Raw genomic sequence first — 54,570 nt, forward strand, 5'->3', positions numbered from 1 at the left:
GCGAAGTACCCCGGCATCCCGCATACCTCGCGAAGTACCCCGGCATCCCGCATACCTCGCGAAGTACCCCGGCATCCCGCATACCTCGCGAGGTAGGCGGGATGCCGGGGTACTTCGGTGAGCGTCAGTCGGGGTCGCTCGGGTCGAGCGGCTCGTGGTGGTCGCGGTTGGTGACGCCGCGCTTCCAGTACCCGTCGACCTTCACCTGGTCGGGGCTCAGGCCGAGCTCGTGGCGGAGGTACCGGCGCACGGGGATCAGGGTCCCGGCCTCGCCGGCCGCCCACACGTAGGTGGTCGCGGGGTCGTCGAGGTCGAGCGACCGCACGGCCTCCTCGACCTGGCCCGGACCGTCGGAGCGGTAGAGCCGCTCGACGGACGTCCGCGCGAACGGGCTCGACCTCCCGTCGGGCGCCGGAGCGTCGACGTAGGCGTCGGCGTCGTCGTCCGCGAGGTCGAGGATCACGGTCACCTCGACCCCCGCGGGTGCGTGCTCGATCCACCGCGCCGCGGCCGGCATGGCTGTCTCATCGGCGACGAGCACGAGCCGCTCGATCCCGGCGGGCACGCCGCGCGAGCCGCGCGGCCCCGCGACGACGAGCTCGTCGCCCTCGGCGGCCGACGCTGCCCACGACGACGCAGGTCCGGAGGGCCCGCCGTCGTCGACGCCGTGGAGGACGAGCTCGAGGTCGAGCTCGGTTCCGTCGTCCGTCTGCCGCACGGCGCGCGGCGTGTAGTCACGCGAGACGCTCACCCCCGACGTCGGGCGCTGGAGGGCGCCGTCGACCATGCGGGGCGCGTGGAGCTCGCCCGTCGCGGGGTCGGGAAAGAACACCTTGACGTGGTCCTCGGGGCCGTCGGCGGCCAGACCCGCGAGCTCGTCGCCCGCGAAGGTCACGCGGACGACGGTCGGGGCGAGCCGGAGGGTACGGGCCACGCGTGCGCGGCGGGCGGCCATGTCATGGCGGAAACCGGTGCGTTCGAAGGTCACCGGACGAGTGTGCCACCGGTCGCTGTGGCGACGACCTGGGTGCTCGCGGTCTCAGCCGTGGCCTCGACAACAGCGGCGTGCGCCGCACGCCGCGCCCACACGGCCGTCACGACGCGGTCGATCCCCAGCCCGAGGAGCAACCCGACCACGACGCCCACGCCCATCGCGAGCAGCGGCTGCTCACCGAGCCAGGCCGCGGACGCCAGCCCGACCAGCACCGAGCAGATCCCCCAGAACACGGCGGCCAGCCCGGAGACCGCCATGAAGCGGCGGCGCGGGTACCGCAGCGCCCCGGCGCTCATGTTCACGGCCACGCGCCCGACGGGCACGTACCGGGCCGCGAGGATGAAGGTCGCTCCGCGCCGCTCGAGGGCGTAGCGGGCCCAGGCGACCGCGCGTCGTCCCCGGGGACCACGCAGCAGCCGGATCCGGTCGGTCCCGACCCACCGCCCGAGCTGGTAGGCGACCTGGTCGCCGCTCCACGCCCCGACGACGGCCGCCCCGAGCAGCAGCCAGAGGTTGGGGTCGTCCCCGGTCGACGCGGCGACCGCGAGCGCGATCACGACGGACTCGGACGGGACGGGCGGGAAGAAGCCGTCGACGAGGCAGAACAGCACCACGGCGGGGTAGATCCACCAGGCGCCCGACGCCGCCAGGACGACGTCCTGCAGATGCTGGACCAGCTCGCCCATCGGGTCCCCCTCGGTCTCGGGCGACGAGGCCACGTGCGCGGCCCGTCCACTCCAGCGTAGGGAGGCGGAGGGTGCCTCGGCATGGGGAAAGCCCCCGAATCACCCCGGGGGTCGACCCTGATCCGACCAGGGTCGCAGGCGGGGACCCGCGCAGGTCGGCCCCCGGACCTACTCGACGTGGAAACCGAGCAGCTCGCCGGCCTGCGCGGTGGGCACGCCACCCCACAGCCGGGCGGCGTTCTCGTTCGTCATGAGCGAGCGCGTCTCGACCCGGTCGACGTACACGACGCCGTCGAGGTGGTCGGTCTCGTGCTGGACGATCCGCGCGGGCCAGCCCGTGAGGACCTCGTCGACGTCCGCCGCGTGCTCGTCCTGGGCGAGGAGCCGGACCGAGCGGAAGCGCGCGACCACACCCTGGTAGCCCCCGAACGACAGGCAGCCCTCCGCGAACGACCGCCGCTCGACGCCGACCCGGGTGCCGTCGTCACGCGCGGCGCCGGGGGTGGGCACGCCCTCGTAGCGCGGGTTCACGATCGTGCGGTGCGGCAGCGGGGAGCGCTCGCGCTCGGCCGCCGCGGCCTCGTAGCCCTCGGGGAACCCGGGGTCGTGCAGCACAGCGATCCGCAGCGGGAGGCCGATCTGCGGCGCGGCGAGACCTACCCCGGGGGCTGCGACCATCGTCGCGCGCATCACCTCGAGCAGCAGGGGCAGCGCGTCGCCGAGCTGGCCGGTGTACGGGACGGCGGGACGCCGCAGCACCGGGTGGCCGAGCTGGACGATGGGGAGCACCCCCTCCTGCGCGGTGTCGAGGAGCTGCAGGACGTCCTCGCGCAGCCGGTGGTCGACACCTCCCGCCCACGGTCCGGCGTGCGCCTCGGTGCGGTCAGCGGTGCGGGGGTCGGGAGAGCTCACCCGGCCAGCGTAGCCACGCCGGCACGGGGCGGCACCGGACGCTCAGAGGGCGAGGCGCTCCCGCACGGTCCCGGCCAGCAGCGCGGCGACGTCGTCGGCCTCGGTCTGCGTGGCCGCCTCGACCATGACCCGGACGAGCGGCTCCGTTCCCGACGGACGGAGGACGACCCGGCCCGTCACTCCCAGAGCGGCTTCGGCGCGCGCGATCTCGGCGAGGAGCTCCTCGTCACGGCTGGCGCGGGCCTTGTCGACGCCCGAGACGTTCACGAGGGCCTGCGGGAGCTTCTCGATCTCGCCGGCGAGGTCGGCGAGCCGCCGCCCGCTCTGCTTGACGTGCGCCGCGAGCTGGAACGCGGTGAGGATCCCGTCGCCCGTGGTCGCGAACTCCGAGACGATGATGTGCCCGGACTGCTCGCCGCCGAGCGAGAAGCCGCCCTCACGCATCGCCTCGAGGACGTAGCGGTCCCCCACGCCCGTCTGCACGGTCTTGATCCCGGCGCGCTCCATCGCGAGCAGCAGGCCGAGGTTGCTCATCACCGTCACGACGAGCGTGTCCCCGGCGAGGCGTCCCTCCCCGGCGAGCGCGAGCGCGAGGATGCCCATGATCTTGTCGCCGTCGACGAGCGCCCCGGTGTGGTCGACGGCGAGGCACCGGTCGGCGTCGCCGTCGAACGCGACCCCGAAGTCCGCCTCCGACGCGACCGTGACGGCCTGGAGCTGCTCGGGGTGCGTGGACCCGCACTTCTCGTTGATGTTGCGCCCGTCGGGGCTCGCGTTGATCACGACGACGTCCGCGCCGGCCGCGCGCAGCGCTTCCGGGCCGAGCTCGCTCGCCGCGCCGTTCGCGCAGTCGACGGCGATGCGGAGACCGTCGAGCGGGCCGGCGATCGACTTGGTGAGGTGCTCGACGTAGAGGCTCCCGGCCTGGCCGGTGTCGCGGTGGATCCGCCCTACGTCCGCACCCGTCGGCCGCTCCCAGGGTTCCTCGAGGCGCTGCTCGATCGCGTCCTCGACGCTGTCGTCGAGCTTGAGCCCGCCGCGCGTGAAGAACTTGATGCCGTTGTCGGGCATGGGGTTGTGCGACGCGGAGAGCATGCAGCCGAGGTCGGCGCCCAGGGCGTCGGTGAGGAACGCCAGGGCGGGGGTGGGCAGGACGCCGACGTCGAGGACGTCGACCCCGGCGCTCGCCAGGCCCGCCGAGACGGCGGCGGACAGGAACTCTCCCGACGCACGGGGGTCCCGTCCGACGACGGCGCGCGGCCGGTGCCCCGCGAACTCCCCGGCGGTGCCGAGCACGTGCGCCGCTGCGACCCCGAGGTCGAGCGCGAGCTCCGCCGTGACGTCCTTGTTGGCGAGGCCTCGCACCCCGTCCGTGCCGAACAACCGACCCATGTGGTAGATCCTGCTCCCTCGTGCTGCTGGCGCTCACGCGCAGCGGTCCTGACAAACCCCTGTAAACACCGACGGCCCCGACGGAACGAGTCCGTCGGGGCCGTCGGCCGGCGCTGGGATCAGCGCTTGGAGTACTGCGGGGCCTTGCGGGCCTTCTTGAGACCGGCCTTCTTGCGCTCCACGACGCGGGCGTCGCGGGTCAGGAAGCCCGCCTTCTTGAGGGTGGCGCGGTTGCTGTCCTCGTCGATCGCGTTCAGAGCGCGCGCGATGCCGAGGCGCAGGGCGCCGGCCTGGCCGGAGGTGCCGCCGCCGCTGATGCGGGCGACGACGTCGAAACGGCCCTCGATGTCGAGGATCGTGAACGGCGAGCTCACGAGCTGCTGGTGCACCTTGTTCGGGAAGTAGTCCTCGAGGGTGCGGCCGTTGATCTTCCACTGGCCGGAGCCGGGGACGAGGCGAACGCGGGCGATCGCCTCCTTGCGACGACCCAGGGCCTGCCCGGGTGCCGTGAGGGACTGGCCGCGGCCGGTGGAGGCGGCAGCAGTCTCGGTGGTGTAGGTGCTGGGGGCGTTCTCGTCCAGCGTGTCGGTGTCGACGGTGGTCTCGGCCACTGTGGGTGTCCTCGCGTCCTTGTGCGTGTCTGTCAGCGAGCCGAGCTCACTGGGCGACCTGAGTGATCTCGAACGGCTTCGGCTGCTGCGCGGCGTGCGGGTGCTCAGAACCCGCGTAGACCTTGAGCTTGCCGAACTGCGCGCTGCCGAGGCTGGTCTTCGGGAGCATGCCCTTGACTGCCTTCTCGACGGCCCGCTCGGGGTGCTTCTCGAGCAGGTCCGCGTAACGGGTGGCGCGCAGGCCGCCCGGGTAGCCGGAGTGGCGGTACGCCAGCTTCTGCTCGCGCTTGTTGCCGGTCAGGGCGACCTTCTCGGCGTTGATGACGATGACGAAGTCACCGCCGTCGACGTGAGGCGCGAAGGTGGCCTTGTGCTTGCCTCGCAGGAGGGTCGCCACGTGGCTGGCCAGACGGCCCAGGACGACGTCGGTCGCGTCGATGACGTACCAGTCGCGCTGGACGTCGCCGGGCTTCGGGGTGTACGTACGCACGGTCGTAGCCTTCGTTTCGGTTCGGTCTTCTTCGGCGCAGCGAACTGCGACCGACGAGTGTTCGTCTGAGCGCTCCAGAAGCCTGCCTCCGACCATGAGCCGGACGTGACGGGCCAGCGAGTGGGCGCACGGTTTCCGTCAGGGGTCCGAACAGGGGGTCGGGCAAGGAAGCACAACGACTGTCAAGAGTACCGTGAGGGCCACGGCCCGGTCAAAGCGGCCGGTCGGGATCACAGCACCCGCTGCGGGCGCGCTACTTCCCGCCGAACAGCCCTCCGAGGATACCGCCGAGCCCGCCGCCACCCGACCCGCCGCCGAGCAGGCCGCCCAGCAGGCCGCCCAGCCCGCCGGACGCGCCTTCCCGGGAGTCCGTCGTCGAGCCCTGCGCGGCGGCGCCGCCCGAGAGCACCTTCTTGGCGAGGAAGGCCATGACGATCGGCGCGAGGTACGGCAGCACCTTCGAGACGAGGTCCCCGCCGCTCCCGCCCGCGAGCTGCGCCGCCGCTGCGTCCGGCCTGCCGTCGAACGCGCGGCCGACGATCTTCTCGCCGTCCGCCACGTCCACGTCGTCGACGTTCACGCCGCCGTCGAGCAGGCCGGTGCCCGCGTGGCCCTCGAGCGCCGACAGCAGTCCGCCCTCGCCGCCCTGCGCGCCCGTGTCGACGTTGTGCTGCAGGCCCGCGAGCAGGCCGGGCAGCGCCCGCTGGACGGCGCCGTCCGCGGTGTCGCGGTCCACGCCCAGACGGCCCGCGATCTGGTCCACCGGGATCTGCCCCAGCAGCTCGTCGAGGTCTGCCATGGTCGTCCTCCCCCGTCCGGCCGCAGCCTGCGCGCACACGGCTCCTCGTCGAGCGTAGGACGGCGCCCCCCGCCCGGCACTGCGGAGCCGCGCGGTGCTGCGGGGACTGCGCCGCGGTGACAGGCTGGGACCCATGAGCGAGAACTACCCCGACGGCCTGCCCGAGGGCATGGACGACCGCGACGACTGGTCCGAGAGCGAGACGGAGCAGCTCGACCCCGAGGACACGCTGATCGACCGGGGGCTCGAGGACCCCCTCGACGAGGGCTACGACCCGCTCGACCGCCCGCGGACCAACCACTTCGGCGAGACCGAGGAGGAGGAGCGGGAGGGCGAGAGCCTCGACCAGCGGCTCTCCGAGGAGGAGCCCGAGGAGTGGGACGAGGAGCGCGTCCTCGACGAGGACCGCGCCGGCCGGCTCGCGGAGGACGACGACGCCGCGGGTGGCCGCGACAACGACGTGTACGGCATCGACGAGGGCATCTCCGGCGCGGGCGCGAGCGCCGAGGAGGCGGCGGTGCACTTCGTCGCCGACGACGAGACCTGACGGTCCCCGCGATTCAGGGCGCCGCGGGCGCGTCCCAGACGTCCTCGTCCATGCGCCTCGCCCGGATCCGCTCGGCGCGCGTCGCGAGCTCGGCGTCGGGCGGGTAGGCCACGGCCTCGAGCACCAGGCCGTGCGCGGGCACGACGCCACCCGCGGCGTCCCGACGACGCGCGGCCAGCACGTCCGCGAGCCAGGTGACGGGCCGGCGCCCCTCCCCTACCGCGAGGCTCGCGCCGACGAGCGCGCGGACCATGTTGTGGCAGAACGCGTCGGCCCGGACGTGCGCGACGACGAGGCCGGCGTCGGGGCCGTCGTCCGGCCGCTCCCAGCGCAGCTCCTGCAGCTCGCGGATCGTCGTCGCGCCCGGGCGCGGCTTGCAGAACGCGGCGAAGTCCCGCACCCCGAGCAGCGGGCGAGCGGCGGCGTCCATCGCGGCGACGTCGAGCGGCCGCCGGGTCCACAGGACCCAGCCGCGCCGCAGCGGGTCGCGCAGGTCGGGCCGGTCCGCGACGCGGTAGGTGTAGCTGCGGTGCAGCGCCGAGAACCGCGCGTCGAAGCCCTCCGGTGCGGGCGCGGCGGCACGGACCACGAGGTCGTGCGGCAGGACGCCGCCCAGCCGGGTCACGAGCGCGTCACCGGGCTCACGGTCGGAGCGTCCTGGGAGGGCGGCCCACTGGCGCTCGGTGAGGTCGACGTGCGCGACCTGGCCCCGCGCGTGCACACCCGCGTCGGTCCGCCCCGCGACCTGGACCCGCGGGAGCGCCTCGCCGTTGGCCTCCGCACGCAGCACGGTCGCCAGCCCGTCCTCGAGCAGCCCCTGGACGGTGCGCAGGCCCGGCTGGCGCGCCCACCCGGCGAACCCGGCGCCGTCGTACGCGAGGTCGAGCCGGACCCGGGTCGTGGGGTGCTCGGCGGCGGTCGGGGCAGGCTCGTCGGTCACCTCCCCATTGTCGGTGAGACCCGGCCGCTGTCAGAACCTGGTGACGCTCGAGGCGCACCAGGTTCTGACAACTCGCCCGATCGGGCCTACCGTGCTCGCATGTCCGAGCCCCGCACGCCCGAGCAGGGCTCCGCCATCCGCCGCACGCCCACGTCCGACGACACCGCGACGATCACGCTGTCCGTCGACTGCGGCGGAAGCGGGATCAAGGCCGCGGTGCTGGACGCCGCCGGCACGGCCCACGCGGAGCCCGTCCGCGTCCCGACGCCGTACCCGCTCCCGCCCGAGCGCCTCGTCGACACCATCGCGGAGATCGCCGCGTCCCTGCCGCCCGCCCAGCGCGTCACCGTCGGGCTGCCCGGGATGATCCGGCGCGGCGTCGTCGTGCACACGCCCCACTACATCCGGCCCCGCGGACCGCGCACGCCCGTCTCCCCCGAGCTGGCCGACGCCTGGCGCAGCATGGACGTCCGGGCCGCGGTGGGCGAGCGCCTCGGGCTGCCGGCGCTCGTCCTCAACGACGCCGAGGTGCACGGAGCCGGTGTGATCGCCGCGTCCGGGCTCGAGCTCGTCCTGACGCTGGGCACGGGGCTGGGCTCGGCCCTGTTCCTGGGCGGCGCGCTGTCGCCGCACCTCGAGTGGTCGCACGCTCCCGTCCGCCCCCGCACCACCTACGACGAGTACGTCGGCGAGCCGGAGCGCCGCCGCCTCGGCAACGCCCTGTGGTCACGTCGTGTGCTGCGGGTCGTCGAGGGCCTGCGCCCGGTGTTCTGGTGGGACCGGCTCTACCTCGGCGGCGGGAACGCCCGGCAGATCACCCGTGGGGTGCTGGACCGGCTCGGCGACGACGTCGTGGTCGTGCCCAACTCGGCGGCGCTCGTCGGCGGCGCGCGGGCCTGGTCGCTGCCGCACTGACCCGCCGACCGGCGAGGGTCAGCCCACGGCCGCCTCGTACGTCGCGGTCACCTTCGACGCCTCGCCCTCCTCGTCGAGCAGGCGGTCGCCGGTGATCGGGAGGAGCTGATGCTTCGCACCGCGGCTCGCGAAGAAGTAGGTCTTCCCGACTTCCAAGAGTCTGTCGCCTTCGAACGTGTAGACGGCGTTCTCGCTCTCGTCGAAGCCGCCCTCCTGCACGACGTCGATCGTCCCCTTCTCATCCCCCTTGATCGAACTCGCAACCTCGACAGTGAAGGTCGCCTTCGGCATCGGGTCGTCGGACTCTACGTCGCCCGCCGACACAACCTTGCCGATGAAGATGTCGTCCATCCGGCCCGCGACGACTTCTGGGTCTCTGATGTCGAAGGCCCAGCTCGCGTGGACGACCTCCGTTCGGGGCTCGCCGCGGTCCCCGGGCGCGCAGCCACTCAGAGCGGCGACGCCCGCAATCACCCCCACCGCGGGGAGCCCGAGTCGAAAAGGCGTTCGTGATGGCATCGTCATCCCCAAAGGCTCGCGTAGTCGGACTTGTCGTGCGCCTGCGGCGTGGTGTAGCCCGTCGCGGTCGCGTGGTCGTACATGATCGCGTGCCAGCTCGTCGACGTGTGGTCCGCGAGACCCAGCGCATGGCCGAGCTCGTGCGTCGCCACAGCCTTGCGCTGGTCGTACGTGTAGCCATCGAAGTAGGCGCTGTTGAAGTAGATCTCGTCAGCGCCGGCGTCATTCTTGTAGAGCCCGTCCCAGTCCGCCCCGTCCTCGTAGCGGTCTTGGACCTGGAGGTCGGCGTTAGTCAGCGCTCCGTCGGGCTTGAAGTCCACCGATCCGACAGCGTTCCAGGCGTCGAGTGCCCACCGCAGGGTGCCGTCGTAGACCGTCTCGTTCTCGTATCGCACCTCGCCGCCGTCCACAGAGTCGTAGCCGTTGACGTGCGCGGCATATGACGGTGCAGCGGTCGCCGCGACAACGCCGCAGGTCACCACGGCAAGGAGGGCGCTTCGTCGCGCTCTTCGAGCGTTCATCGGGGGTGATAACAGACCTCGGCCACCCGCATCGCCCCGTTCGGCCGACCCCACGGATCAGGCGGCGACGAGCTGCGCCCGGTGCTGCACGACGAGGCCCTGGATGCCCAGGACGACGCCCAGGTACAGCACGAGCGACACCGACCCGAGACCGGCCAGCGGGTGCGACACGTGGTCGATCGCGACGTCGATCCCCAGGTGCGCGGCGATCGCGACGAGCCACAGCAGCACCGTCAGCGCGGTCCCCTGCCGGACGACGGTGCCGTCCGTGTCGCGCCACACGCGCATCTGGTAGCCGCGCACGGCGGCCAGCGCTCCCCCGACGACGACGCCGAGCACGAGCAGCGCGACCACGCCCACCGGCACGCCCGACGACGGCGCGGCGTCCCGGACGAACGACGCCGTCTCGTACGGGCCGACCGCGGCGAGGATCACGGGAACCCGGAAGGACGACGGGGTGACGGGCCGCTTCTGCACCTGCCGCGACAGGACCCACGCGAGGACGAGAAGGCCCAGGACGACGTTGACGGCGACGCTCGCGTCGGAGGTGTTGATCATGGCTCCAGCCTCGTCCGCGGCCGGGCGACGCGGCAGGGCCGCGCGTCACAGGAGGCGCATGACATCCGTCATCGCCGCGGACGACGGTTCCCCGCACGGCTTGAGCCGTGCGCCGACGACCGCGATGCTGGGGCGATGACCAGCAGCATCGCCGTCGTCGGCGGCGGGATCGTGGGTGTCGCGCTCGCCCGTGCGCTCGCCCTCCGGGGCGTCGACGTGACGGTGGTCGAGAAGGAGGCCCGGCTCGCGCTCCACCAGACGGGTCACAACTCCGGCGTCGTCCACGCGGGGCTCTACTACGCACCCGGCTCGCTCAAGGCGACGCTGTGCACCGCGGGGCGCACGGCGCTCCGCGACTACTGCCGCGAGAAGGACCTGCCCTACCGCGAGCTCGGCAAGCTCGTCGTCGCCGTCGACGAGGGCGAGCTCGGTGCCCTCGCGGAGATCGAGCGCCGGGCGCGCGCGAACGGCGTCCCCGAGCTGCGCCGGCTCGACGAGCCCGCCGCGCTCCGGGACCTCGAGCCGCACGTCGCCGGGGTCGCCGCGGTCCACTCGCCGCGGACGGCCGTCGTCGACTACGCGGCCGTGACCGAGGCGATGGCCCAGGACCTCCGTGCTGCAGGCGGGCGGGTGGTCCTCGGGCACGAGGTCACGGGGCTCGGCGTGACCGACGGTGGCCGGGCCCGGCTCGTCGCAGGCGGGCTCGAGGAGACCTTCGACCGCGTCGTCGTCTGCGCGGGCCTGCAGTCCGACGTCGTCGCGCGCCTCGTGGGCGCCGACCCCTCGCCACGGATCCTGCCCTTCCGGGGCGAGTACTGGACCCTCGCGCCCGAACGCGCGTCCCTGGTGCGCGGGATGGTCTACCCCGTCCCCGACCCGCGGTTCCCGTTTCTCGGCGTGCACTTCACGCGCGGCGTGTACGACGCCGTCCACGTCGGCCCCAACGCGGTGCCCGCGCTGCGCCGCGAGGGCTACGGGTGGTCGCAGGTCTCGGTGCGCGACACGTGGGGCTCGCTGACCTGGCCCGGTGCATGGCCGCTCGCCCGCCGCCACTGGCGCATGGGCGTCGACGAGGTGGGCGGCTCCCTGCTCAAACCGCTCTACTACCGTCGGGCCCGCCGGTTCGTGCCGGAGCTGCGTCCGTCGGACCTGGCGGAGCGCGCCGCGCCCGGTGTCCGCGCGCAGGCGTGGGCGCGCGACGGTTCGCTCGTCGACGACTTCGCCGTCGACCAGGTCGGACCGGTCACGCTGCTGCGGAACGCACCGTCGCCCGCCGCGACGTCGTCGCTGGCGATCGCCGAGCACCTGATCGCCCAGCATCTCGCCTGACCCGTCGACCGGCCGCTCACCCCGGAGGGCGCCGTCGTCACGCCTGTTGCGACCCTCCACTCGCCCTGAGTGCGTCATCCTTGCGCGAGACGCGCGGCGTCTCGCGCAACAGTGACGCACTCACGCGTGGCGCGGCTGTCGGGACGACGAAGGGGCCCGTTCCGCCGCAGCGGAACAGGCCCCTTCGTGACGCGGTACGAGGCTCAGGCCTCGGACTTCTCCTCGGTCGCCTCGGCGGCCGGGGTCTCCTCGGTCGCCTCGGCGGCCGGGGTCTCCTCGGCTGCCGGCTTCTCGTCGGCGGCCTTGGTGGCCTTCTTCGCGGCGGGCTTCTTGGCAGCCTTCGTGGTGGCCTTCTCGGCCTCCTTGACGACGGCCTGCTTGGGGCTCACGGGCTCGAGGACGAGCTCGATGACCGCCATGGGGGCGTTGTCGCCCTTGCGGTTGCCGACCTTCGTGATGCGCGTGTAGCCGCCCTGGCGCTCCGCCATCGTGGGCGCGATCTCCGTGAAGAGCGTGTGGACGACGCTCTTGTCACGGACGACGGTCAGGACGCGACGACGCGCGGCGAGGTCGCCACGCTTCGCGAACGTGATGAGGCGCTCGGCGAGGGGGCGCAGGCGCTTGGCCTTCGTCTCCGTCGTGGTGATGCGGCCGTGCTCGAAGAGGCTCGTCGCGAGGTTCGCGAGGATGAGGCGCTCGTGAGCCGGGCCACCGCCGAGCCGCGGGCCCTTGGTGGGGGTAGGCATGGGTTGTGCTCCTTCGTGGGCTGAGGCCTGGCGGGCCAGTCCTCAGTGCGGGATGGTGACCCGCGGCGCCGGAGCGCCGCAGGCCAGACTCATCGACTGCTCGGTGGACGTGTCAGAAGGTCTGCTCGTCGTCCGTGTACTCGTCGTCGCCGTAGTACTGCGCGGCGGTCGGGTCGAAGTCCAGCGGCGAGTCCTTGAGCGACAGGCCGAGCTTCCCGAGCTTCTCGGTGACCTCGGTGATCGACTTGGCGCCGAAGTTCCGGATGTCGAGAAGGTCGGCCTCGCTGCGCGCCACGAGCTCACCCACGGTGTGGATGCCCTCGCGCTTGAGGCAGTTGTACGAGCGGATCGAGAGGTTGAGCTCCTCGATCGGCAGCGCCAGGTCCGCGGCCAGGGCCGCGTCCGTCGGCGACGGGCCGATCTCGATGCCCTCGGCCTCGACGTTCAGCTCGCGGGCGAGGCCGAAGAGCTCGGTGAGCGTCCGGCCGGCCGAGGCGAGCGCGTCGCGCGGCGAGATCGCCGGCTTCGTCTCGACGTCGACGACGAGCTTGTCGAAGTCCGTGCGCTGCTCGACACGGGTCGCCTCGACCTTGTACGTGACCTTGAGCACCGGCGAGTAGATCGAGTCGACCGGGATGCGGCCGATCTCCGAGTCGTACGCCTTGTTCTGCGCGGCGGAGACGTAGCCACGGCCACGCTCGACCGTGAGCTCGATCTCGAGCTTCGCGGAGTCGTTCAGCGTCGCGATGTGGAGCTCGGGGTTGTGCACCTCGATGCCCGCCGGCGGGACGATGTCGGCCGCCGTGACCTGGCCGCCGCCCTGCTTGCGCAGGTACATGACGACCGGCTCGTCGTTGTCCGAGGACACGACCAGGCCCTTGATGTTGAGGATGATCTCGGTGACGTCCTCCTTGACCCCGGGGATCGTCGAGAACTCGTGCAGCACGCCCTCGATACGGATCGAGGTGACGGCCGCGCCGGGGATCGAGGAGAGCAGCGTGCGACGCAGCGAGTTGCCGAGCGTGTAGCCGAAGCCGGGCTCGAGCGGCTCGATCGAGAAGCGGGAACGGTGCTCCGAGATGACCTCTTCGGTCAGGGTGGGGCGCTGTGCGATGAGCACTGGTGGGTTCCTTTCGGTGTGCGTCCGCCATATGACGCATCACGGTGAGGGTGCAGGTGCGCGCCCGGCGCGGGGAGCCGGAGCCCGAGGGCTCCGGCTCGACCGCGTCCGGACGCACGGTGCCGCGGGGCGCGTGAGCGCCCCGCGGCGACGAGCGAGGTCAGACGCGGCGGCGCTTCGGCGGGCGGCACCCGTTGTGCGCCTGCGGGGTCACGTCCTGGATCGAGCCGACCTCGAGGCCGGCCGACTGCAGCGAGCGGATCGCCGTCTCGCGACCCGAGCCCGGGCCCTTGACGAAGACGTCGACCTTCTTGACGCCGTGCTCGGCCGCCTTGCGGGCCGCGGCCTCGGCGGCCATGCCGGCCGCGTAGGGGGTCGACTTGCGCGAGCCCTTGAAGCCGACGTCGCCGCCGGAGGCCCACGAGATCACGGCGCCCGACGGGTCCGTGATCGAGACGATCGTGTTGTTGAAGGTGCTCTTGATGTGCGCCTGGCCGAGCGGGACGTTCTTCTTGTCCTTGCGGCGCGGCTTGCGGCCGGCGGCGGCGCGAGTCTTGGGAGGCATGTCCTGGGATTCTCCTGGGGTGAGGTGTTCGGACCGGCGGACCGTCGACGTGCGCCGGCCGACAGGGTCGGCGCGACGGACGGGTCCGGCACGGACTGCTGGTTAGCGGGCCTTCTTCTTACCGGCCACGGTGCGCTTGGGACCCTTGCGGGTACGCGCGTTGGTCTTGGTGCGCTGACCGCGGACGGGAAGGCCACGACGGTGGCGCAGCCCCTGGTAGGTGCCGATCTCCACCTTGCGGCGGATGTCGGCCGCCACCTCACGGCGGAGGTCACCCTCGAGCTTGTAGTTGCCCTCGAGGTAGTCACGGAGCGCGACGAGCTCGGCGTCGCCGAGGTCCTTCACGCGAAGATCCGGGTTGATCCCGGTCGCGGCCAGCGTCTGCTGGGCGCGGGTACGGCCGACGCCGTAGATGTAGGTGAGCGCAACCTCGAGGCGCTTGTCGCGCGGGAGGTCGACGCCGACGAGACGTGCCATGTGCCTGACGGCTCCTTGTACTTCTTCGGAGGTCTTCCGCACCGCCCTCCCGCTGCCGTCACTGCTGCGGGCCCCGGCCTCCGACCGGGGGTTCCCCTGTCCGGCTCACCGGACGGGTTCGTGGTGGTACGTCGTGAGCGGGTCGCTCACCGGTGGGTCGAGCGCGCCTCGTCACCGAGGCGCGGCGCTCAGCCCTGGCGCTGCTTGTGACGCGGGTTCTCGCAGATGACCATGACGTTTCCGTGCCGGCGGATCACCTTGCACTTGTCGCAGATCTTCTTGACGCTCGGGTTGACCTTCATCGTGTTCCTCCGCCGCCGTACGCATCGCGGCCTGGGCGCGCCCAGGCCTGCCACGACGGCGTCTCGATCGGACGGGTTACTTGTAGCGGTAGACGATGCGACCGCGGGACAGGTCGTACGGGCTCAGCTCGACCACGACCCGGTCCTCGGGGAGGATCCGGATGTAGTGCTGTCGCATCTTGCCCGAGATGTGTGCGAGGACCTTGTGCCCGTTGGCCAGCTCCACGCGGAACATCGCGTTCGGCAGGGCTTCGACCACGCTGCCCTCAATCTCGATGACGCCGTCCTTCTTCGCCATGTCCTCCGCTAACTCTCGTGTGACTCTTGACCCACGCGGATCGTGGCACGGCACGCGCGCCGGACGTCGACCCAGTGGACTGCGCGTGGAGCATCCCGCCGGACCACGGACGGCGGCACCAGCCGGACGTCCGAGGTCGTGGCACGACGCTTCCCGACCTCGCGGTCGACCGGACGCGCCGTCTCCACACCCAGCCGTCTATCTTACGGCATCGGGCTGCACGAGGGAAACGCGGGGCAGGTGCGCCACGTCACGCCGGGCGCGCTCGTCAGTCGAGCGGAGCGACCGTCACGCCGAACGGTGCGAGCCCCGCGGCTCCGCCGTCGGGCGCCGTCAGCACCCACAGCCCGCCCTCCAGGACGGCCACGGTGTGCTCCCAGTGCGCCGCCCGGGATCCGTCGTCGGTCACGACGGTCCACTCGTCCTCGCACAGCTCGGTGGATCCGTCGCCGCGCGTGAGCATGGGCTCGATCGCGACGCACAGTCCCGGACGCACCCGCGGGCCCCGTCCCCGCGTGCGGTAGTTCGGGACGTCGGGGTCCTGGTGCATCTGGGTGCCGATGCCGTGCCCGACGTACTCCTCGACGATGCCGTACGGGCCGCCCTCGGCGACGTCCTCGACGGCCGCCCCGACGGCGTCCAGCCGGTCGGCGGTGGCGAGGGCGGCGATGCCGGCCCAGGTCGCGCGCTCCGTCGTCTCGACGAGCGCCACGTCGGCCGGGTCGGGTTCCTCGCCGTCGGGCCCGGGGACCACCATGCTGAACGCGGCGTCGCCGTGCCAGCCCTCGACGACCGCCCCCGCGTCCACGGACACCAGGTCCCCCGGACGGAGCACACGGTCGCCGGGGATCCCGTGGATCACCTCGTCGTTCACGGAGACGCAGATCGTCGCCGGGTAGCCCTCGTAGCCGAGGAACGACGACATCGCCCCTGCCGACCGGAGCACCTCAGCCGCGACGGCGTCCAGCTCGGCCGTCGTCACGCCCACCGTGACCGCCGCGCGCACGGCGGCATGGACGTCGGCCACCACCAGGCCGGCGCGGCGCATGAGCCGCACCTGGTCGGCGGACTTGTACTCGATGTGGTCGCGTCCGAACACGCTCGCTCCCCCGTCCCGTCTCCCCCGCGCCGGCGGTGACCGGCGCGGGCGCGGAGATCAGGAGACCCGGCCGTCCAGGGCCGCGACGAGACGCTGGGTGACCTCGTCGATGTCGCCGATGCCGTCGACCTGCACGAGCAGGCCCCGCTGCGCGTACGCGTCGGTGAGAGGCGCCGTCTGCTCCGCGTAGATGTCGAGACGACGCGCGATCGCGTCCTCGGTGTCGTCCTCGCGACCCTCGATCTCCGCGCGCTTGCGCAGACGCTCGAGCAGCTCGTCGCGGTCCGCCGTCAGCTCGATCACGCCGTCGAGCGCGATCCCGGAGTCGGCGAGGATCGTGTCGAGCTCCGCCACCTGGGCCGCGTTGCGCGGGTAGCCGTCGAGGATGAAGCCGCCGGCGGCGTCGTCCTGGGCCAGCCGGTCCCGCACCATGTCGTTCGTCACCGAGTCCGGGACGAGCTCGCCCTTCGCGGTGTACGACTGGGCGAGCACACCGAGCTCGGTGCCGCCCTTGATGTTCGCGCGGAAGATGTCGCCCGTCGAGATGGCCGGGACGCCGAGGCGCTCGGCCAGGCGTGCCGCCTGCGTGCCCTTGCCGGCGCCCTGCGGCCCCATGATCACGAGACGTGTGCTCAACGGAGGAACCCTTCGTAGTGCCGCTGCTGCAGCTGGCTGTCGATCTGCTTGACCGTCTCGAGCCCCACGCCGACGATGATGATGATCGAGCTGCCGCCGAACGGGACGTTCGTCGAGACGCCCAGCAGGATGAACGCGATCGTCGGGATCAGCGCCACGATCGCCAGGTAGAGCGAGCCGGCCGACGTGATGCGCGTGATGACGTAGTCGAGGTACTCGGCGGTCGGCCGCCCCGCGCGGATGCCCGGGATGAAGCCGCCGTACGTCTTCATGTTGTCCGCGACCTCGTCCGGGTTGAACGTGATCGCCGTGTAGAAGAAGCAGAAGAAGATGATCAGGACCGTGTAGAGGACCAGGTGCAGCGGCGCGTCCTGCTGTGCGAGGTTCTGCGTCACCCACTGGACCCAGCCGGCCGACTGGTCGGCGAACTGGGCGATGAGGCCCGGGATCGCGAGCAGCGACGACGCGAAGATGATCGGGATCACGTTCGCCATGTTGATCTTGATCGGGATGTAGGTGGACGAGCCCCCGTACATCCGCCGACCGACCATGCGCTTCGCGTACTGGACCGGGATCCGCCGCTGAGACTGCTCGACGAACACCACGAGCCCGACGACCACCACGCAGAGGATGAGCACCAGCGTGAACTTGCCCGCGCCGCCGTTGCCGCCCGCGATCGACCACAGCGCGCTCGGGAAGCTCGCGGCGATCGAGGTGAAGATCAGGAGGGACATGCCGTTGCCGACACCCCGCTCGGTGATGAGCTCGCCGAGCCACATGATCAGGCCGGTACCGGCGGTCATCGTGATGACCATGATCGCCAGGTTGACCACCGAGTCGTCGGGGATGACGGACTGCGAGCAACCCTGGAACAGGACACCGGTGCGCGCGGTCGTGATGATCGTCGTCGACTGCAGGATCGCGAGCGCGATGGTGAGGTACCGGGTGTACTGCGTGAGCTTCGCGGTGCCGGACTGGCCCTCCTTGTGCAGGGCCTCGAAGCGTGGGATCACGACCCGCAGGAGCTGGACGATGATGCTCGCCGTGATGTACGGCATGATCCCGAGCGCGAACACCGACAGCTTGAGCAGGGCGCCGCCGCTGAACAGGTTGACGAGCCCGAGCAGGTCGTTGTTGCTCGCCGTCTCGTCGATGCACTGCTGGACGTTCGGGTAGCTCACCCCCGGGGTCGGGATGAACGAGCCCAGCCGGAAGATCGCCATGATCGCGATCGTGAACAGCAGCTTGCGCCGCAGATCGGGCGTCCGGAAAGCCCGGCCGAATGCGCTGAGCACCTATCCTCCTGGTCCGCCGTGGGCGGGTTCATCAGCGACCGACGAGGTCGTCGGCCGTCACGCGGCACGCATGTGGCGTGCGTCGCACCGTCGGCACCTTAGCCGCTCTGCCCCAGGATCCCGCAATCCGTCTCGGAAGCCCAGGGGCCGGTGCGCCCGACCTGCACCGATCGTGCCGGTCGGAGAGACGCCAGGGCCGACGGCGCATGCGCACCGCCGGCCCTGGCCGTCACTTCTCAGTCCTCGGAGACCGAACCGCCGGCGGCGAGGATCTTGTCCTTCGCCGAGCCCGACAGCGCGTCCACCGCGACGTCGAGCTTCACCGAGAGCTCGCCGGTGCCGAGCACCTTGACGAGCTGGCCCTTGCGGACCGCGCCCTTCGCGACGAGGTCCTCGACGGTGACGGAGCCACCCTCGGGGTACAGCGACGCGAGCTTGTCCAGGTTCACGACCTGGTACTCGACGCGGAACGGGTTCTTGAAGCCGCGCAGCTTCGGGAGGCGCATGTGGAGGGGCATCTGCCCACCCTCGAAGCGCTCCGGAACCTGGTAGCGGGCCTTCGTACCCTTGGTACCGCGACCTGCCGTCTTACCCTTCGACGCCTCACCGCGACCCACACGGGTCTTCGCGGTCTTGGCGCCGGGGGCCGGACGCAGGTGGTGGACCTTGAGCGTGCCGCCCGCGCCGACCTCGGCCTCGGGCTTCGCCGCGGCCTTGGTCGTCGCCTTGGCGGCGGGCTTCTTGGGCGCCTCCGCCTCGGCAGCCGTCTCCGCCTTCTTGGCGGCCGGCTTGCGGGCCGGCGCCTTCTTCGCGGGAGCCGCCTCGGCCGCAGCCTCGGTCGCCTTCTTCGCCGGGGCCTTGCGGGCCGGCTTCTTCGGCGCCTCGGCCGTCTCCGGCGTCACGTCGTCGTTCTTGTTCTCGGCCATGATCACTCGACCTCCTCGACGGCGACGAGGTGCGCCACCGTCTTGACCATGCCGCGGATCTCCGGGCGGTCCTCCTTCACGGCGGTGTCGCCGATCCGCTTGAGGCCCAGGGTCCGCAGCGTGTCACGCTGGTTCTGCTTGCCGCCGATGGCGGACTTGGTCTGGGTCACCTTGAGACGAGCCATCACGCACCCACCTTCGCGGCAGCGTCGGCGCGACCCGCGGCCTGCGACCGCAGGAGCGCGGCCGGGGCCACGTCCTCGAGCGGCAGACCACGGCGGGCGGCGACCGCTGCGGGCTCCTCGAGCCCACGGAGCGCCGCGACCGTCGCGTGCACGATGTTGATCGAGTTCGACGAACCGAGCGACTTGCTCAGGACGTCGTGGATGCCCGCGCACTCCAGCACGGCGCGCACCGGACCACCGGCGATGACACCGGTACCCGGAGCGGCCGGACGGAGGAACACGACGCCGGCGGCGGCCTCACCCTGGACGGGGTGCGGGATGGTGCCCTGGATGCGGGGGACGCGGAAGAAGTTCTTCTTCGCCTCCTCGACGCCCTTGGCGATCGCCGCGGGCACCTCCTTGGCCTTCCCGTAGCCGACGCCCACCGTGCCGTCGCCGTCACCCACCACGACGAGCGCGGTGAAGCTGAAGCGGCGGCCACCCTTGACGACCTTGGAGACGCGGTTGATGGTCACGACGCGCTCGAGGAAGGCGTTCTTCTCGGCGTCCTGACGACGGTTGTCCCGGCGCTCGCCGCCGCGGCGGCCACCCCGGTCGTTGGAGCGCTCGCCGGCGCCCTCGTTCGCGGCGCCCGGGGCGCCGGTGTTGCTGCGCTGCCCTGCAGCCATCAGAGAATCCTTTGCTTCCGTGCGGAGATCATCACAGCGCCAGCCCACCCTCGCGGGCACCGTCGGCGACTGCCGCGACGCGGCCGTGGTACTTGTTCCCGCCGCGGTCGAACACGACGGAGTCGACGCCGGCCGCCTTCGCGCGCTGGGCGACGAGCTCGCCGACCTTGCGCGCCTTGGCGGTCTTGTCGCCCTCGAGCGCACGCAGGTCCGCCTCGAGCGACGAGGCCGACGCGACGGTCTGCCCCACGGTGTCGTCGACGACCTGGGCCGTGATATGACGCGACGAGCGCGTCACCACGAGGCGCGGACGAACAGGCGTGCCGGAGATCTTCTTGCGCAGGCGCAGGTGACGGCGCGTGCGCGCGATCTGCTTGCCCTTGCCCTTGACAATGACAGCCATGATCACTTACCAGCCTTTCCGACCTTGCGGCGGACGACCTCGCCGGCGTAGCGCACGCCCTTGCCCTTGTACGGCTCGGGCTTGCGGATCTTGCGGATGTTCGCTGCGACCTCGCCGACCTGCTGCTTCGAGATGCCGCTCACCGAGAACTTGGTGGGGCTCTCGACCGCGAACGAGATGCCGGCCGGGGCCTTGACGACCACGGGGTGCGAGAAGCCGAGCGCGAACTCGAGGTCCGAGCCCTTCGCCGTCACGCGGTAACCGGTACCGACGATCTCGAGCTTCTTCTCGTAGCCCTCGGTGACACCGGTGACGAGGTTCGCGAGCAGGGTGCGGGTCAGGCCGTGCAGAGCGCGCGAGTTGCGCTCGTCGTCCGGGCGGCTGACCACGAGGGTGCCGTCCGACTGCTCGACCGAGATGGGGGCGGGGATCGTGTGCTCGAGAGAACCCTTGGGGCCCTTCACGGTCACGAGCGCGCCGCTGATGGTGACGTCCACGCCGGCCGGGACCGGAACGGGGATCTTGCCGATACGAGACATTGGCGTATCTCCTTTCCGTTACCAGACGAAGGCGAGGACTTCTCCGCCCACGCCCTTCGACTGAGCCTGACGGTCCGTCAGGAGGCCGGACGACGTGGACAGGATCGCCACGCCGAGGCCGCCGAGGACCTTGGGCAGGTTGGTGGACTTGGCGTACACGCGCAGGCCGGGCTTCGAGACGCGGCGGACGCCCGACAGGGCGCGCTCGCGGTTCGGGCTGTACTTGAGCGTGATGGTCAGGTTCTTGCCCACGGGAGCGTCCTCGACGCTCCAGCCGGTGATGTAGCCCTCGGCCTGAAGGATCTCAGCGATGTGAGACTTCAGCTTCGAGAACGGCATGGTCACCGTGTCGTGGTGTGCCGAGTTCGCGTTCCGCAGACGCGTGAGCATGTCTGCGATCGGGTCGGTCATGGTCATTGGGCTTCAGCCCTTCCTCGTCGGGGTATCCGCCACGGTCGTGCGGGACGTGCGTCCCGCCGGTTCCGTACGGACCTACGACGTAGTCGTTACCAGCTGCTCTTGGTGACGCCGGGGAGCTCGCCACGGTGCGCCATCTCGCGAAGGCACACGCGGCAGAGCCCGAACTTGCGGTACACGGAGTGCGGACGACCGCACCGCTGGCACCGGGTGTAGGCACGGACCGCGAACTTGGGCTTCGCGGCGGCCTTGTTGATCAGGGCCTTCTTCGCCATGTCAGTTCTCCTTGAACGGGAAGCCGAGACGGCGCAGCAGGGACCGACCCTCGGCATCCGTCGTCGCGGTCGTCACGATCGTGATGTCCATGCCACGGACGCGGTCGATCTTGTCCTGGTCGATCTCGTGGAACATGGACTGCTCCGTGAGGCCGAACGTGTAGTTCCCGTGGCCGTCGAACTGCTTGTCCGACAGGCCGCGGAAGTCGCGGATGCGCGGCAGCGCGAGCGACAGCAGGCGGTCGAGGAACTCCCACATCCGGTCGCCGCGCAGCGTGGTGTGCGCGCCGATCGGCATGCCCTCGCGCAGCTTGAACTGCGCGATGGACTTGCGAGCGCGCGTGACCTGCGGCTTCTGGCCCGTGATCAGGGCCAGGTCGCGGATCGCGCCCTCGATGAGCTTGGAGTCCTTCGCGGCGTCGCCCACGCCCATGTTCACGACGACCTTGGTCACGCGAGCGACCTGGTTGACGTTCTCGTGGTCGAACTCCTCGCGCAGGCCGGCGATGATCTCGCTGCGGTAGCGCTCCTTGAGGCGCGGGACGGTCGTCACCGGGGCCTCGGTGGTCTCAGTCGTCATCAGATGTCCTTACCGGAGCGCTTGGCGACACGCACGCGAACCGTGCGCTTGCGGCCGTCACGCTCGACCTCTTCGGTGCGGTACCCGACGCGGGTGCCCTTCTTCGTCTCCGGGTCGACGACCATCACGTTGGACACGTGGATCGGCGCCTCGACGGTCTCCAGGCCACCCGTGCGCGTACCGCGGTCGTTCTGGCCGACCTTGGTGTGCTTGGTGACACGCTGGACACCCTCGACGATGACGCGGTCGGAGTCCTTGAGGACCTCCAGGACGCGGCCCGTCTTGCCCTTGTCGCGACCGGCGATCACGAGGACCTGGTCGCCCTTCTTGAGCTTCGCCATGGTCAGAGCACCTCCGGCGCCAGCGAGATGATCTTCATGAACCGCTTGTCACGGAGCTCACGGCCCACAGGGCCGAAGATGCGCGTGCCACGGGGCTCGCCGTCGTTCTTGAGGATCACGGCGGCGTTCTCGTCGAACTTGATGTAGGACCCGTCGGGACGACGGCGCTCCTTGACGGTGCGGACGACGACGGCCTTGACCACGTCGCCCTTCTTGACGTTGCCGCCCGGGATCGCGTCCTTGACGGTGGCGACGATGACGTCGCCGATTCCGGCGTAGCGACGGCCGGAACCGCCGAGAACACGGATGCAGAGGATCTCCTTGGCACCCGTGTTGTCGGCGACCCGAAGTCGCGACTCCTGCTGGATCATGTCAGTGAACTCCTGTTGTCGAGCCGGTTCTCGCCTCGCGGCGAGCCTTGCCGAACGGATAGTTGTCTGTGGTGCCGGCGGGCCGGCCGTGCTCGCGCACGGCCGGCCTGCGCCGGCGGCGTCCCGCCTGCGAGAGGCGGGTCAGCGACTACTTGGCCTTCTCGAGGATCTCGACCACGCGCCACCGCTTGGTGGCGGACAGCGGCCGGGTCTCCATGATCAGGACGAGGTCACCGACGCCGGCAGAGTTCTGCTCGTCGTGGGCCTTGACCTTGCTCGTGCGGCGCATGACCTTGCCGTAGAGGGGGTGCTTGACCCGGTCCTCGACGGCGATCACGACGGTCTTGTCCATCTTGTCGCTGACGACGTAGCCGCGGCGCGTCTTGCGGTGAGCGCGGTGCTCCTCGCTCACGGTCTCGTCGGTCTTGGTGTTCTCGCTCATCTCAGCCTCACTCACTCGCTCGCGCTCGGGGCCGTGCGGATGCCGAGCTCGCGCTCACGCAGGATCGTGTAGATCCGCGCGATGTCGCGGCGGACCGCCTTGAGCCGACCCGTCGAGTCGAGCTGCCCGGTCGCCGACTGGAAGCGAAGGTTGAACAGCTCTTCCTTGGCCTTCTTCAGCTCGGCGACGAGCTTCTCGTCGTCGAACGTGTCGAGCTCGCTCGTCGCGAGCTCCTTGGTACCGATAGCCATCAGCTAGCACCACCCTCGCGCACCACGAAACGGCACTTCATCGGGAGCTTGTGGATCGCACGGCGCATGGCCTCACGAGCCAGCTCCTCGTCGACACCGGCCAGCTCGAAGACGATGCGTCCGGGCTTGACGTTGGCGACCCACCACTCGGGGGAACCCTTACCGGAACCCATGCGGGTCTCCGCCGGCTTCTTGGTCAGCGGACGGTCGGGGTAGATGTTGATCCAGACCTTGCCACCACGCTTGATGTGGCGGGTCATGGCGATACGAGCAGCCTCGATCTGACGGTTGGTGACGTAGGCGGGCTCGAGAGCCTGGATGCCGTAGTCGCCGAACGAGATCGTCGTGCCACCCTTGGCAGCGCCGGAGCGCTTCGGGTGGTGCTGCTTGCGGTGCTTGAGCCTGCGGGGGATCAGCATGACTCAGGCCTCCGTTCCGGACTCGGGGGCCGACTCCGTCGCCTCGGCGGGAGCCGAGGAGGCGGCGGGGGCCTCAGCCGCAGCCGGCGCGCCGGCGGCGGGACGGTCGTTACGACGGCCGCCGCGCGGACGGTCGCCACGCTCGCCGCGGCCACCACGGGCCGGACGGCCGGCGGAGGACGCCTGCTGCGCGGCGAACTCCTTCTCGGTCATGTCGCCCTTGTAGATCCAGACCTTCACGCCGATGCGGCCGAAGGTCGTGCGGGCCTCGAAGAAGCCGTAGTCGATGTTCGCGCGGAGCGTGTGCAGCGGCACACGACCCTCGCGGTAGAACTCCGACCGGCTCATCTCGGCGCCGCCCAGACGACCCGAGCACTGCACGCGGATGCCCTTCGCGCCGGCGCGCTGCGCGGACTGCATGCCCTTGCGCATCGCACGACGGAAGGAGACACGGCTCGCGAGCTGCTCGGCGATGCCCTGCGCGACGAGCTGGGCGTCGATCTCGGGGTTCTTCACCTCGAGGATGTTGAGCTGGACCTGCTTGCCCGTGAGCTTCTCGAGCTCGCCGCGCAGGCGGTCGGCCTCGGCGCCGCGGCGGCCGATGACGATGCCCGGACGCGCCGTGTGGATGTCCACGCGGACGCGGTCACGCGTGCGCTCGATCTCGACCTTGGCGATGCCGGCGCGCTCGAGACCCGTGCTCATGAGCTTCCGGATCTTGACGTCCTCCTGGACGTAGTCGCGGTACCGCTGGCCGGGCTTCGTGCTGTCGGCGAACCAGCGCGACCGGTGGTCGGTGGTGATGCCGAGTCGGTACCCCAGCGGGTGAACCTTCTGTCCCACTATCGGGCCCTTCCCTTCTCGTCGTCACGCGGAGCCACGACCACGGTGATGTGGCTGGTCCGCTTGAGGATCTGGCTCGCACGACCCTGCGCCCGCGGGCGGAACCGCTTGAGCGTCGGCCCCTCGTCGACGAACGCGGCGGTCACGACGAGCTGCTGCTCGTCGAACGCCTGGCTCGCGCGGTCGGCCTTCACCCGGGCGTTCGCGATCGCGGACTCCACGACCTTGCGGACCGGCTCGCTCGCGGCCTGCGGCGCGAACTTGAGCACCGCCACGGCCTCGGAGGCCTGCTTGCCACGGATGAGGTCCACGACGCGCCGGGCCTTCTGGGGCGTGACACGGACGAACCGCGCCTGCGCCTTGGCTTCCATTGCTGTCCTACCTTCTTGTCTCTCGACGACCGTCAGGTCCGTCGCTGCGCTGTCGCTGCGTCGTCGGGCTGTGCCCGGCGAGCTGCGCTCAGCGGCGACGTCCCTTCTTGTCGTCCTTCACGTGGCCGCGGAACGTGCGCGTGGGCGCGAACTCGCCGAGCTTGTGGCCGACCATCGCCTCGGTGACGAACACCGGGGTGTGCTTGCGACCGTCGTGCACGGCAAACGTGTGGCCGAGGAAGTCGGGCGTGATGACCGACCGACGGGACCACGTCTTGATGACGTTCTTGGTCCCCTTCTCGTTCTGCACGTCCACCTTCTTCTGAAGGTGGTCGTCGACGAAGGGGCCCTTCTTCAGGCTACGAGGCATCTGTCAGGCTCCTATCAGCGCTTCTTGCCGGTGCGGCGACGGCGGACGATCAGCTTGTCGCTCGGCTTGTTCGGGCGGCGGGTACGGCCTTCCGGCTGGCCCCACGGGCTCACCGGGTGACGTCCACCGGACGTCTTGCCCTCACCACCACCGTGCGGGTGGTCGACCGGGTTCATGGCGACACCACGGACGGTCGGGCGCTTGCCCTTCCACCGCATGCGGCCGGCCTTGCCCCAGTTGATGTTCGACTGCTCGGCGTTGCCGACCTCGCCGACCGTGGCGCGGCAGCGCAGGTCGACGTTGCGGATCTCGCCGGACGGCATACGCAGCTGGGCGTAGGGGCCGTCCTTCGCGACGAGCTGGACGCTGGTCCCGGCCGAGCGCGCGATCTTCGCACCGCCACCGGGCCGCAGCTCGATCGCGTGGATGACCGTACCGGTCGGGATGTTGCGCAGCGGCAGGTTGTTGCCGGGCTTGATGTCCGCGCCCGCACCGTTCTCGATGCGGTCGCCCTGACGCAGCTTGTTCGGCGCGATGATGTAGCGCTTCTCGCCGTCCGCGTAGTGCAGGAGCGCGATGCGCGCGGTGCGGTTGGGGTCGTACTCGATGTGTGCGACCGTGGCCGGCACGCCGTCCTTGTCATGGCGACGGAAGTCGATGACACGGTACTGGCGCTTGTGGCCACCGCCCTTGTGGCGCGTCGTGATGCGACCGGAGCTGTTGCGGCCGCCGCTCTTGGAGAGCGGGCGGACGAGCGACTTCTCGGGCGTCGAACGCGTGATCTCGGCGAAGTCGGCGACGCTCGAGCCACGACGGCCCGGCGTTGTCGGCTTGTACTTACGGATTCCCATCGGGGTCTGTCCTCACTTGCCTCTCGTCCGGCTCAGCCGAAGATGTCGATCGTGCCCTCGCGGAGGGTGACGATCGCGCGCTTCGTGTCCTTGCGCTTGCCGATGCCGAACCGCGTGCGACGGGTCTTGCCCTTGCGGTTGATGGTGTTGACCGACGCGACCTTGACCGAGAAGACCTTCTCGATGGCGATCTTGATCTCGGTCTTGTTGGCTCGCGGGTCCACGAGGAACGTGTACTTGCCCTCGTCCAGGAGCCCGTAGCTCTTCTCGGAGACGACCGGCGCGATCAGGATGTCGCGCGGGTCCTTCTGCACGGTGGTCACTTCTCGGTCTCCTCAGCGTTGTCCGCGGCCTCGGAGCCCGACGCGACGGCCTTCACCGAGCGACCCGTGGCCGGGCCCGCGAGGAACGCCTCGAGCGCACCCTGGGTGAACACCACGTCGTCCGAGATCAGGACGTCGTACGTGTTGAGCTGATCGGCCGGGAGCAGGTGGACCTGCTCCGCGTTCCGCAGCGACTTGACCGCGAGGTCGTCGCCGCGCTCGTGCACGACGAGGACGTGGCGGCGGGACGACACGGTCGCGAGCACCGCGACGGCGGCGCGGGTCGACGGGGCGTCCTCGATGCCGAAGCCGGTCACGACGTGGACGCGGCCCGCACGGGCGCGGTCGGACAGTGCACCGCGCAGCGCGGCGGACTTCATCTTCTTGGGCGTCCGCTGGCTGTAGTCGCGCGGGGTCGGGCCGTGAACGACGCCACCCCCGGCGAACTGCGGCGCACGGGTCGAGCCCTGACGGGCGCGGCCGGTGCCCTTCTGCTTGTACGGCTTGCGGCCACCACCCGAGACCTCGCCACGAGACTTCGTGTCGTGGGTGCCCTGGCGCGCCGCAGCGAGCTGCGCGACGACGACCTGGTGGATCAGCGGGATGTTGGTCTGGACGTCGAACACCTCGGCAGGGAGGTCGGCGGTGCCGGCCTTCTTGCCCTGCGGGTCCAGGACGTCGACGGTGAGCGTGGCCATGACGGTCAGGCCTCCTTCACGGCGCTCTTGGCCGCGGTGCGGACGAGGACGACGCCGCCCTTGGGGCCGGGCACGGCACCCTTGACGAGCAGCAGGCCCTTCTCGGCGTCGACCTTGTAGACGGTCAGGTTCTGGGTGGTCTGGCGGGCGTGGCCCATGCGACCAGCCATGCGCAGGCCCTTGAAGACGCGCGACGGGGTCGAGGCCCCACCGATCGAGCCGGGCTTGCGGTGGTTACGGTGCGAACCGTGCGAGGCGCTGACGCCCTTGAAGCCGTGACGCTTCATGACGCCGGCGGTGCCCTTGCCCTTCGTGGTGCCCACGACGTCGACCAGCTGGCCGGCGTCGAACACCTCGGCGGTGAGCTCCTGGCCGAGCTCGTACTCGGCGGCGTCCGGCGTCCGGACCTCGGCGACGTGACGGCGCGGCGTGACGCCGGCCTTCTCGAAGTGGCCCTTGAGGGGCTGCGTCACCTTGCGCGGGTCGATCTGGCCGAAGGCGAGCTGGACGGCGGAGTAGCCGTCAGCGTCCTGCGTCCGGACCTGCGTCACGACGTTCGCCCCGACCTGGACGACGGTCACGGGCACGAGGCGCCCGTTCTCGTCCCAGGTCTGGGTCATGCCGAGCTTGGTGCCGAGGACGGCCTTGACGGCGCGCTCGTTCTGCTGGGTAGTCATTGTCGTCTCCTCCCCAGCCTCAGAGCTTGATCTCGATGTTCACGTCCGCAGGCAGGTCGAGACGCATGAGCGAGTCGACGGCCTTCGGCGTGGGGTCGATGATGTCGATGAGCCGCTTGTGCGTGCGCATCTCGAAGTGCTCGCGGCTGTCCTTGTACTTGTGAGGCGACCGGATCACGACGAACACGTTCTTCTCGGTCGGCAGCGGCACCGGACCCACGACCGTCGCACCAGCGCGGGTCACCGTGTCGACGATCTTGCGCGCCGAACTGTCGATGACCTCGTGGTCGTAGGACTTGAGCCGGATGCGGATCTTCTGTCCCGCCATGGCGTCGTCTGACTCTCTCTCTCGAACCGCTATGTCTGTCCGACCCCCGCGCTCGGGCGTGTCGCTTTGTGCGACGCGCCTCGGCGCATACCACCCGGGTACCGGGGCCGTGGTTTGCGGGAGCCACGCTCCCCCGGGCTCAGGCCCAGGGCTGCGACGACGTCCCTCAACGTGCGCTCGCCTGCTCGAAACATGTGTTCCACGGGGCTCGATCTGCATCGTCCAGCAGAGTCGACGCCCGGCCGGCCCCGAAGGACCTGGCACCGCGGTTCAACACACTGTTCGATACATGAAGGAGCGCACCTGTAACAGGCAACTTGACTAGTCTGCCATACGGACCGCCGTCGACGCCAATCCGCGTCGCGAGAGTCCGTCGGCGCACGAGGGCCCCGACACCCTGACGGGTGCCGGGGCCCTCGTGGAACCACCGGGTGCGCGGGACGAGCCCGCACGGCGGGTCAGGTCAGATCACTTGATGATCTTCGTGACACGGCCCGAGCCCACGGTGCGGCCACCCTCACGGATGGCGAAGCCGAGGCCCTCCTCCATGGCGATCGGCTGGATCAGCTCGACCGTCATCTCGGTGTTGTCGCCGGGCATGACCATCTCGGTGCCCTCGGGCAGCGTGATGACGCCGGTGACGTCCGTGGTCCGGAAGTAGAACTGCGGACGGTAGTTCGAGTAGAACGGGTTGTGACGGCCGCCCTCGTCCTTGCCCAGGATGTAGACCTGAGCCTCGAAGTTCGTGTGCGGGGTGATCGAACCCGGCTTCACGACGACCTGGCCGCGCTCGACGTCCTCGCGCTTGATGCCGCGGAGCAGGAGGCCGGTGTTGTCGCCGGCCTGCGCCTCGTCCATCTGCTTGTGGAACGTCTCGATACCGGTGACCGTCGTCTTCTGCGGGGTGCGGATACCGACGATCTCGACCTCGGAGTTGATGGCGAGCGTGCCACGCTCGACCTTGCCGGTGACGACGGTGCCACGACCGGTGATCGTGAAGACGTCCTCGATCGGCATGAGGAAGGGCTTGTCGAGCTCGCGGACGGGCTCGGGGACGTTCTCGTCCACGGCCTCCATGAGCTCGAGCACCTTGGCGGTCCACTCGGGGTCGCCCTCGAGCGCCTTCAGGCCGGAGACGCGCACGACCGGCGCGTCGTCGCCGTCGAAGCCCTGCGAGGAGAGGAGCTCACGGACCTCCATCTCGACGAGCTCGAGGATCTCCTCGTCGTCGACCATGTCGGACTTGTTGAGCGCCACGAGCAGGTAGGGAACGCCGACCTGGCGGGCGAGCAGGACGTGCTCACGCGTCTGGGCCATCGGGCCGTCGGTCGCGGCGACCACCAGGATCGCGCCGTCCATCTGGGCGGCACCGGTGATCATGTTCTTGATGTAGTCGGCGTGACCCGGGGCGTCGACGTGCGCGTAGTGGCGCGCCGGCGTCTCGTACTCGATGTGCGCGATGTTGATCGTGATACCGCGCTGCTTCTCCTCGGGAGCCGCGTCGATCTCGTCGAAGTTGCGCTGCACGTTCGCCGGCAGGTCCGGGTACGTGTCCGCGAGCGTCTTCGAGATGGCCGCCGTCAGCGTGGTCTTGCCGTGGTCGACGTGACCGATCGTGCCGATGTTGACGTGCGGCTTGGTCCGCTCGAACTTGGCCTTAGCCACTGGGGTCCTCCTGGGACTCGGGGTAGGTGCGCCGGAGCGCGTCGCTACAGGTTGATGTGGTGATTCTAGGTGGTCGACCTGTGGGGACTCACTCGCCCCGGGTCTTCTTGATGATCTCGTCCGCGACGTTCCGAGGAACCTCGGCGTAGCTGTCGAACTGCATCGAGTACACCGCGCGGCCCTGCGTCTTGGAACGCAGGTCGCCGATGTAGCCGAACATCTCCGACAGCGGCACCTGGGCACGGACGACCTTGACGCCGGTGGCGTCCTCCATCGACTGGATCATGCCTCGACGGGAGTTGATGTCGCCGATGACGTCGCCCATGTACTCCTCGGGCGTGCGCACCTCGACGGCCATGATCGGCTCGAGCAGAGCCGGGTCCGCCCGCTTGACGCCCTCCTTGAGGACCATCGAGCCGGCGATCTTGAACGCCATCTCGGACGAGTCGACCTCGTGGTAGGCGCCGTCGAGCAGCGTGGCCTTGACGCCCACGAGCGGGAAGCCCGCGAGGACACCCTGCTGCAGCGCGGACTGGATGCCGGCGTCGACGGAGGGGATGTACTCGCGCGGGATGCGACCACCGGTCACGGCGTTGTTGAACTCGTAGAGCTCGCCCTCGGCCGTGTCGAGCGGCTCGAAGGTCACCTGGACCTTGGCGAACTGACCCGAACCACCGGTCTGCTTCTTGTGCGTGTAGTCGACCTTCTCCACCGTGCGGCGGATGGTCTCGCGGTACGCGACCTGCGGCTTGCCGACGTTCGCCTCGACCTTGAACTCGCGACGCATGCGGTCGACGAGGATGTCGAGGTGGAGCTCGCCCATGCCGCCGATGACGGTCTGGCCGGTCTCGTCGTCCAGGCGGACGCGGAACGTCGGGTCCTCCTCGGCGAGCTTCTGGATCGCCGTGGAGAGCTTCTCCTGGTCGGCCTTCGTCTTCGGCTCGATGGCCACGTCGATGACCGGCTCGGGGAACGTCATCGACTCGAGGATGACCTGCGCGTTCGGGTCGGACAGGGTGTCACCGGTGGTGACGTCCTTGAGACCGATGAACGCGTAGATGTGACCCGCGGTCGCCTCGTCGACAGGGTTCTCCTTGTTGGCGTGCATCTGGAAGATCTTCCCGATGCGCTCCTTCTTGCCCTTGGTCGAGTTCACGACCTGGGCGCCCTGCGACACGTGGCCCGAGTAGACCCGGATGAACGTGAGCTTGCCGAAGAACGGGTGCGCGGCGATCTTGAACGCGAGGGCCGAGAACGGCTCGGTCGCGTCCGCGTGACGCTCGACGACGACCTCGGGGTCCTTGACGTCGTGGCCCTGGATGGCCGGGACGTCGAGGGGCGACGGGAGGTAGTCGACGACGGCGTCGAGCATGGGCTGGACGCCCTTGTTCTTGAACGCCGAGCCGCACAGCACGGGGAACGCCTCGCCGGCGATGGTGAGCTTGCGGATGCCGGCCTTGATCTCGGCGACCGTGAGCTCCTCGCCACCGAGGAACTTCTCGAGCAGCTCGTCGTCGGTCTCGGCGACGGCCTCCAGGAGCTCCGAGCGGTACTGCTCGGCCTTCTCCGCGAGGTCGGCCGGGATCTCCTCGATGTCGTACTTCGCGCCCATCTGGGTCTCGCCGCGCCACACGAGCGCGCGCATCTCGACCAGGTCGACGACGCCGATGAAGTCGTTCTCCGAACCGATCGGGAGCTGGATGACCAGCGGCTTCGCCTTGAGGCGGTTGATGATCGTGTCGACGGTGAAGTAGAAGTCCGCGCCGAGCTTGTCCATCTTGTTGACGAAGCAGATGCGCGGGACCTCGTACTTGTCCGCCTGACGCCACACCGTCTCGGACTGGGGCTCCACGCCCTCCTTGCCGTCGAAGACCGCGACCGCGCCGTCGAGGACGCGCAGCGAGCGCTCGACCTCGACCGTGAAGTCCACGTGACCCGGCGTGTCGATGACGTTGATCTGCGTCTCGTTCGCCTTGCCCTTGTTCCAGAACGCGGTCACAGCAGCAGACGTGATCGTGATGCCACGCTCCTGCTCCTGCTCCATCCAGTCGGTCGTGGACGCGCCGTCGTGCGTCTCGCCGATCTTGTAGTTGACGCCCGTGTAGTACAGGATCCGCTCGGTCGTCGTCGTCTTCCCGGCATCGATGTGGGCCATGATGCCGATGTTGCGGACCTTCTTCAGGTCGGTCAGCACGTCAAGTGCCACGGTGGTGAACCCCTTGTCAGGTGGGAGGGTGGGGCGCCCGGGAAAGGGCAGGAGCGGGGAGCGGCGCCGCCGGCCCCGGGTTCTCCGGGACCGGCAGCGACCGGCTCACCAGCGGTAGTGCGCGAAGGCCTTGTTCGAGTCGGCCATCTTGTGCATGTCCTCGCGGCGCTTGACCGCGGCACCGAGGCCGTTCGAGGCGTCGAGGATCTCGTTCGTCAGACGCTCGGTCATCGTCTTCTCGCGGCGAGCGCGCGAGTAGTCGGTGAGCCAGCGCAGCGCGAGCGTGGTGGCACGCGCAGGACGGACCTCGATCGGCACCTGGTAGGTCGCACCGCCGACGCGGCGGGACTTGACCTCGAGGGCCGGGCGGACGTTGTCGAGCGCGCGCTTGAGCACGACGACGGGGTCCTGGTCGGTCTTCGCCCGGACGCCCTCGAGGGCGCCGTAGACGATGGCCTCGGCGGTCGACTTCTTGCCGTCGCGCAGGACCTTGTTGACGAGCTGGGTGACGATGGGCGACCCGTAGACGGGGTCGACGACGAGCGGCCGCTTGGGGGCCGGACCCTTACGAGGCATCAGGCCTTCTCCTTCTTCGCGCCGTAGCGGCTGCGCGCCTGCTTGCGGTTCTTCACGCCCTGCGTGTCGAGCGCACCGCGCACGATCTTGTAACGGACACCCGGGAGGTCCTTCACACGGCCGCCGCGGACGAGCACGATCGAGTGCTCCTGCAGGTTGTGGCCGACGCCGGGGATGTACGCCGTGACCTCGATGCCCGAGGACAGCTTGACGCGCGCGACCTTGCGGAGCGCGGAGTTCGGCTTCTTCGGGGTGGTGGTGTACACGCGGGTGCACACACCGCGGCGCTGGGGCGAACCCTTGAGCGCGGGCGTCTTGGACTTCGACGCCTTCGATGTCCGCCCCTTGCGGACGAGCTGCTGGATCGTAGGCACTACGTCTCCGTGTCTTCTCGAGCTGCTCGAGGCGGCTGCCTCGACAGTGGTCTGTGTCTGGGGCGCCGGCAGCAAGAGGCGCCAGCAGCACCTCAGGTGCTGCTACAGCCACTTTCCACCGGCCCGATGGTCCGTCCGCGGCGGCCCTGGAGGGCCCGCAGAGCGGTTCGCCCGCGCGCTCACATCAGGCCCAGATCCGAGTGGGCACCGGGCGCCGCCGACGAGGTCGGCGAGGGGATCCGGACGACGCGAGGTCGTCCCGGTCGTCCCGGTGCATCAGAGCAGGCCCGACGGCGCGGGCAACAGTCGTCAAGTCTACGTGGGCGCGCGAGCCCCGTCAAAGAGCGGGAGACCCTACCCGACGGGAGCCGCCGCGCGCGCCGTCGTCCAGAGCCCGGAAGGGGCGCCGGACACGCCCGAGGGGCCCACCGCACGCGGCAGGCCCCTCGGGGTGATGACAGGTCGACGTCAGCGGAAGTCGCCGAAGTCGATGTCGTCGAGCGGGATGGCCTCGCCCGTCCCCATGCCGAGCGGCGAGAAGTCGATCTCGTCGTACCCGAACGTCGGGAAGAGCTCGGCGCGCGCCTGCTCGGTCGGCTCGACGTCCACCTCGCGGTAGCGCGGGAGGCCCGTGCCGGCGGGGATGAGCTTACCGAGGATGACGTTCTCCTTGAGGCCCAGGAGCGGGTCGCGACGACCGCTCATCGACGCCTCCGTGAGGACGCGCGTCGTCTCCTGGAAGGAGGCCGCGGACAGCCACGAGTCGGTCGCGAGCGACGCCTTCGTGATGCCCATGAGCTCCGGACGACCCGAGGCCGGCTGACCGCCCTCGGCGACCGCACGACGGTTCGCGTCCTCGAACCGACCGCGCTCGGCGAGCTCGCCCGGAAGGAGCTGCGACGAACCCGAGTCGAGCACGGTCACGCGACGCAGCATCTGCCGCACGATGACCTCGATGTGCTTGTCGTGGATGTCCACGCCCTGGGAGCGGTAGACCTCCTGCACCTCGTCGACCAGGTGCTTCTGCGTGGCACGCGGGCCGAGGATGCGCAGCACCTTCTTCGGGTCGACGGCGCCCTGGACGAGCTGGGTGCCGACCTCGACGTGGTCGCCGTCGTTCACCAGCAGGCGCGAGCGCTTGCTGACGGCGTAGGCGATCTCCTCGGAGCCGTCGTCGGGCGTGAGCACGATCCGGCGGGTGCGCTCGGTGTCGTCGATCGCGACGCGACCCGAGAACTCCGCGATCGGGCTCTCGCCCTTCGGGGTCCGGGCCTCGAAGAGCTCGGTGACACGCGGCAGACCCTGAGTGATGTCCTCCGCGGAGGCGACACCACCCGTGTGGAACGTACGCATCGTCAGCTGGGTACCCGGCTCACCGATCGACTGCGCCGCGATGATGCCCACGGCCTCGCCGATGTCGACGAGCTTGCCCGTCGCGAGCGAACGGCCGTAGCACTTCGCGCACGTGCCGACGCGCGACTCGCAGGTCAGGACCGAACGGACCTTGACCTCCGTGACGCCGGCCTCGACGAGACGCTCGATGAGCACGTCGCCGACGTCCTCGCCCGCGTGGGCGACGACGTTGCCGTCGGCGTCCTCGACGTCCGAGGCGAGGCTGCGCGCGTACACGCTGGTCTCCACCTTGGGGTGGCGGACCAGGGTGTCGCCGAGCTGCTCGGCCACGGGCAGCGGCAGGCCGCGCTCGGTGCCGCAGTCCTCCTCGCGGATGATGACGTCCTGCGACACGTCGACGAGACGACGCGTGAGGTAGCCGGAGTCCGCGGTACGCAGCGCGGTGTCCGCGAGACCCTTGCGGGCACCGTGGGTCGCGATGAAGTACTCGAGGACGGACAGTCCCTCGCGGTAGTTGGACTTGATCGGGCGCGGGATGATCTCGCCCTTCGGGTTCGCCACGAGACCGCGCATACCGGCGATCTGACGGACCTGCATCCAGTTACCACGCGCGCCCGAGCCGACCATCGTGAAGACCGTGTTGCGCTCCGGGAAGGACTCCCGCATCGCCGTCGCGACCTTGTCGGTGGCCTGCGTCCAGATCTCGATGAGCTCCTGACGGCGCTCGTCGTCCGTGATCAGACCGCGGTCGTACTGCTGCTGGACCTTGAGCGCGCGCTCCTCGTGCTCGGCGAGGATCGCGGGCTTGGCCTCCGGCGTCGCGACGTCGGAGATCGCGATCGTCACGCCCGAACGGGTGGCCCAGCGGAAGCCGGCCTCCTTCAGCGCGTCGAGCGACGCGGCGACGTCCACCTTGGGGTAGCGCTCCGCGAGCTCGTTCACGATCGTCGACAGACGCTTCTTGTCCACGATCTCGTTCACGTACGGGTAGTCGACCGGCAGCGTGTCGTTGAAGATCGCGCGGCCGAGCGTCGTCGTGAACAGGAACGGCTCGCCGGGCACGTAGCCCTCGGGCGCCGTCGCCGGGTCCAGGACGAGGTCCGGGATCCGCAGCTTGACCTCGGCGTTCAGGTCCAGGGTGCCCTGGTCGAACGCCATGATCGCCTCGGCGACCGAGCTGAACGCGCGGCCCTCGCCCTCGGCACCCTGGTGCTCGTTCGTCAGGTGGAACAGACCGATGATCATGTCCTGCGAGGGCATGGTGACCGGTCGGCCGTCCGACGGCTTCAGGATGTTGTTGCTCGAGAGCATGAGGACGCGGGCCTCGGCCTGCGCCTCCGCCGACAGGGGCAGGTGGACCGCCATCTGGTCGCCGTCGAAGTCCGCGTTGAACGCGGCGCACACGAGCGGGTGCAGGTGGATGGCCTTGCCCTCGACGAGCTGCGGCTCGAACGCCTGGATGCCCAGACGGTGCAGCGTGGGAGCACGGTTCAGCAGCACCGGGTGCTCGGTGATGACCTCCTCGAGCACGTCCCACACGACCGGGCGGGCACGCTCGACCATGCGCTTCGCGGACTTGATGTTCTGCGCGTGGTTGAGGTCCACCAGACGCTTCATGACGAACGGCTTGAACAGCTCGAGCGCCATCTGCTTCGGCAGGCCGCACTGGTGCAGCTTGAGCTGCGGGCCGACGACGATGACCGAACGGCCCGAGTAGTCGACGCGCTTGCCGAGCAGGTTCTGGCGGAACCGGCCCTGCTTGCCCTTGAGCATGTCGGAGATCGACTTCAGCGGACGGTTGCCGGGGCCCGTGACCGGGCGACCACGACGGCCGTTGTCGAAGAGCGAGTCCACGGCCTCCTGGAGCATGCGCTTCTCGTTGTTCACGATGATCTCGGGCGCACCGAGGTCGAGCAGACGCTTCAGGCGGTTGTTGCGGTTGATGACGCGGCGGTACAGGTCGTTCAGGTCCGACGTCGCGAACCGGCCACCGTCGAGCTGCACCATCGGGCGCAGGTCCGGCGGGATGACCGGGACGGCGTCGAGCACCATCGCCGTGGGCGAGTTGGTGGTCGTCAGGAACGCGTTCACGACCTTGAGGCGCTTGAGCGCGCGGGTCTTGCGCTGGCCCTTGCCGGTGCGGATGATCTCGCGCAACGCCTCGGCCTCGGCGTCCAGGTCGAAGTTCTCGAGGCGCTTCTGGATCGCCGCGGCGCCCATCGAGCCCTCGAAGTAGCTCCCGTAGCGGTCCTGGAGCTGGCGGTACAGCAGCTCGTCGCCCTCGAGGTCCGCGACCTTGAGGTTCTTGAACCGGTCCCAGACCTGCTCGAGGCGGTCGAGCTCCGCGTCGGAACGCTTACGGATCTGCGCCATCTCGCGCTCGGCCGAGTCGCGGACCTTGCGGCGCGCGTCGGCCTTGGCACCCTCGGCCTCGAGCTCGGCCAGGTCGGCCTCGAGCTTCGTGGCACGCGTGTTGATGTCGTTGTCGCGCCGGTTCTCGATCTCCTTGCGCTCCAGGTCGATCTCGTTCTGGAGGTTCGGGAGGTCTTCCTGGCGACCCTCGGCGTCGACCCACGTGATCATGTAGGCCGCGAAGTAGATGACCTTCTCCAGGTCCTTCGGGGCGAGGTCGAGCAGGTAGCCGAGGCGGCTCGGCACACCCTTGAAGAACCAGATGTGCGTGACGGGCGCGGCGAGCTCGATGTGGCCCATGCGCTCACGGCGGACCTTCGAGCGCGTCACCTCGACGCCGCAGCGCTCGCAGATGATGCCCTTGAAGCGCACGCGCTTGTACTTGCCGCAGTAGCACTCCCAGTCCCGGGTGGGGCCGAAGATCTTCTCGCAGAAGAGGCCGTCCTTCTCGGGCTTGAGGGTGCGGTAGTTGATGGTCTCGGGCTTCTTGACCTCGCCGTGCGACCAGGCACGGATGTCGTCGGCCGTGGCCAGGCCGATGCGCAGCTCGTCGAAGACGTTGACGTCGAGCAAGGTTTCCTACTTCCTTCGTCTCACCGTGGGGCCGTCGCCCCGGTGGTGAACAGTGCAGGGAATGTCTGGAGTAGTGGGGGGCGGCCCGGCCGTGGTGTCCCGCGGGGGACGGCGCACGGCCGGGTCGCGTTCGTCAGATCTCTTCGACGCTGGAGGCGTTCGGGCGACGCGACAGGTCGATCCCGAGCTCCTCCGCGGCGCGGTACACCTCGTCGTCGGACTCGCGCATCTCGACCGTGGTGCCGTCCGAGGAGAGGACCTCCACGTTCAGGCACAGCGACTGCATCTCCTTGAGGAGCACCTTGAAGGACTCCGGGATGCCCGAGTCGGGGATGTTCTCGCCCTTGACGATGGCCTCGTACACCTTCACGCGACCGGGGACGTCGTCCGACTTGATGGTGAGGAGCTCCTGCAGCGTGTACGCCGCGCCGTAAGCCTCGAGCGCCCACACCTCCATCTCGCCGAAACGCTGACCGCCGAACTGCGCCTTACCACCGAGCGGCTGCTGCGTGATCATCGAGTACGGACCCGTCGACCGCGCGTGGATCTTGTCGTCCACCAGGTGGTGCAGCTTGAGGATGTACATGTAGCCGACCGAGACGGGCGCCGGGAACGGCTCGCCGGAGCGGCCGTCGAACAGCTGCGCCTTGCCGTCGCCGCCGACGGTGCGGACACCGTCGCGGTTCGGGAGCGTGGTCGAGAGCAGGCCCGTGAGCGCGTTCTCCTGGAGGCCGTCGAACACCGGGGTCGCGACGGGCGAGTTGGGCGCCGCCTTGGCCGCGACCTCGGGGACGTCGTCCTTCCAGGACAGGTCGTCGCCCTCGGCGAGCGAGATGTCCCAGCCCTGCTTGGCGACCCACCCGAGGTGGGTCTCGAGCACCTGGCCGACGTTCATACGACCGGGCACGCCGAGCGGGTTGAGGATCACGTCGACCGGGGTCCCGTCGGCGAGGAACGGCATGTCCTCGACCGGCAGGATCTTCGAGATGACGCCCTTGTTGCCGTGACGACCGGCGAGCTTGTCGCCGTCCGTGATCTTGCGGCGCTGCGCGATGTACACGCGGACCAGCTGGTTCACGCCGGCGGGCAGCTCGTCGCCGTCCTCGCGGTTGAACTCGCGGACGCCGATCACCGTTCCGGACTCGCCGTGGGGAACCTTGAGCGACGTGTCGCGGACCTCGCGGGCCTTCTCGCCGAAGATCGCGCGGAGCAGGCGCTCCTCCGGGGTGAGCTCGGTCTCGCCCTTGGGCGTGACCTTGCCGACCAGGATGTCGCCGGCCGCGACCTCGGCACCGATGCGGATGATGCCGCGCTCGTCGAGGTCCGCCAGGGCCTCCTCGGAGACGTTCGGGATGTCCCGCGTGATCTCCTCGGGGCCGAGCTTGGTGTCGCGCGCGTCGACCTCGTGCTCCTCGATGTGGATCGAGGACAGGACGTCGTCCTGGACGAGCCGCTGGCTGAGGATGATCGCGTCCTCGTAGTTGTGGCCCTCCCACGACATGAACGCGACGAGCAGGTTGCGGCCGAGCGCGAGCTCGCCCTCGTCCGTCGCCGGGCCGTCACCGAGGACGGAGCCGACCTCGACACGCTGGCCCTCGTCGACGATCACGCGCTGGTTGTAGCTCGTGCCCTGGTTGGAGCGCTGGAACTTCTGGGCGCGGTACGTCGACGTCGTGCCGTCGTCGTTGATGACGGTGACCAGGTCGGCCGACACCTCGGACACGACACCGGGCTTGGTCGCCACGATGACGTCGCCGGCGTCGACAGCCGCACGACGCTCCATGCCGGTGCCCACGAGCGGGAGCTCGGAGCGCACGAGCGGCACGGCCTGGCGCTGCATGTTGGCGCCCATGAGCGCGCGGTTCGCGTCGTCGTGCTCGAGGAACGGGATGAGCGCGGTCGCGACCGACACCATCTGGCGCGGCGAGACGTCCATGTAGTCGACGTTCGTCGCGAGGACGTCGTCCGTCTCCCCGCCCTTGATGCGCACGAGGACGCGGTCGGTGACGAAGTGGCCGTCGGCCGTCAGCGGCGTGTTGGCCTGCGCGATGACGTGGCGGTCCTCGTCGTCGGCGGTCAGGTACTCGACCTCGTCGGTCACGCGACCGTCGACGACACGGCGGTACGGCGTCTCGATGAAGCCGAACGGGTTGATCCGCCCGTACGACGCGAGCGAGCCGATCAGACCGATGTTCGGACCCTCAGGGGTCTCGATCGGGCACATGCGGCCGTAGTGCGACGGGTGGACGTCACGGACCTCCATGCCGGCGCGGTCACGAGACAGACCACCCGGGCCGAGGGCCGACAGACGCCGCTTGTGCGTGAGGCCCGCGAGCGGGTTGTTCTGGTCCATGAACTGCGACAGCTGGCTCGTCCCGAAGAACTCCTTGATGGAGGCCACGACGGGGCGGATGTTGATCAGCGTCTGCGGGGTGATCGCCTCGACGTCCTGCGTCGTCATGCGCTCGCGCACGACGCGCTCCATCCGGGACAGGCCCGTGCGGACCTGGTTCTGGATGAGCTCGCCGACGGCGCGGATACGACGGTTGCCGAAGTGGTCGATGTCGTCCGTCTCGACGCGGACCTCGACGGTCTCGCCGTTGCGGGCGCCCGGGAGGGTCGCGACGTCGGCGTGCAGCGCGGCCAGGTACTTGATGGTCGCGACGACGTCGGCCTGCGACAGCGTGGAGTCGGCCAGCGGGACGTCGACGCCGAGCTTCTTGTTCAGCTTGTAGCGGCCGACCTTGGCGAGGTCGTAGCGCTTCGGGTTGAAGTAGAAGTTCTCGAGCAGGGCGCGGCCGGCCTCGACGGTCGGCGGCTCGCCCGGGCGGATCTTCCGGTACAGGTCGAGGAGCGCCTCGTCCTGCGTGTGGACGTGGTCCTTCTCGAGCGTGTCGAGGATCGACGGGAAGTCGGCGAACTCCTCACGGATCTCCGACTCGGTCATGCCGAGCGCCTTGAGCAGGACCGTGACGGACTGCTTGCGCTTGCGGTCGACGCGCACGCCGACGGCGTCACGCTTGTCGATCTCGAACTCGAGCCACGCACCACGCGACGGGATGACCTTCGCGCTGAAGATGTCGCGGTCGCTCGTCTTGTCGGCGATCCGCTCGAAGTAGACGCCCGGGGAACGGACGAGCTGCGACACGACGACGCGCTCGGTGCCGTTGATGATGAAGGTGCCGCGCTCGCTCATGAGCGGGAAGTCACCCATGAAGACGGTCTGGCTCTTGATCTCACCGGTCGTGTAGTTGACGAACTCGGCGGTCACGAAGAGCGGCGCGGCGTAGGTGAAGTCCTTCTCCTTGCACTCGTCCGCCGTGTACTTCGGCGGCTCGAAGCGGTGGTTGGAGAAGGAGAGGGACATCGTCTGGCCGAAGTCCTCGATCGGCGAGATCTCCTCGAAGATCTCCTCGAGGCCGGAGGTGTCCGGGACGTCCTGACGCCCCGCCTCGGCGGCGGCGGCGACACGCGCCTGCCACTTCTCGTTGCCCAGGAGCCAGTCGAAGCTCTCGGTCTGCAGACCGAGAAGGTCCGGCACGCCGAGGGGCTCGAAGATCTGGGCGAAGGAGATGCGGGGGGAGGCGGTTCGGTTCGCGATGGCGTCGGCGGACGGAGCAGAAGGGGTGCGCGAGGCAGCCAAGAGGGGTCCTTCCCTGCAGATCGAAAGAACGCTGCACCGCCGGGCCGGGTTCGATCACCGCCGCCCCGACCGCAGCGCGACGCGCACGTACGTCGCCGGAAGGTCGAGGGGTATCTGAGATCGGGGGCACAGGACAGCGCAAAGCGTTAGCATACCCTGAACTTGCGCTCGGGTCCAGCCCCCGCCGTCGGGCCACCTTGCCCGACGTATCAACCACGGTGCTCGTCCACGACGACGCCCCACGCACGCACCGTGCCCACTGCCGTCGGCCCAGGTCGCACGTCGCTGTCCTGCTGGTGCGCCAGACCGTCCCGGCCCCGACATCGTGGCACACCCTCCCCCGGTTCGTGAAGTCAGCCACGCTCGTGGGTGCACCGTCGCGCGCGGACCGCACGCTTCCGGGGACACGACGAGGCCCCCACCCGGACGGGTGGGGGCCTCGTGCAGCAGTTCGCGAACCGCCGTCAGTGGAGTCCCGCGGACGGGACCCGGATCACTTGACGGTGACGGTGGCGCCGGCGCCCTCGAGGGCAGCCTTGGCCTTGTCCGCGGCCTCCTTGGTGGCGTTCTCCAGGACGGGCTTCGGGGCGCCGTCGACGAGGTCCTTGGCCTCCTTGAGACCGAGGGACGTGAGGGCGCGCACCTCCTTGATGACCTGGATCTTCTTGTCGCCGGCGGCCTCGAGGATGACGTCGAACTCCGTCTTCTCCTCCTCGGCGGCGGCGTCGCCACCACCGGCGGCGGGGGCGGCGACCGCGACAGCGGCGGGGGCGGCGGCGGTGACCTCGAAGGTCTCCTCGAAGGCCTTCACGAACTCGTTGAGCTCGATGAGGGTCAGGCCCTTGAACTGCTCGATGAGCTCGTCGGTGCTGAGCTTCGCCATGATGGCGTTCCTTTCGTTCAGTGCTCGTCAGCGGCCCGGTGGGGGCCCGCCAGAAGCAAAGGGGGTTGTACGTGCGCTGAGCTGATCCGTGCGAGCACGGGTCAGGCGGCAGCGCCCTCCGATTCCTGCTTCTGACGCAGGGCATCGATGACGCGAGCGGCCTGGGCGGTGTTCGCGGTGAAGACGTAGGCAGCCTGGAAGAGCTTGGCCTTCATCGCGCCGGCCGCCTTGGCCAGCAGGACCTCGCGGGACTCGAGGTCCGCGAGCTTGGTGACCTCGTCGCTCGTCAGGGGGCGCCCGTCGAGGACACCACCCTTGATGACCAGCGCGGGGTTCGCCTTGGCGAAGTCACGCAGACCCTTGGCCGCCTCGACCGGGTCACCGGTCACGAAGGCGATCGCCGACGGGCCGGCGAGGTCGGTGTCGGCGATGTCGACCCCGGCCTCCTTGGCCGCGATGGCGGTCAGCGTGTTCTTCACCACGGCGTAGGTTGCGTTGCCGCTGAGCGACCGACGCAGCGTCTTGAGCTGCGCGACGGTGAGCCCGCGGTACTCGGTCAGCACGGCAGCGTTCGACTCGCGGAACGCGTCCGTGAGCTCTGCAACTGCGGCTGCCTTGTCCGGCCTCGCCATGGCAATCCTTCCGATGGTGGTGCCGCAGCGCGCCGTGCCGAGAACCCCGGGGAAACGAGAAAGAGCCCCGCGCAGGGCGGGGCTCTCAGGAACGTCCGACATCCGTGAGGACACCGTTCATCGAGGCTCGCACCTGCGCCGGCCTCCGCTCGAGAGCGGGACTTCGGTGACACCTTCCCGTCCACCGGCGAACCGGGTTCCGGGCAGGCGTCGACGACCTGCGGTCTTGGGTACCCGTCCATGGTAGGGCACGCGGGGACCACGACCAAACCGCCTGGCCCGCGGTCGCGAGCGCCCTCAGCCCTCGGCGGCGACGAGCTCGGGCTCGCGGGACCCGGCACCGACCGCAGCGGGGTCGCGGACCGACGCCGCCACCGCGCCCGCGACGACGCGCGCGGTCGCGAGCGCGAGGGCCGTGGCGAGCACGCCGCCGAGCACCAGGGGCAGACGAAGGTCCACCCGCGAGAGTGCGCCGCCCGCGAGGGTGACGAGGGGGACCAGCACCCAGCAGACCGTCCGCCACGTCCCCGAGACGCGGCCCAAGAGGTCGTCCGGCACACGGTGCTGGCGCACGCTCGCGGTGAGGGAGTTCCACACGGTCACGCCGAGCGTCATCGCGGCGAACGCGGCCGCCGCGACGCCCGCGCCCAGCCGGGATCCCGGGACGAGGCCCATCACGACGAGCATCGGCCCGCAGACCACCGCCGACCCCGCGAGGACCCGCGGCCTCCCGACCCGCTCGACGGCACGCGCGAGCACCACCGACGCCAGCACGCTCCCGATCGCGCCGACCGCGAGGAACACCCCGACGAGCGCGTCCGGCACGTGCAGGGTCCGGACCACGTACACGACGAGCGCCGCCTGGGCGAGCGTGAGGCAGGTAGCCGAGCCGGTCGTCACGAGCAGGAGCGTCCGGAGCGGGCGGTCGCGCCACAGGAAGCGGGCGCCGTCGTCGAGCTGGCGGAAGAAACCGTCGCGGACCTCGCGCGCGGCGGCCGGCGCGACCTCGCGGGCCCCGGTCGACCGCGGGAGGAGCAGCGCGAGGACCGCGGCGGCGGCGAAGGCCGCGGCCGACGCGACGAACGGCGCCGCGGCCGCCAGCGCCACCAGCCCTGCGGCCGCGGACGGCGCCACGAGACCCTGCGCGACCTGGGTCCCGGCGGCCACGCGAGAGTTCGCGGCGTCGCGTCCGGCGACGTCGACGACACGCGGGAGGAGCGCCTGGTTCCCCTCCTCCGCGACGGTCTCGAGCACCCCCGCCACGAAGATCAGGACGACGAGCCCCCAGACGGGCATCCGCCCCGCCGCGACGAGCGCGGCCGCCCCGAGGACGACGGCTGCGCGCGCGAGGTTCGCGACCCCGAGCAGGCGGCGGCGGTCGAACCGGTCGGCCGCGACGCCCGCGGCGACCCCGAAGAGCAGCCAGGGCAGGTACGACGCCGCCGAGATCGCGGACACCGCGAACGGGTCCTGGGTGAGCCTGACGGCGAGCAACGGCGCGGCGGTCCACACGAGCGCGTCCGCGAGGTAGCCGGACATCATCGACGACCACAGGAGCGCGAACGGCCGGGACGCGCGCGCCCTCACGCGGACACCGCCGCGAGACCGGCCACGGACGAGAAGCAGACCAGCGGGACGGGCTCGTCGGCGTCCGCGAGCGCCAGCGCGAGCGCGCCCTCGGGGTCGTCGGACGCGCGGAGCTCGGCGTGGAGCCGCGGCATCAGGTCGGCGGCCACCACGTCCGGCAGCGGGGCGACGGACGCGATCACGGCGCGCGCCCCGAGCCGCAGCAGGACCGACGTGAGCCCCAGCACCTCGCCACCGAGCCCAGGCGTGACGCCCCCGACCTCGCACGCCGACAGGACGACGACGGACTGCGGCAGGTGAAGCCCGTCGAGCTCGTGCGCGAACAGCGGGCCGTCGGCGAGCTCGATGCAGGCGAAGAGCGGGTTGTCGGCGTCGTGGCGGCCGTGCGCGGCGAGGTGCACGACGTCGTGGTCCTCGAACGCGCGGCGCACCGAGTCGGTCGAGGCGTCCGCGCCCGTGAGGGCGGTCGCCTGCTGCCACCCGTCGGCGACGGCGAGCGCCTCGCGGTCCGCGTGCACCACCCCGGGTCCTGCGACGGCGAGGACGCGCGGTTCCCGACCGTCGCCGTCGGACGCGCGACCCCGCGCGACGTGCGAGTTCACCGCCGTCCGCAGGCCGCGCCGCGACGGGAACGCAGACCACGGGAGGCCGATCAGCGGGTCGCGCGCCGCGACGTACAGGTCGGCCTCGGCGGCCAGCGGTCGCACGAGCAGGTCGTCGAGCCGGCGCAGCCCGGTGGTGAGCGAGGCGACGGCGACCGCGTGGAGCGGGGCGGGGATGAGCTCGTTCGACGCGATCTGCAGGTCGGCACGGACGCGACGGACCTTCTCGGTGACGTCCGCGGCGTCGGCGAGGTCGAACAGACGCATGCCGCGCGCGTCGGCGCGGACCGCGAGCACCCGCCCGCCGAACACGACGAAGTCGGCCACGACGGCGCCGTCGCCGCGCTCCCCCAGCAGCCGCACGAGCTCGCGGCTCGTCACCGCGTGCGCGACCTCGGCGTCCCCCGCCCGCTGCCACGAACGCTCGCGCAGACGGTCCTGGAGGACGCGCGCGCGGCGGTGCAGGTCCGCGCGCTCCCGCACCGCCGCCGGGTCCGTGTCCACGGGCAGTTCGCGGGCCCGGGCCAGCAGCGCGCGGGCCGTCGCGAGCAGCTCGGCCGACTCCGGGTCCTCGGGCGGCGTGACCCGCGCCGCGCCCGCGAACGTCGCCCGGCCCCGCTCGACCGCGTCGAACACCGCCGACGCGCGCCCGGTCCCGCGGGCCGCGGCGACGTCCGTCCAGTTGAGGGCCACCGCGTGCACCGCGGCGGCCGCGACCGAGTCCACCGAGCCCAGGCGGGCGCGGTGCTCGGCCAGGATCCCGAAGCCGCGCTTGACCGCCCGCAGGCCGGCAGGCCGGTCCCCCGCCGTGAACGCGAGCTCGGCCGCGACGGCGTAGCGCTGGACCCGGAGCGTCAGCGGTGCGCCCTGCAGGTTCGACGGCACCTCCGCGAGCACGCCCCGCGCCGCCTCGACATCTCCCGCGGACACCAGCCACTGCACCGCGATCAGCCGCGCCCCGACCGACGGCTCGCGGCCCAGGACCGCACCCGTTGCGCTCCCCCGGTCCGCCACGTCCAGCGCCTCGAGAGCCCGACGACGGCACGTGCGCGCCGACGGCAGCCCCTCCTTCCTGGCACGGGCCAGTTCGATCTCGAGCTCCAGCACACGCGCGACGACCGTCCACGACGCGTGCCCGCCCGCCTCGAAGTGACGCCGCGCCAGGGCCGCCCACCGTTTCGCCTCCGGGTAGCGTTCGAGGCCCAGCAGCGTGCGCGCGCGGAAGTATTCAGCCTCAGCACGGTCGAGTCGCAGGCGCGCTCGTTGCAGCTGCGGGATCGCCTCGGTGAGCGCGCCGTCGGCCTCGGTCCACAACCCGGCCTCGACGAGAACCTCGGCCTTGCCGAGCAGGGGGATGCCGTCGTCCTGCTCGGGTGCGTGCCTCCGCGCTTCATCCATCGCCGACAAGGCGCCCGGCAGGTCACCGAGGAGGTGCTTCGCATACCCGACGTTGTGCATCGCGAGAGCGACGTACAGCTCCTGCCCCAAGGCCCGTGCATGCTCGTGCGCGGTCCGGTAGTCGTCAAGAGCCCCGCGGACGTCGCCCAGCTCAACCGCGGCGTTACCGCGGTTCAGCAGGCTGATCGCTCGTTCGCGATGGTTGTCCCTGGAGACGCCAGCTAGTCCCCGGGTGATCGCCGTCCGCGCGCCCTCCATGTCCCCCGCGCGGGCCAGCAGGAAGCCACGCTGGCCCTCGATCGACCCGATGATGTCACGCTCGTCGGCTAGAGGTGCGAGGGTCGCCGCGCGATCGAGGAGTGCAAGCGCGCGCGGGAGGCCGGTGGTGTCGGAGTGCAGGGCACCAGCCTGGCCCACGAGCGCCTGGCAGGTAAGTGTGGCAGCACGGCCTTGACCCTCCGGCGTCAGGTCCGCCACCTCGAGTGCGTCGAGCTGGCGGACGAGGTCCTCGAAGACGGCCGAGGCCATACTCGCGCGCGCTCGGGCGTTGAGCTCTCGGGCGCGCGCGAGGCGGTCGGCATAGTGATCCCAGTCCGGGTCCGTCACGCCGACCGCCTCTCTCACGTCAGGACGCGGGCGCCTCCGCGTACAGGTCGCCCACAGCGACGACAGCATCCCACGCCGCCGCGACCCGCGACGACGCCTGGCGTCCGTCAGCCCGCGCGTCGAGGAGCGCCCCGGCGAGCTGACCGGCGAGCACCGGGGCTGCGAACGACGTGCCGCTCCAGAGCGCGAAGCCGCCACGGAAGTCGTCCGGATCGACCGACTCGCGCAGGCCGTCAGCGGTTCGCGTCTGCGGCACGGCGGGACCGTCGAAGGTCGTCGGCATGGTGCTCAGCGACTTGGCACCCGGGCGGACGGCGGTGACCCACGGTCCGTCGTTGGCGAAGTCCGCGAGGGTCCCGTTCGGGTTCGACGCGGTGACCGTGAGCAGCGGGGTGTAGGCCGCGACGAGGTCGCTCGGCTGCTCGGCCACGACCGCCCCGTCAGGCACCCGCCGGACCGACGGCGCCCACGCCGCCGGGAAGACCGGCCGGGTCGAGCCGTCGTTGCCGGCCGACACCACCACGAGCACCCCGGCCTCGCGCAGGTCGCGCAGGATGCCGCGGAGCACGCCGTCGTAGTCGTCCTGGTCGGTCTCCTCGGGATAGAAGCCGAACGGCAGCACCACGACGTCGACAGCCGCGCACGCGTCGTCGCCCTCTACGGCGCGCAGGTGGAAGTCGAGCAGGCGCTCGAGGCTCCTCGCGACGTCCCACTCGGTCGCCTCGCCCGTCGGGCCCGAGACGCGCACCGGCAGGATCACGGCGTCGGGGCAGACCTGGTGCACGACGCCCGCGATGAACGTCCCGTGCCCCGAGTACTCGCCGATCGTCCCCTCGGCCGTGCTGTCGGGCTCGGCATCACCGTCGGGCTCGTGGTCGTCATAGGTCCCGATCGGGGCGCCGTCGAGCAGCACCCCGCGCGCGACCGCCGCGCTCGGCGCGTCGAACCACGGGTGCTGACCCACGCCCGTGTCGACGATCGCCACCACCGGGCGCGGCAGCCCGTCGGCCGTCGTCCACACGTCGCCGTCCCCGAACGCCCGCCGCGGGGCGGGCCCCACGAACGTCGCGGGCTCACGGGTTCCCTCGACACCGTGAGGCGTCCAGTTCTTGTGGCCCTGCAGCACGTGGTCCAGCCCGATCCGCACGGTCTCGTCCCGCGACCCGACCCCCTCGGACACCTCGTCCAGCAGGTCCCACGCGTCCACGTCGTCACCATCCACGTGCAGCACCACACCCTGACGCCGCGTCGACTCGCGGGAGCCCGCCACGGGCGCCGTCGCTACCCGCACCCCCAGGCCCCGCCGCTGCGCGGCCTCCTGCACCGCACCGACCAGCGCGTCGTCGTCCACCGCGCCCGGCGCAGCACGCACGATCAGCCGGTCCGCGACGTACCGCGTCGGCGCGACCCGCCGCGGACGTCGCACCCGCGCCCGGACCGGGTCCAGGTCACGGACCTCGTGGACGACGCCGTCGTGGTCACGCAGGGTGCGCGCGGGACGGTCGGCCTGCTGGCCCCCGGTCGCCCCGGGGTCGCCGGTGCCGGGCGGGATCTCGCTCACGGTGGTGCCTCTCGTTCAGGACGACGCTCACCGCGCCGTCGACTGCGGTGGTGGTGTGCGGTGCGGGCGCGACGACGCGCCTGCACCGAGCGGAAGGGACCGCCCTCAGAGCTCGATGACGGGCGTGCTCACCGCGGGCCCGTCGTCGGGCCGGGCGACGAGGCTCGCCGGGCCGGGTGCGACGGCGTCGAACGCGAACCGGCCGTCCTCGTCGGTGCGCGTGGTGAGGACCTCGCCGTGCGGGCGGTGGAGCTCGATGCCCACCTCGCCCGTGGGCGCGATCCAACCGTCGATGCGCACTCCGTCGACCCCGGGCGCCACGGTGATCATGACCGTCCGGGACGTCGAGGTGAACGTGATGGTGCGCGCCTGGGTCGGCGCGGTCTCGGCGGCCCGGACGCCTGCGGCCTCCGGCATGCGCTCGAGCGTCATGACCTCCGTCTCGAGCGCGGCGAGCGTCATCGCGAACAGCGACCGTTCGACGAGGTCGGCGGGCACGGGGTCCGCGAGCAGCGCGACGCGCCCGAGGTCCGCGAGGACGGCCTCGTCGGTCGCGTCCAGCGGCTCGTCCGGTGAGTACGGCGTGCTCATGCGTGCCTCCAGGTGTCGTCGGCGCCGCTCTCGTCGAGAAGCGTGCGCAGCTTGGCGAGGCAGCGGCCTCGCGTCGCTCCGATGCTGCCGACCGGCATGCCGATCGCCTCGGAGATGTACTTGTAGTCGGGACGGTCCGCCAGGGAGACGAGCCGGAGGAGCTCACGGCATCGGGCCGGGAGGTCCTGGAACACGGTCCAGAGGGTGCGGTCGCGGTCGTTCGTCGCGACGACCGCGTCCGGTGCCGGGTCGGCCGACGGCACCTCGCGGTGCGCGCCCGTCTCGGGGTCGGGACCGTCGTGGAGCTCGGTGCGGTGCTGCTCGTCGCGTCGGCGCCGTCGGACGGCCTCCCATGCCCCGCGACGCGCGGTCACGAGGAGCCACTTCAGGACGGCGTGCGGCTCGGCGATGCTGTCCATGTGGCGGACGAGGGCGACCCAGGTGTCCTGCACGACGTCGTCCGCGGCCTGCGGGTCGACGCCCTGCGCGCGCACCGTGTGCCACAGCAGCGGGGTCATCTCGCGGACGACCTCCTCGAGCGCGGCCGGGCGACCTTCCCGGTACTCGAGCACCGCGTGCGCGGCCCGGTCCCCCAGGCTGACCTCGCCCGGGTCCCGTACGGTCTCGTGCCTGCTCTCCGTCATCGTGCTACCGACGCCTCCCGGTCCGGTCGGTTCTCCGCTCGGATCGTCGTTGACCTGCGGGTTCGACAATTCTACGAGCGCTCGGTCCGTCCGGCGCGGAACCAGCGGGCGATCTTCGGCCATCGCGCCACCGCCTTCCGTGTCGTTCTCGGCTCCTGCGCCGAGTTCGTGAAACCTGCCGGACGGGTGCCCCGCTCCCCTCTGCCGCGGGGCGCCCGTCCCCCACCAAGGCGAGAGCGCGCGGGCGCCTCGCTGATACCGGCGGTCGAAGTGATGTGGGTCACATTCACGCGCTACGGGATTCCCCGTACATCCAGGGCGCGCGCGGGGAAATCCCTCATATCGCGCCGAACGCCCCCGTGGCTACCCTCGTTAGGTCCCCTGACAAAGGAGTTCACATGGACCGCACCCCCACCGCCCGGCGAGCGCGCCGCGGCCGCACGCTCGGCGCGGCTGTCGCCTCCGTCGTGCTCGGCGCTGCCGCGCTCGCCGGTGCCGGGCTCCCCGCGACGGCATCGACGCTCGGCCAGAGCACCACGGTCGCCGCGGCCGCGACCGGGAGCACGCAGTGGCTCACTGGCTACTGGCACAACTTCGACAACGGCTCCGGCACGATCCACCTCGCCGACGTGCCGACGCAGTACAACCTCGTCGAGGTCGCGTTCGCCGACGCGTCCGCCTCCGCCTCCGGCGGCATCGAGTTCAACCTCGCCACCAAGGACTTCGGCGGGACCTACAGCGTCGACCAGTTCAAGGCCGACGTGAAGACGCTCCACTCCCAGGGCCGGAAGGTCGTCCTGTCGATCGGCGGGCAGAACGGCACCATCAACGTCACGAGCGCCACGCAGGCGGCGAACTTCGCCAGCACCGCGTACAGCGTGCTGCAGGAGTACGGGTTCGACGGCGTGGACATCGACTTCGAGAACGGCATCGACGCGACCTACACGTCGCAAGCGCTGCACACGCTGGCGTCGAAGGTCGGCTCGTCGTTCGTCCTCACCATGGCGCCCCAGACCATCGACTACCAGGCGACCTCGATGGCGTACTACAAGCTGACGCAGAACGTGAAGGACATCCTGACCGTCGTCAACACCCAGTACTACAACTCGGGCTCGATGCTCGGGGCCGACGGGAAGGTCTACTCGCAGGGCAGCGTCGACTTCGTCACCTCGCAGGCGGCGATCCTCCTCGACCAGCTCGGCCTGCGGCCCGACCAGGTCGGGCTCGGGTACCCCGCGACGTCGCAGGCGGCCGGCGGCGGCTACCAGACGACCGCCAACGTCGTCGCGGCTCTCGACTGCCTCGAGAAGGGCACGAGCTGCGGGAGCTTCAAGCCGGCCAAGGCCTACGGCAAGCTCGGCGGTGTCATGACGTGGTCCGTCAACTGGGACAAGACGAGCGGGTACGCCTTCGCCAACGCCGTCGGCGCGCGCCTCGCGACGGGCGGCGGGTCCACCAGCCCGACCACCCCGCCCACCTCCCCGACGACGCCCCCGACGAGCCCGACCACCCCGCCGACGACGAGCCCCACGACCCCGCCGGTCAGCTGCTCGGCGGCTCCCGCGTGGTCGTCGACGACGGTCTACACGGGCGGCCAGACGGCGTCCTCCAACGGCTCCGTCTACCGGGCGAAGTGGTGGACGCTGAACGAGAAGCCGGGCGCCTCGGAGTGGGGCCCCTGGGCGCTCGTCGGCTCCTGCTGACCCGAGCTGTCAGAAGCTCACGGCAGCAGAGTGCCGTGAGCTTCTGACACTCGGGAGCACCGGCCCACCTGTCAGAAGCTCACGGCAGCAGGGTGCCGCCAGGTTCTGACAGGTCGCGAACGGCCGGCCCGGAGACGACGAACGGCGCGGCCCCCGCAGGGGTCGCGCCGTTCGTTCGTGCAGGACAGGCCTGGATCAGGCCGCGTCCTCCTCGAGGAGCTTCGTGGTCCGGCTCTGGTCGAGCGGGATGCCGGGGCCCATCGTCGTCGTCATGGTCGCCTTCGTGATGTAGCGGCCCTTCGAGGACGACGGCTTCAGGCGCAGGACCTCGTCCAGCGCGGCGCCGTAGTTCTCGACGAGCTGCTCGTCCGAGAACGACGCCTTGCCGATGATGAAGTGGAGGTTCGCGTGCTTGTCGACGCGGAACTCGATCTTGCCGCCCTTGATCTCCTCGACCGCCTTGGCGACGTCCATGGTCACCGTGCCGGTCTTGGGGTTCGGCATGAGACCACGCGGGCCGAGGACGCGGCCGAGGCGGCCGACCTTGCCCATGAGGTCCGGCGTCGCGACGGCGGCGTCGAAGTCCGTGCGGCCCTTCGCGACCTCGTCGATCAGCTCGTCGCCACCGACGATGTCCGCACCGGCGGCGCGGGCCTGCTCGGCCTTCTCACCGTTCGCGAACACGAGGACGCGAGCCGTCTTGCCGGTGCCGTGCGGGAGGTTGACCGTGCCGCGGACCATCTGGTCCGCCTTGCGCGGGTCGACACCGAGCCGGAACACGACCTCGACAGTCGAGTCGTACTTGGTGGTCGCGGTCCCCTTGGCGAGGCGGACGGCCTCGAGGGGCGCGTAGACGCGGGTGCGGTCAATCTTCTCGGCCGAGGCGCGGTACGCCTTGCTGTGCTGAGCCATGCTGCTTCTCCTTGCAGTCGTGGTCGGTCGGGGCGCCCCAAGGACGACCCCTCCCACTGTTGTTCTGCCGTGCGGTCCCGCCTCAGCGGTCCCGCGGTGCCGTCAGGACGTCAGCCCTGGACGGTGATGCCCATCGAGCGCGCGGTGCCCGCGATGATCTTCGCGGCGGCGTCGATGTCGTTGGCGTTGAGGTCCTCGAGCTTGGTCTGCGCGATCTCGCGGACCTGGTCCGCGCTGATCGAGGCGACCTTGACCGAGTGGGGCGTGCTCGAGCCCTTGTCGACGCCCGCGGCCTTCTTGATGAGCTCCGCGGCCGGCGGGGTCTTGGTGATGAACGTGAACGAGCGGTCCTCGTACACCGTGATCTCGACGGGGATCACGTTGCCGCGCTGCGACTCGGTCGCCGCGTTGTAGGCCTTGCAGAACTCCATGATGTTCACGCCGTGCTGACCCAGGGCGGGGCCGATCGGCGGGGCAGGCGTCGCGGCGCCGGCCTGGATCTGGAGCTTGATGAGGCCGGAGACCTTCTTCTTGGGAGGCATGTCGCACTCCTCGCTTTCTGTTCGTGGGCCGACGCCATGGGCGATGACCCGGTTGCAGTGCTGCCGTCGCGCCCGTCAGCCGCCGGTCGTCGACCGGCCCGACGGGCTGCGGGAACTCAGATCTTGGCGACCTGGTTGAACGACAGCTCGACCGGGGTCTCCCGGCCGAAGATCGAGACGAGCACCTTGAGCTTCTGGCTCTCGGCGTTGATCTCGGAGATCGTGGCGGGCAGCGTGTCGAACGGACCGTCGGTGACGGTCACGGACTCGCCGACCTCGAAGTCGACCGCGATCGGCGTCGCGGCCTGCGCGCCGCCACCGGCGGCGGGGCGCGCGCCGGCCTCGGGCTTCGGAGCCAGGGACGGGGCGAGCATCGAGAAGACCTCGTCCGACGTCAGCGGGACCGGCTGGTGGGTGTGGCCCACGAAGCCCGTCACGCCGGGGGTGTGCCGCACGGCGCCCCACGACTCGTCGGTCAGGTCCATGCGCACGAGCACGTAGCCCGGGATGCGCACGCGGCGCACCGTCTTCTTCTGCGCGTTCTTGATCTCGGTGACCTCTTCCATCGGCACCTCGATCTGGAAGATGTAGTCCTCCATGTTGAGGCTCTGGATGCGGGTCTCCAGGTTGGTCTTCACCCGGTTCTCGTACCCGGCGTACGAGTGGATGACGTACCAGTCGCCCAGCTGCGTGCGGAGCTCGCGCTTGAAGGCCTCGACCGGATCCTCCTCGGCGGCCTCGTCGTCGGTCGCCTCGCCCTCCGGGGCGGCGTCCTCGACGTCTGCGTCGTCCGCCTCGGGGGCGGCGTCAGCCTCGGGGGCCTCGTCGGCCACGTCCTGCGGCTGGTCGGACTCGACCTCGGCCTCGGGTGCAGCGTCGGGCGTGACGTCGGACGCGGCGTCGGCGAAGGGGGAGAGCTCCTCCGCGTGATCCTGCGACTCCTGGGACACGAGCGAACCTGCTTTCGTTGGCGATGCCGGCTGACGGCGTACGGGTGTGCTTCAGAGGTGGGGTGCTGGCGTCAGTCGCCGAACACCCACAGCACGAGCTTGCCGATGCCGAAGTCCAGCAGCGTCACGAACGCCATGATCGCCGCCACGAAGACGATGACCACGGCCGTGTACGTGAAGAGCTCCGAGCGAGTCGGCGTGTGGACCTTCTTGAGCTCGGCGACGACCTGTCGCACGAACAGGGCGATCCGACCGAAGAACCCGCGCTTGTCGGACGGCGCCGAACGCTTCTTCGCAGCCGGAGCGCTGCTGGCGCTCACGGACTCCGACGGCGATTCGCTCACTTCGTTCCCAACTGTCAGGTCCAACGACGGACACGCACCTCGTGCGTCGTGCAGGGCAGACAGGACTCGAACCTGCAACCTGCGGTTTTGGAGACCGCTGCGCTACCAATTGCGCCACTGCCCTTCGTGGACTTCCTCCACCCCACCGAACCTGACGCCGTCTCCAGGGCGCACTCCGGGAACCACCTCCGACGAGGGATTCACGGGGCACGTCCGGATCATGCGTCTCGCGACCCCACCGGGCACGGCTCAGCATGGCGGAAGTCAACCACCGGAGAACTACTCTACGCGACGCCGGGCGGTGGGTCGAACCCGTCCACGGTGGCAGCATGCGCACATGGCCTCCGACCCCGGGATCCGGACGCTGCCGCTGCGCGAGCGCCCCGTCGACATCGGCTTCGCGCTGGTCTTCAGCGCCTTCACGATCACCTCGATCATCAGCGACATGCTGCCGACCCTCGGCGTCGACATCTCCCACCCGTCGTCCAACCCGATCGTCAACAGCAACTACTGGTACGCGCACGACACCGACCCGCTGTTCATGCACCCGCCCACGTGGATGCGGATCTGCACGGGCCTGTCGGCGTTCGTCTACCTGCCGTTCTACGTGCTCCTGGTGCTCGCGCTCGTCCGCGGGTGGAACTGGATCCAGCTCCCGGCGGTGATCTACGCGACCATGATCGTCACGCTGACCGGTGTGGTGATCTTCGGCGTCGAGCTGTTCGGGGAGCCCGAGTGGTTGACACCGCGCCCCGGGAAGTTCCTCGCGTTCAACCTGCCGTAC

63 protein-coding genes and 1 tRNA gene (1 of these 64 only partly in view) are annotated in these 54,570 nt (G+C 70.5%); 5 read left to right on the top strand and 59 right to left on the bottom strand.

Annotated features, from left to right (window positions below):
* Window positions 1–124: 124 nt before the first annotated feature.
* From ACFT5B_RS10780 to ACFT5B_RS10810, 7 genes are all read right to left on the bottom strand, one after another.
* The gene (locus tag ACFT5B_RS10780; RefSeq protein ID WP_386798016.1) at window positions 125–988 is read right to left on the bottom strand and encodes a siderophore-interacting protein; all 864 of its coding nucleotides are present in this window, start codon (window positions 986–988) and stop codon (window positions 125–127) included.
* Window positions 985–1,680 carry a DedA family protein gene (locus ACFT5B_RS10785; protein ID WP_386798018.1) on the bottom strand — a complete coding sequence of 232 codons (696 nt, stop codon included), beginning with the start codon at window positions 1,678–1,680 and terminating at the stop codon, window positions 985–987. Before ACFT5B_RS10785 ends, ACFT5B_RS10780 begins: the two co-directional genes overlap by 4 nt.
* 168 nt (window positions 1,681–1,848) lie before the next feature.
* On the bottom strand, window positions 1,849–2,592 hold the full coding sequence (locus ACFT5B_RS10790; RefSeq protein WP_386798020.1) for a peptide deformylase: 744 nt from the start codon (window positions 2,590–2,592) through the stop codon (window positions 1,849–1,851).
* Between the two features lie 42 nt (window positions 2,593–2,634).
* The gene (gene glmM, locus ACFT5B_RS10795) at window positions 2,635–3,984 is read right to left on the bottom strand and encodes a phosphoglucosamine mutase (RefSeq protein ID WP_386798022.1); all 1,350 of its coding nucleotides are present in this window, start codon (window positions 3,982–3,984) and stop codon (window positions 2,635–2,637) included.
* A gap of 119 nt (window positions 3,985–4,103) precedes the next feature.
* Complete coding sequence (gene rpsI / locus ACFT5B_RS10800) at window positions 4,104–4,595, bottom strand: 30S ribosomal protein S9 (protein WP_386798024.1); 492 nt, start codon at window positions 4,593–4,595, stop codon at window positions 4,104–4,106.
* 46 nt (window positions 4,596–4,641) lie between these two features.
* Complete coding sequence (rplM, locus tag ACFT5B_RS10805; RefSeq protein ID WP_036953241.1) at window positions 4,642–5,085, bottom strand: 50S ribosomal protein L13; 444 nt, start codon at window positions 5,083–5,085, stop codon at window positions 4,642–4,644.
* Between the two features lie 253 nt (window positions 5,086–5,338).
* Complete coding sequence (locus ACFT5B_RS10810) at window positions 5,339–5,884, bottom strand: DUF937 domain-containing protein (RefSeq protein WP_386798027.1); 546 nt, start codon at window positions 5,882–5,884, stop codon at window positions 5,339–5,341.
* Between the two features lie 133 nt (window positions 5,885–6,017).
* On the opposite strand from ACFT5B_RS10810, the gene ACFT5B_RS10815 reads away from it, so the two are divergent.
* Window positions 6,018–6,431, top strand: a complete 414-nt coding sequence (locus ACFT5B_RS10815; protein WP_386798029.1) for a DUF5709 domain-containing protein — start codon at window positions 6,018–6,020, stop codon at window positions 6,429–6,431.
* A 13-nt stretch (window positions 6,432–6,444) separates the two neighbouring features.
* On the opposite strand, the gene truA is transcribed toward ACFT5B_RS10815, so the two are convergent.
* Window positions 6,445–7,371 carry a tRNA pseudouridine(38-40) synthase TruA gene (truA, locus tag ACFT5B_RS10820; protein ID WP_386798031.1) on the bottom strand — a complete coding sequence of 309 codons (927 nt, stop codon included), beginning with the start codon at window positions 7,369–7,371 and terminating at the stop codon, window positions 6,445–6,447.
* Between the two features lie 99 nt (window positions 7,372–7,470).
* Between truA and ACFT5B_RS10825 the strand changes: the two genes are divergently transcribed.
* Window positions 7,471–8,286, top strand: a complete 816-nt coding sequence (locus tag ACFT5B_RS10825) for an ROK family protein (protein ID WP_386798033.1) — start codon at window positions 7,471–7,473, stop codon at window positions 8,284–8,286.
* 18 nt (window positions 8,287–8,304) lie between these two features.
* On the opposite strand, the gene ACFT5B_RS10830 is transcribed toward ACFT5B_RS10825, so the two are convergent.
* From ACFT5B_RS10830 to ACFT5B_RS10840, 3 genes are all read right to left on the bottom strand, one after another.
* Complete coding sequence (locus tag ACFT5B_RS10830; protein WP_386798035.1) at window positions 8,305–8,811, bottom strand: hypothetical protein; 507 nt, start codon at window positions 8,809–8,811, stop codon at window positions 8,305–8,307.
* Window positions 8,808–9,284: a snapalysin family zinc-dependent metalloprotease gene (locus ACFT5B_RS10835; protein WP_386798037.1), complete on the bottom strand. Its 477-nt coding sequence runs from the start codon at window positions 9,282–9,284 to the stop codon at window positions 8,808–8,810. The genes ACFT5B_RS10830 and ACFT5B_RS10835 overlap by 4 nt, the downstream gene beginning before the upstream one ends.
* Window positions 9,285–9,383: 99 nt before the next feature.
* Window positions 9,384–9,884, bottom strand: coding sequence for a hypothetical protein (locus ACFT5B_RS10840; RefSeq protein ID WP_386798039.1), 501 nt, complete (start codon window positions 9,882–9,884; stop codon window positions 9,384–9,386).
* Between the two features lie 135 nt (window positions 9,885–10,019).
* Between ACFT5B_RS10840 and lhgO the strand changes: the two genes are divergently transcribed.
* Complete coding sequence (gene lhgO / locus ACFT5B_RS10845) at window positions 10,020–11,213, top strand: L-2-hydroxyglutarate oxidase (RefSeq protein WP_386798041.1); 1,194 nt, start codon at window positions 10,020–10,022, stop codon at window positions 11,211–11,213.
* A 203-nt stretch (window positions 11,214–11,416) separates the two neighbouring features.
* Here lhgO and rplQ read toward each other — a convergent pair whose 3' ends face one another.
* From rplQ to ACFT5B_RS11060, 43 genes are all read right to left on the bottom strand, one after another.
* Window positions 11,417–11,959: a 50S ribosomal protein L17 gene (rplQ, locus tag ACFT5B_RS10850; protein WP_386798043.1), complete on the bottom strand. Its 543-nt coding sequence runs from the start codon at window positions 11,957–11,959 to the stop codon at window positions 11,417–11,419.
* Between the two features lie 112 nt (window positions 11,960–12,071).
* A complete protein-coding gene (locus ACFT5B_RS10855) occupies window positions 12,072–13,079 on the bottom strand; it encodes a DNA-directed RNA polymerase subunit alpha (RefSeq protein WP_386798045.1) in 1,008 nt (335 codons plus the stop codon).
* A gap of 160 nt (window positions 13,080–13,239) precedes the next feature.
* A complete protein-coding gene (rpsK, locus tag ACFT5B_RS10860; RefSeq protein WP_100348842.1) occupies window positions 13,240–13,644 on the bottom strand; it encodes a 30S ribosomal protein S11 in 405 nt (134 codons plus the stop codon).
* 102 nt (window positions 13,645–13,746) lie between these two features.
* Window positions 13,747–14,121: a 30S ribosomal protein S13 gene (gene rpsM, locus ACFT5B_RS10865; RefSeq protein ID WP_386798048.1), complete on the bottom strand. Its 375-nt coding sequence runs from the start codon at window positions 14,119–14,121 to the stop codon at window positions 13,747–13,749.
* A 188-nt stretch (window positions 14,122–14,309) separates the two neighbouring features.
* Complete coding sequence (rpmJ, locus tag ACFT5B_RS10870; RefSeq protein WP_007540807.1) at window positions 14,310–14,423, bottom strand: 50S ribosomal protein L36; 114 nt, start codon at window positions 14,421–14,423, stop codon at window positions 14,310–14,312.
* A 76-nt stretch (window positions 14,424–14,499) separates the two neighbouring features.
* Window positions 14,500–14,721, bottom strand: a complete 222-nt coding sequence (gene infA / locus ACFT5B_RS10875) for a translation initiation factor IF-1 (RefSeq protein WP_012867920.1) — start codon at window positions 14,719–14,721, stop codon at window positions 14,500–14,502.
* A gap of 268 nt (window positions 14,722–14,989) precedes the next feature.
* Window positions 14,990–15,820 (bottom strand): type I methionyl aminopeptidase, encoded by an 831-nt coding sequence (gene map, locus ACFT5B_RS10880; RefSeq protein ID WP_386798051.1) that lies wholly within the window; start codon window positions 15,818–15,820, stop codon window positions 14,990–14,992.
* A gap of 57 nt (window positions 15,821–15,877) precedes the next feature.
* Window positions 15,878–16,456, bottom strand: coding sequence for an adenylate kinase (locus tag ACFT5B_RS10885; protein ID WP_386798053.1), 579 nt, complete (start codon window positions 16,454–16,456; stop codon window positions 15,878–15,880).
* Window positions 16,453–17,751, bottom strand: coding sequence for a preprotein translocase subunit SecY (gene secY / locus ACFT5B_RS10890; RefSeq protein WP_386798055.1), 1,299 nt, complete (start codon window positions 17,749–17,751; stop codon window positions 16,453–16,455). The genes ACFT5B_RS10885 and secY overlap by 4 nt, the downstream gene beginning before the upstream one ends.
* Before the next feature lie 236 nt (window positions 17,752–17,987).
* Window positions 17,988–18,677: a 50S ribosomal protein L15 gene (rplO, locus tag ACFT5B_RS10895; RefSeq protein ID WP_386798056.1), complete on the bottom strand. Its 690-nt coding sequence runs from the start codon at window positions 18,675–18,677 to the stop codon at window positions 17,988–17,990.
* Between the two features lie 2 nt (window positions 18,678–18,679).
* A complete protein-coding gene (rpmD, locus tag ACFT5B_RS10900) occupies window positions 18,680–18,862 on the bottom strand; it encodes a 50S ribosomal protein L30 (RefSeq protein ID WP_036953266.1) in 183 nt (60 codons plus the stop codon).
* Window positions 18,862–19,530: a 30S ribosomal protein S5 gene (gene rpsE / locus ACFT5B_RS10905; protein ID WP_386798059.1), complete on the bottom strand. Its 669-nt coding sequence runs from the start codon at window positions 19,528–19,530 to the stop codon at window positions 18,862–18,864. The genes rpmD and rpsE overlap by 1 nt, the downstream gene beginning before the upstream one ends.
* Before the next feature lie 31 nt (window positions 19,531–19,561).
* On the bottom strand, window positions 19,562–19,933 hold the full coding sequence (gene rplR / locus ACFT5B_RS10910) for a 50S ribosomal protein L18 (protein ID WP_386798061.1): 372 nt from the start codon (window positions 19,931–19,933) through the stop codon (window positions 19,562–19,564).
* A gap of 2 nt (window positions 19,934–19,935) precedes the next feature.
* On the bottom strand, window positions 19,936–20,472 hold the full coding sequence (gene rplF / locus ACFT5B_RS10915) for a 50S ribosomal protein L6 (RefSeq protein WP_386798063.1): 537 nt from the start codon (window positions 20,470–20,472) through the stop codon (window positions 19,936–19,938).
* 18 nt (window positions 20,473–20,490) lie between these two features.
* Complete coding sequence (rpsH, locus tag ACFT5B_RS10920; RefSeq protein ID WP_386798065.1) at window positions 20,491–20,889, bottom strand: 30S ribosomal protein S8; 399 nt, start codon at window positions 20,887–20,889, stop codon at window positions 20,491–20,493.
* 89 nt (window positions 20,890–20,978) lie between these two features.
* Window positions 20,979–21,164: a type Z 30S ribosomal protein S14 gene (locus ACFT5B_RS10925; protein WP_036953276.1), complete on the bottom strand. Its 186-nt coding sequence runs from the start codon at window positions 21,162–21,164 to the stop codon at window positions 20,979–20,981.
* Between the two features lies 1 nt (window position 21,165).
* Window positions 21,166–21,744 carry a 50S ribosomal protein L5 gene (gene rplE, locus ACFT5B_RS10930; RefSeq protein ID WP_386798067.1) on the bottom strand — a complete coding sequence of 193 codons (579 nt, stop codon included), beginning with the start codon at window positions 21,742–21,744 and terminating at the stop codon, window positions 21,166–21,168.
* Entirely contained in the window at window positions 21,744–22,085 is a 342-nt protein-coding gene (gene rplX / locus ACFT5B_RS10935; protein WP_386798069.1) for a 50S ribosomal protein L24, read from the bottom strand. Before rplX ends, rplE begins: the two co-directional genes overlap by 1 nt.
* A gap of 2 nt (window positions 22,086–22,087) precedes the next feature.
* On the bottom strand, window positions 22,088–22,456 hold the full coding sequence (gene rplN, locus ACFT5B_RS10940) for a 50S ribosomal protein L14 (RefSeq protein WP_236090548.1): 369 nt from the start codon (window positions 22,454–22,456) through the stop codon (window positions 22,088–22,090).
* Between the two features lie 148 nt (window positions 22,457–22,604).
* Window positions 22,605–22,898, bottom strand: coding sequence for a 30S ribosomal protein S17 (gene rpsQ, locus ACFT5B_RS10945; RefSeq protein WP_386798072.1), 294 nt, complete (start codon window positions 22,896–22,898; stop codon window positions 22,605–22,607).
* A gap of 11 nt (window positions 22,899–22,909) precedes the next feature.
* A complete protein-coding gene (gene rpmC, locus ACFT5B_RS10950) occupies window positions 22,910–23,149 on the bottom strand; it encodes a 50S ribosomal protein L29 (protein WP_036953284.1) in 240 nt (79 codons plus the stop codon).
* Window positions 23,149–23,568 (bottom strand): 50S ribosomal protein L16, encoded by a 420-nt coding sequence (gene rplP / locus ACFT5B_RS10955; protein ID WP_386798075.1) that lies wholly within the window; start codon window positions 23,566–23,568, stop codon window positions 23,149–23,151. Before rplP ends, rpmC begins: the two co-directional genes overlap by 1 nt.
* A 3-nt stretch (window positions 23,569–23,571) precedes the next feature.
* Window positions 23,572–24,411 (bottom strand): 30S ribosomal protein S3, encoded by an 840-nt coding sequence (gene rpsC, locus ACFT5B_RS10960; RefSeq protein ID WP_386798077.1) that lies wholly within the window; start codon window positions 24,409–24,411, stop codon window positions 23,572–23,574.
* Complete coding sequence (rplV, locus tag ACFT5B_RS10965) at window positions 24,411–24,782, bottom strand: 50S ribosomal protein L22 (RefSeq protein WP_036953287.1); 372 nt, start codon at window positions 24,780–24,782, stop codon at window positions 24,411–24,413. The genes rpsC and rplV overlap by 1 nt, the downstream gene beginning before the upstream one ends.
* An 88-nt stretch (window positions 24,783–24,870) precedes the next feature.
* Window positions 24,871–25,152 carry a 30S ribosomal protein S19 gene (rpsS, locus tag ACFT5B_RS10970; RefSeq protein ID WP_036953289.1) on the bottom strand — a complete coding sequence of 94 codons (282 nt, stop codon included), beginning with the start codon at window positions 25,150–25,152 and terminating at the stop codon, window positions 24,871–24,873.
* Between the two features lie 14 nt (window positions 25,153–25,166).
* On the bottom strand, window positions 25,167–26,003 hold the full coding sequence (gene rplB, locus ACFT5B_RS10975; protein ID WP_036953291.1) for a 50S ribosomal protein L2: 837 nt from the start codon (window positions 26,001–26,003) through the stop codon (window positions 25,167–25,169).
* Window positions 26,004–26,035: 32 nt separating this feature from the next.
* Window positions 26,036–26,326 carry a 50S ribosomal protein L23 gene (rplW, locus tag ACFT5B_RS10980; RefSeq protein ID WP_386798081.1) on the bottom strand — a complete coding sequence of 97 codons (291 nt, stop codon included), beginning with the start codon at window positions 26,324–26,326 and terminating at the stop codon, window positions 26,036–26,038.
* A complete protein-coding gene (gene rplD, locus ACFT5B_RS10985) occupies window positions 26,323–27,024 on the bottom strand; it encodes a 50S ribosomal protein L4 (RefSeq protein WP_386798082.1) in 702 nt (233 codons plus the stop codon). The genes rplW and rplD overlap by 4 nt, the downstream gene beginning before the upstream one ends.
* 5 nt (window positions 27,025–27,029) lie before the next feature.
* Window positions 27,030–27,701 (bottom strand): 50S ribosomal protein L3, encoded by a 672-nt coding sequence (rplC, locus tag ACFT5B_RS10990; protein WP_386798084.1) that lies wholly within the window; start codon window positions 27,699–27,701, stop codon window positions 27,030–27,032.
* Between the two features lie 19 nt (window positions 27,702–27,720).
* Window positions 27,721–28,029, bottom strand: a complete 309-nt coding sequence (gene rpsJ, locus ACFT5B_RS10995; protein WP_019146773.1) for a 30S ribosomal protein S10 — start codon at window positions 28,027–28,029, stop codon at window positions 27,721–27,723.
* Window positions 28,030–28,497: 468 nt separating this feature from the next.
* A complete protein-coding gene (gene tuf, locus ACFT5B_RS11000; protein ID WP_386798087.1) occupies window positions 28,498–29,694 on the bottom strand; it encodes an elongation factor Tu in 1,197 nt (398 codons plus the stop codon).
* Between the two features lie 88 nt (window positions 29,695–29,782).
* Entirely contained in the window at window positions 29,783–31,900 is a 2,118-nt protein-coding gene (gene fusA / locus ACFT5B_RS11005) for an elongation factor G (protein ID WP_386798089.1), read from the bottom strand.
* A 105-nt stretch (window positions 31,901–32,005) separates the two neighbouring features.
* Complete coding sequence (rpsG, locus tag ACFT5B_RS11010) at window positions 32,006–32,476, bottom strand: 30S ribosomal protein S7 (protein WP_386798091.1); 471 nt, start codon at window positions 32,474–32,476, stop codon at window positions 32,006–32,008.
* A complete protein-coding gene (rpsL, locus tag ACFT5B_RS11015) occupies window positions 32,476–32,850 on the bottom strand; it encodes a 30S ribosomal protein S12 (protein WP_036953306.1) in 375 nt (124 codons plus the stop codon). Before rpsL ends, rpsG begins: the two co-directional genes overlap by 1 nt.
* Window positions 32,851–33,318: 468 nt before the next feature.
* Window positions 33,319–37,188, bottom strand: coding sequence for a DNA-directed RNA polymerase subunit beta' (locus tag ACFT5B_RS11020; protein WP_386798093.1), 3,870 nt, complete (start codon window positions 37,186–37,188; stop codon window positions 33,319–33,321).
* Window positions 37,189–37,321: 133 nt separating this feature from the next.
* Complete coding sequence (gene rpoB, locus ACFT5B_RS11025; RefSeq protein WP_386798095.1) at window positions 37,322–40,831, bottom strand: DNA-directed RNA polymerase subunit beta; 3,510 nt, start codon at window positions 40,829–40,831, stop codon at window positions 37,322–37,324.
* Window positions 40,832–41,324: 493 nt separating this feature from the next.
* Window positions 41,325–41,714, bottom strand: coding sequence for a 50S ribosomal protein L7/L12 (gene rplL / locus ACFT5B_RS11030; RefSeq protein WP_386798097.1), 390 nt, complete (start codon window positions 41,712–41,714; stop codon window positions 41,325–41,327).
* 101 nt (window positions 41,715–41,815) lie between these two features.
* Window positions 41,816–42,346 (bottom strand): 50S ribosomal protein L10, encoded by a 531-nt coding sequence (gene rplJ / locus ACFT5B_RS11035; protein WP_284291864.1) that lies wholly within the window; start codon window positions 42,344–42,346, stop codon window positions 41,816–41,818.
* Between the two features lie 297 nt (window positions 42,347–42,643).
* Window positions 42,644–43,933, bottom strand: coding sequence for an MFS transporter (locus ACFT5B_RS11040; RefSeq protein ID WP_386798100.1), 1,290 nt, complete (start codon window positions 43,931–43,933; stop codon window positions 42,644–42,646).
* Window positions 43,930–46,539 carry a CHAT domain-containing protein gene (locus tag ACFT5B_RS11045; protein ID WP_386798102.1) on the bottom strand — a complete coding sequence of 870 codons (2,610 nt, stop codon included), beginning with the start codon at window positions 46,537–46,539 and terminating at the stop codon, window positions 43,930–43,932. Before ACFT5B_RS11045 ends, ACFT5B_RS11040 begins: the two co-directional genes overlap by 4 nt.
* A 19-nt stretch (window positions 46,540–46,558) precedes the next feature.
* Complete coding sequence (locus tag ACFT5B_RS11050) at window positions 46,559–48,100, bottom strand: S8 family serine peptidase (RefSeq protein WP_386798104.1); 1,542 nt, start codon at window positions 48,098–48,100, stop codon at window positions 46,559–46,561.
* A gap of 105 nt (window positions 48,101–48,205) precedes the next feature.
* A complete protein-coding gene (locus ACFT5B_RS11055; RefSeq protein WP_386798106.1) occupies window positions 48,206–48,691 on the bottom strand; it encodes a hypothetical protein in 486 nt (161 codons plus the stop codon).
* Entirely contained in the window at window positions 48,688–49,335 is a 648-nt protein-coding gene (locus ACFT5B_RS11060) for an RNA polymerase sigma factor (RefSeq protein WP_386798108.1), read from the bottom strand. Before ACFT5B_RS11060 ends, ACFT5B_RS11055 begins: the two co-directional genes overlap by 4 nt.
* Window positions 49,336–49,733: 398 nt before the next feature.
* Between ACFT5B_RS11060 and ACFT5B_RS11065 the strand changes: the two genes are divergently transcribed.
* A complete protein-coding gene (locus ACFT5B_RS11065; protein ID WP_386798110.1) occupies window positions 49,734–51,038 on the top strand; it encodes a glycosyl hydrolase family 18 protein in 1,305 nt (434 codons plus the stop codon).
* A gap of 195 nt (window positions 51,039–51,233) precedes the next feature.
* Here ACFT5B_RS11065 and rplA read toward each other — a convergent pair whose 3' ends face one another.
* From rplA to ACFT5B_RS11090, 5 genes are all read right to left on the bottom strand, one after another.
* Complete coding sequence (gene rplA / locus ACFT5B_RS11070) at window positions 51,234–51,950, bottom strand: 50S ribosomal protein L1 (RefSeq protein WP_386798112.1); 717 nt, start codon at window positions 51,948–51,950, stop codon at window positions 51,234–51,236.
* A 110-nt stretch (window positions 51,951–52,060) separates the two neighbouring features.
* Window positions 52,061–52,492: a 50S ribosomal protein L11 gene (rplK, locus tag ACFT5B_RS11075; protein ID WP_386798114.1), complete on the bottom strand. Its 432-nt coding sequence runs from the start codon at window positions 52,490–52,492 to the stop codon at window positions 52,061–52,063.
* Between the two features lie 116 nt (window positions 52,493–52,608).
* Window positions 52,609–53,442, bottom strand: a complete 834-nt coding sequence (gene nusG, locus ACFT5B_RS11080; protein WP_386798115.1) for a transcription termination/antitermination protein NusG — start codon at window positions 53,440–53,442, stop codon at window positions 52,609–52,611.
* 71 nt (window positions 53,443–53,513) lie between these two features.
* A complete protein-coding gene (gene secE, locus ACFT5B_RS11085; protein ID WP_386798117.1) occupies window positions 53,514–53,762 on the bottom strand; it encodes a preprotein translocase subunit SecE in 249 nt (82 codons plus the stop codon).
* Between the two features lie 75 nt (window positions 53,763–53,837).
* A tRNA-Trp gene (locus tag ACFT5B_RS11090) sits at window positions 53,838–53,910 on the bottom strand.
* 213 nt (window positions 53,911–54,123) lie between these two features.
* Here ACFT5B_RS11090 and ACFT5B_RS11095 point away from each other — a divergent pair.
* Window positions 54,124–54,570, top strand: the 5' portion of a protein-coding gene (locus tag ACFT5B_RS11095; protein ID WP_386798119.1) for an EXPERA domain-containing protein. Its footprint extends 66 nt past the window's final position; 447 of the gene's 513 nt are visible here — the first part of the coding sequence; the start codon lies at window positions 54,124–54,126; the stop codon falls past the right edge of the window.

The organism is Luteimicrobium sp. NPDC057192, assembly GCF_042670205.1.
Lineage (GTDB): Bacteria > Actinomycetota > Actinomycetes > Actinomycetales > Cellulomonadaceae > Luteimicrobium.

What these genes read in the sequence shown, in the direction of transcription:
- rpsE (WP_386798059.1), bottom strand. Translation starts at nt 19,530, where the DNA reads ATGGCTGCAGGGCAGCGCAGCAACACCGGCGCCCCGGGCGCCGCGAAC.
- glmM (WP_386798022.1), bottom strand. Translation starts at nt 3,984, where the DNA reads ATGGGTCGGTTGTTCGGCACGGACGGGGTGCGAGGCCTCGCCAACAAG.
- rplO (WP_386798056.1), bottom strand. Translation starts at nt 18,677, where the DNA reads ATGGCCGAGAACAAGAACGACGACGTGACGCCGGAGACGGCCGAGGCG.
- infA (WP_012867920.1), bottom strand. Translation starts at nt 14,721, where the DNA reads ATGGCGAAGAAGGACGGCGTCATCGAGATTGAGGGCAGCGTGGTCGAA.
- rpsS (WP_036953289.1), bottom strand. Translation starts at nt 25,152, where the DNA reads ATGCCTCGTAGCCTGAAGAAGGGCCCCTTCGTCGACGACCACCTTCAG.
- ACFT5B_RS10815 (WP_386798029.1), top strand. Translation starts at nt 6,018, where the DNA reads ATGAGCGAGAACTACCCCGACGGCCTGCCCGAGGGCATGGACGACCGC.
- rplK (WP_386798114.1), bottom strand. Translation starts at nt 52,492, where the DNA reads ATGCCTCCCAAGAAGAAGGTCTCCGGCCTCATCAAGCTCCAGATCCAG.
- rplL (WP_386798097.1), bottom strand. Translation starts at nt 41,714, where the DNA reads ATGGCGAAGCTCAGCACCGACGAGCTCATCGAGCAGTTCAAGGGCCTG.
- rplV (WP_036953287.1), bottom strand. Translation starts at nt 24,782, where the DNA reads ATGGAAGCCAAGGCGCAGGCGCGGTTCGTCCGTGTCACGCCCCAGAAG.
- ACFT5B_RS11055 (WP_386798106.1), bottom strand. Translation starts at nt 48,691, where the DNA reads ATGAGCACGCCGTACTCACCGGACGAGCCGCTGGACGCGACCGACGAG.
- rplJ (WP_284291864.1), bottom strand. Translation starts at nt 42,346, where the DNA reads ATGGCGAGGCCGGACAAGGCAGCCGCAGTTGCAGAGCTCACGGACGCG.
- rplN (WP_236090548.1), bottom strand. Translation starts at nt 22,456, where the DNA reads ATGATCCAGCAGGAGTCGCGACTTCGGGTCGCCGACAACACGGGTGCC.
- rplR (WP_386798061.1), bottom strand. Translation starts at nt 19,933, where the DNA reads ATGGCTGTCATTGTCAAGGGCAAGGGCAAGCAGATCGCGCGCACGCGC.
- ACFT5B_RS10810 (WP_386798027.1), bottom strand. Translation starts at nt 5,884, where the DNA reads ATGGCAGACCTCGACGAGCTGCTGGGGCAGATCCCGGTGGACCAGATC.
- rpsJ (WP_019146773.1), bottom strand. Translation starts at nt 28,029, where the DNA reads ATGGCGGGACAGAAGATCCGCATCCGGCTCAAGTCCTACGACCACGAG.
- ACFT5B_RS10825 (WP_386798033.1), top strand. Translation starts at nt 7,471, where the DNA reads ATGTCCGAGCCCCGCACGCCCGAGCAGGGCTCCGCCATCCGCCGCACG.
- rplP (WP_386798075.1), bottom strand. Translation starts at nt 23,568, where the DNA reads ATGCTGATCCCCCGCAGGCTCAAGCACCGCAAGCAGCACCACCCGAAG.
- rplB (WP_036953291.1), bottom strand. Translation starts at nt 26,003, where the DNA reads ATGGGAATCCGTAAGTACAAGCCGACAACGCCGGGCCGTCGTGGCTCG.
- rpsG (WP_386798091.1), bottom strand. Translation starts at nt 32,476, where the DNA reads ATGCCTCGTAAGGGTCCGGCCCCCAAGCGGCCGCTCGTCGTCGACCCC.
- rplD (WP_386798082.1), bottom strand. Translation starts at nt 27,024, where the DNA reads ATGGCCACGCTCACCGTCGACGTCCTGGACCCGCAGGGCAAGAAGGCC.
- rplA (WP_386798112.1), bottom strand. Translation starts at nt 51,950, where the DNA reads ATGGCTCAGCACAGCAAGGCGTACCGCGCCTCGGCCGAGAAGATTGAC.
- rpmD (WP_036953266.1), bottom strand. Translation starts at nt 18,862, where the DNA reads ATGGCTCGTCTCAAGGTGACCCAGACCAAGTCCGCCATCGGCGGCAAG.
- ACFT5B_RS11060 (WP_386798108.1), bottom strand. Translation starts at nt 49,335, where the DNA reads ATGACGGAGAGCAGGCACGAGACCGTACGGGACCCGGGCGAGGTCAGC.
- rpsH (WP_386798065.1), bottom strand. Translation starts at nt 20,889, where the DNA reads ATGACCATGACCGACCCGATCGCAGACATGCTCACGCGTCTGCGGAAC.
- rpsK (WP_100348842.1), bottom strand. Translation starts at nt 13,644, where the DNA reads ATGCCTCCCAAGACTCGCGCCGCCGCCGGCCGCAAGCCGCGCCGCAAG.
- rpsM (WP_386798048.1), bottom strand. Translation starts at nt 14,121, where the DNA reads ATGGCACGTCTCGTCGGCGTCGACCTCCCGCGCGACAAGCGCCTCGAG.
- ACFT5B_RS10840 (WP_386798039.1), bottom strand. Translation starts at nt 9,884, where the DNA reads ATGATCAACACCTCCGACGCGAGCGTCGCCGTCAACGTCGTCCTGGGC.
- ACFT5B_RS10830 (WP_386798035.1), bottom strand. Translation starts at nt 8,811, where the DNA reads ATGACGATGCCATCACGAACGCCTTTTCGACTCGGGCTCCCCGCGGTG.
- rplQ (WP_386798043.1), bottom strand. Translation starts at nt 11,959, where the DNA reads ATGCCTACCCCCACCAAGGGCCCGCGGCTCGGCGGTGGCCCGGCTCAC.
- ACFT5B_RS10925 (WP_036953276.1), bottom strand. Translation starts at nt 21,164, where the DNA reads ATGGCGAAGAAGGCCCTGATCAACAAGGCCGCCGCGAAGCCCAAGTTC.
- rpmJ (WP_007540807.1), bottom strand. Translation starts at nt 14,423, where the DNA reads ATGAAGGTCAACCCGAGCGTCAAGAAGATCTGCGACAAGTGCAAGGTG.
- rplC (WP_386798084.1), bottom strand. Translation starts at nt 27,701, where the DNA reads ATGACTACCCAGCAGAACGAGCGCGCCGTCAAGGCCGTCCTCGGCACC.
- rpmC (WP_036953284.1), bottom strand. Translation starts at nt 23,149, where the DNA reads ATGGCTATCGGTACCAAGGAGCTCGCGACGAGCGAGCTCGACACGTTC.
- rplX (WP_386798069.1), bottom strand. Translation starts at nt 22,085, where the DNA reads ATGGCGAAGCTCAAGAAGGGCGACCAGGTCCTCGTGATCGCCGGTCGC.
- ACFT5B_RS10785 (WP_386798018.1), bottom strand. Translation starts at nt 1,680, where the DNA reads ATGGGCGAGCTGGTCCAGCATCTGCAGGACGTCGTCCTGGCGGCGTCG.
- ACFT5B_RS11065 (WP_386798110.1), top strand. Translation starts at nt 49,734, where the DNA reads ATGGACCGCACCCCCACCGCCCGGCGAGCGCGCCGCGGCCGCACGCTC.
- rplF (WP_386798063.1), bottom strand. Translation starts at nt 20,472, where the DNA reads ATGTCTCGTATCGGCAAGATCCCCGTTCCGGTCCCGGCCGGCGTGGAC.
- rplE (WP_386798067.1), bottom strand. Translation starts at nt 21,744, where the DNA reads ATGACGACTGAGACCACCGAGGCCCCGGTGACGACCGTCCCGCGCCTC.
- lhgO (WP_386798041.1), top strand. Translation starts at nt 10,020, where the DNA reads ATGACCAGCAGCATCGCCGTCGTCGGCGGCGGGATCGTGGGTGTCGCG.
- rpsQ (WP_386798072.1), bottom strand. Translation starts at nt 22,898, where the DNA reads ATGAGCGAGAACACCAAGACCGACGAGACCGTGAGCGAGGAGCACCGC.